50 protein-coding genes (1 of these 50 cut by a window edge) are annotated in these 56,926 nt (G+C 72.1%); 23 read left to right on the top strand and 27 right to left on the bottom strand.

Annotation, left to right across the window (positions count from 1 at the left end; translation table 11 throughout):
* From ACFQSB_RS31975 to ACFQSB_RS31950, 6 genes are all read right to left on the bottom strand, one after another.
* Nucleotides 1–1,032, bottom strand: the 5' portion of a protein-coding gene (locus tag ACFQSB_RS31975) for a glycoside hydrolase family 3 protein (RefSeq protein WP_380830576.1). The gene continues 720 nt to the left of window position 1, outside the view; 1,032 of the gene's 1,752 nt are visible here — the first part of the coding sequence; its start codon is at nt 1,030–1,032; its stop codon lies off the left edge, out of view.
* Nucleotides 1,033–1,580: 548 nt separating this feature from the next.
* Nucleotides 1,581–3,251: a phosphoenolpyruvate--protein phosphotransferase gene (ptsP, locus tag ACFQSB_RS31970; RefSeq protein ID WP_380830575.1), complete on the bottom strand. Its 1,671-nt coding sequence runs from the start codon at nt 3,249–3,251 to the stop codon at nt 1,581–1,583.
* Between the two features lie 22 nt (nt 3,252–3,273).
* Entirely contained in the window at nt 3,274–3,531 is a 258-nt protein-coding gene (locus tag ACFQSB_RS31965; RefSeq protein ID WP_354836903.1) for an HPr family phosphocarrier protein, read from the bottom strand.
* Between the two features lie 234 nt (nt 3,532–3,765).
* On the bottom strand, nt 3,766–4,215 hold the full coding sequence (locus ACFQSB_RS31960) for a PTS sugar transporter subunit IIA (protein WP_354836905.1): 450 nt from the start codon (nt 4,213–4,215) through the stop codon (nt 3,766–3,768).
* Nucleotides 4,216–4,238: 23 nt separating this feature from the next.
* A complete protein-coding gene (locus tag ACFQSB_RS31955; protein WP_354836907.1) occupies nt 4,239–4,475 on the bottom strand; it encodes a PTS glucose/sucrose transporter subunit IIB in 237 nt (78 codons plus the stop codon).
* 40 nt (nt 4,476–4,515) lie between these two features.
* Nucleotides 4,516–5,550 carry an SIS domain-containing protein gene (locus ACFQSB_RS31950; protein ID WP_354836909.1) on the bottom strand — a complete coding sequence of 345 codons (1,035 nt, stop codon included), beginning with the start codon at nt 5,548–5,550 and terminating at the stop codon, nt 4,516–4,518.
* A gap of 159 nt (nt 5,551–5,709) precedes the next feature.
* Between ACFQSB_RS31950 and ACFQSB_RS31945 the strand changes: the two genes are divergently transcribed.
* The 3 genes from ACFQSB_RS31945 (at nt 5,710) to ACFQSB_RS31935 (ending at nt 8,940) form a co-directional block, all read left to right on the top strand.
* Nucleotides 5,710–6,450 (top strand): GntR family transcriptional regulator, encoded by a 741-nt coding sequence (locus tag ACFQSB_RS31945; protein WP_354836911.1) that lies wholly within the window; start codon nt 5,710–5,712, stop codon nt 6,448–6,450.
* Between the two features lie 31 nt (nt 6,451–6,481).
* Nucleotides 6,482–8,050: a PTS transporter subunit EIIC gene (locus ACFQSB_RS31940; protein ID WP_380830574.1), complete on the top strand. Its 1,569-nt coding sequence runs from the start codon at nt 6,482–6,484 to the stop codon at nt 8,048–8,050.
* A gap of 167 nt (nt 8,051–8,217) precedes the next feature.
* Complete coding sequence (locus ACFQSB_RS31935; RefSeq protein WP_380830573.1) at nt 8,218–8,940, top strand: Rv3235 family protein; 723 nt, start codon at nt 8,218–8,220, stop codon at nt 8,938–8,940.
* Nucleotides 8,941–9,090: 150 nt separating this feature from the next.
* Here ACFQSB_RS31935 and secA read toward each other — a convergent pair whose 3' ends face one another.
* Nucleotides 9,091–11,892, bottom strand: coding sequence for a preprotein translocase subunit SecA (gene secA, locus ACFQSB_RS31930; RefSeq protein WP_380830572.1), 2,802 nt, complete (start codon nt 11,890–11,892; stop codon nt 9,091–9,093).
* Nucleotides 11,893–12,185: 293 nt separating this feature from the next.
* Between secA and ACFQSB_RS31925 the strand changes: the two genes are divergently transcribed.
* Both ACFQSB_RS31925 and ACFQSB_RS31920 read left to right on the top strand, forming a co-directional pair.
* A complete protein-coding gene (locus ACFQSB_RS31925) occupies nt 12,186–12,476 on the top strand; it encodes an HGxxPAAW family protein (RefSeq protein WP_354836919.1) in 291 nt (96 codons plus the stop codon).
* A 66-nt stretch (nt 12,477–12,542) separates the two neighbouring features.
* The gene (locus ACFQSB_RS31920) at nt 12,543–13,823 is read left to right on the top strand and encodes a winged helix-turn-helix domain-containing protein (protein ID WP_380830571.1); all 1,281 of its coding nucleotides are present in this window, start codon (nt 12,543–12,545) and stop codon (nt 13,821–13,823) included.
* 75 nt (nt 13,824–13,898) lie between these two features.
* Here the strand turns inward: ACFQSB_RS31920 and ACFQSB_RS31915 are convergent, their stop codons facing one another.
* The 6 genes from ACFQSB_RS31915 to mtrA all read right to left on the bottom strand — a co-directional run bounded on the left by ACFQSB_RS31915 (nt 13,899) and on the right by mtrA (nt 21,153).
* A complete protein-coding gene (locus ACFQSB_RS31915; protein ID WP_354915884.1) occupies nt 13,899–14,603 on the bottom strand; it encodes a response regulator transcription factor in 705 nt (234 codons plus the stop codon).
* A 136-nt stretch (nt 14,604–14,739) separates the two neighbouring features.
* Complete coding sequence (hpf, locus tag ACFQSB_RS31910; RefSeq protein ID WP_354836926.1) at nt 14,740–15,411, bottom strand: ribosome hibernation-promoting factor, HPF/YfiA family; 672 nt, start codon at nt 15,409–15,411, stop codon at nt 14,740–14,742.
* Nucleotides 15,412–15,927: 516 nt separating this feature from the next.
* Nucleotides 15,928–16,671 carry a ComF family protein gene (locus ACFQSB_RS31905; RefSeq protein ID WP_380830570.1) on the bottom strand — a complete coding sequence of 248 codons (744 nt, stop codon included), beginning with the start codon at nt 16,669–16,671 and terminating at the stop codon, nt 15,928–15,930.
* 248 nt (nt 16,672–16,919) lie between these two features.
* Nucleotides 16,920–18,674, bottom strand: coding sequence for an LpqB family beta-propeller domain-containing protein (locus ACFQSB_RS31900; protein ID WP_380830569.1), 1,755 nt, complete (start codon nt 18,672–18,674; stop codon nt 16,920–16,922).
* Nucleotides 18,664–20,430, bottom strand: coding sequence for an MtrAB system histidine kinase MtrB (gene mtrB, locus ACFQSB_RS31895; RefSeq protein WP_354836934.1), 1,767 nt, complete (start codon nt 20,428–20,430; stop codon nt 18,664–18,666). The genes ACFQSB_RS31900 and mtrB overlap by 11 nt, the downstream gene beginning before the upstream one ends.
* Before the next feature lie 45 nt (nt 20,431–20,475).
* Nucleotides 20,476–21,153, bottom strand: coding sequence for an MtrAB system response regulator MtrA (mtrA, locus tag ACFQSB_RS31890; RefSeq protein WP_214408661.1), 678 nt, complete (start codon nt 21,151–21,153; stop codon nt 20,476–20,478).
* Between the two features lie 303 nt (nt 21,154–21,456).
* Here mtrA and ACFQSB_RS31885 point away from each other — a divergent pair, with 303 nt between their 5' ends.
* The 5 genes from ACFQSB_RS31885 to ACFQSB_RS31865 are packed head-to-tail and all read left to right on the top strand — an operon-like array spanning nt 21,457 to nt 27,455.
* Entirely contained in the window at nt 21,457–22,980 is a 1,524-nt protein-coding gene (locus ACFQSB_RS31885) for a DUF7544 domain-containing protein (RefSeq protein WP_380830566.1), read from the top strand.
* Entirely contained in the window at nt 22,977–23,645 is a 669-nt protein-coding gene (locus ACFQSB_RS31880; protein ID WP_380830565.1) for a DUF4129 domain-containing protein, read from the top strand. The genes ACFQSB_RS31885 and ACFQSB_RS31880 overlap by 4 nt, the downstream gene beginning before the upstream one ends.
* Nucleotides 23,642–24,838 (top strand): DUF4350 domain-containing protein, encoded by a 1,197-nt coding sequence (locus ACFQSB_RS31875; protein ID WP_380830564.1) that lies wholly within the window; start codon nt 23,642–23,644, stop codon nt 24,836–24,838. The genes ACFQSB_RS31880 and ACFQSB_RS31875 overlap by 4 nt, the downstream gene beginning before the upstream one ends.
* A 23-nt stretch (nt 24,839–24,861) precedes the next feature.
* The gene (locus tag ACFQSB_RS31870) at nt 24,862–26,010 is read left to right on the top strand and encodes an AAA family ATPase (protein ID WP_380830562.1); all 1,149 of its coding nucleotides are present in this window, start codon (nt 24,862–24,864) and stop codon (nt 26,008–26,010) included.
* Nucleotides 26,010–27,455 carry a DUF58 domain-containing protein gene (locus tag ACFQSB_RS31865; protein WP_380830561.1) on the top strand — a complete coding sequence of 482 codons (1,446 nt, stop codon included), beginning with the start codon at nt 26,010–26,012 and terminating at the stop codon, nt 27,453–27,455. Before ACFQSB_RS31870 ends, ACFQSB_RS31865 begins: the two co-directional genes overlap by 1 nt.
* Nucleotides 27,456–27,579: 124 nt before the next feature.
* On the opposite strand, the gene ACFQSB_RS31860 is transcribed toward ACFQSB_RS31865, so the two are convergent.
* The gene (locus ACFQSB_RS31860) at nt 27,580–31,302 is read right to left on the bottom strand and encodes a WD40 repeat domain-containing serine/threonine protein kinase (protein WP_380830560.1); all 3,723 of its coding nucleotides are present in this window, start codon (nt 31,300–31,302) and stop codon (nt 27,580–27,582) included.
* Between the two features lie 68 nt (nt 31,303–31,370).
* Between ACFQSB_RS31860 and ACFQSB_RS31855 the strand changes: the two genes are divergently transcribed.
* Together ACFQSB_RS31855 and ACFQSB_RS31850 are read left to right on the top strand one after the other, a co-directional pair.
* Nucleotides 31,371–34,148 (top strand): AfsR/SARP family transcriptional regulator, encoded by a 2,778-nt coding sequence (locus ACFQSB_RS31855; RefSeq protein WP_380830559.1) that lies wholly within the window; start codon nt 31,371–31,373, stop codon nt 34,146–34,148.
* Between the two features lie 188 nt (nt 34,149–34,336).
* Nucleotides 34,337–34,942: a hypothetical protein gene (locus ACFQSB_RS31850; RefSeq protein ID WP_380830558.1), complete on the top strand. Its 606-nt coding sequence runs from the start codon at nt 34,337–34,339 to the stop codon at nt 34,940–34,942.
* A 212-nt stretch (nt 34,943–35,154) separates the two neighbouring features.
* On the opposite strand, the gene ACFQSB_RS31845 is transcribed toward ACFQSB_RS31850, so the two are convergent.
* On the bottom strand, nt 35,155–35,670 hold the full coding sequence (locus ACFQSB_RS31845; RefSeq protein ID WP_380830557.1) for an XdhC family protein: 516 nt from the start codon (nt 35,668–35,670) through the stop codon (nt 35,155–35,157).
* 21 nt (nt 35,671–35,691) lie between these two features.
* On the opposite strand from ACFQSB_RS31845, the gene ACFQSB_RS31840 reads away from it, so the two are divergent.
* Nucleotides 35,692–35,844 carry a hypothetical protein gene (locus ACFQSB_RS31840; RefSeq protein ID WP_380830556.1) on the top strand — a complete coding sequence of 51 codons (153 nt, stop codon included), beginning with the start codon at nt 35,692–35,694 and terminating at the stop codon, nt 35,842–35,844.
* A 209-nt stretch (nt 35,845–36,053) separates the two neighbouring features.
* Here the strand turns inward: ACFQSB_RS31840 and ACFQSB_RS31835 are convergent, their stop codons facing one another.
* A complete protein-coding gene (locus ACFQSB_RS31835) occupies nt 36,054–36,464 on the bottom strand; it encodes a nitrilase-related carbon-nitrogen hydrolase (RefSeq protein WP_380830611.1) in 411 nt (136 codons plus the stop codon).
* Between the two features lie 219 nt (nt 36,465–36,683).
* Here ACFQSB_RS31835 and ACFQSB_RS31830 point away from each other — a divergent pair, with 219 nt between their 5' ends.
* Both ACFQSB_RS31830 and ACFQSB_RS31825 read left to right on the top strand, forming a co-directional pair.
* Entirely contained in the window at nt 36,684–37,178 is a 495-nt protein-coding gene (locus tag ACFQSB_RS31830) for a winged helix-turn-helix transcriptional regulator (RefSeq protein WP_380830555.1), read from the top strand.
* A 44-nt stretch (nt 37,179–37,222) separates the two neighbouring features.
* On the top strand, nt 37,223–37,681 hold the full coding sequence (locus tag ACFQSB_RS31825) for an NUDIX domain-containing protein (RefSeq protein ID WP_380830554.1): 459 nt from the start codon (nt 37,223–37,225) through the stop codon (nt 37,679–37,681).
* 251 nt (nt 37,682–37,932) lie between these two features.
* On the opposite strand, the gene ACFQSB_RS31820 is transcribed toward ACFQSB_RS31825, so the two are convergent.
* Both ACFQSB_RS31820 and ACFQSB_RS31815 read right to left on the bottom strand, forming a co-directional pair.
* Nucleotides 37,933–39,621: a penicillin-binding transpeptidase domain-containing protein gene (locus ACFQSB_RS31820; protein WP_380830553.1), complete on the bottom strand. Its 1,689-nt coding sequence runs from the start codon at nt 39,619–39,621 to the stop codon at nt 37,933–37,935.
* Nucleotides 39,622–40,002: 381 nt separating this feature from the next.
* Nucleotides 40,003–40,710 carry an SDR family oxidoreductase gene (locus ACFQSB_RS31815; RefSeq protein ID WP_380830552.1) on the bottom strand — a complete coding sequence of 236 codons (708 nt, stop codon included), beginning with the start codon at nt 40,708–40,710 and terminating at the stop codon, nt 40,003–40,005.
* 59 nt (nt 40,711–40,769) lie between these two features.
* Between ACFQSB_RS31815 and ACFQSB_RS31810 the strand changes: the two genes are divergently transcribed.
* Together ACFQSB_RS31810 and ACFQSB_RS31805 are read left to right on the top strand one after the other, a co-directional pair.
* Nucleotides 40,770–41,177: a MerR family transcriptional regulator gene (locus ACFQSB_RS31810; protein ID WP_380830551.1), complete on the top strand. Its 408-nt coding sequence runs from the start codon at nt 40,770–40,772 to the stop codon at nt 41,175–41,177.
* 92 nt (nt 41,178–41,269) lie between these two features.
* Nucleotides 41,270–41,770: a GNAT family N-acetyltransferase gene (locus ACFQSB_RS31805; protein WP_380830550.1), complete on the top strand. Its 501-nt coding sequence runs from the start codon at nt 41,270–41,272 to the stop codon at nt 41,768–41,770.
* Nucleotides 41,771–41,905: 135 nt separating this feature from the next.
* On the opposite strand, the gene ACFQSB_RS31800 is transcribed toward ACFQSB_RS31805, so the two are convergent.
* Both ACFQSB_RS31800 and ACFQSB_RS31795 read right to left on the bottom strand, forming a co-directional pair.
* Nucleotides 41,906–42,358 carry a Clp protease N-terminal domain-containing protein gene (locus tag ACFQSB_RS31800; protein WP_380830549.1) on the bottom strand — a complete coding sequence of 151 codons (453 nt, stop codon included), beginning with the start codon at nt 42,356–42,358 and terminating at the stop codon, nt 41,906–41,908.
* Nucleotides 42,359–42,597: 239 nt separating this feature from the next.
* The gene (locus ACFQSB_RS31795) at nt 42,598–42,822 is read right to left on the bottom strand and encodes a DUF397 domain-containing protein (RefSeq protein ID WP_380830548.1); all 225 of its coding nucleotides are present in this window, start codon (nt 42,820–42,822) and stop codon (nt 42,598–42,600) included.
* Nucleotides 42,823–42,940: 118 nt separating this feature from the next.
* Between ACFQSB_RS31795 and ACFQSB_RS31790 the strand changes: the two genes are divergently transcribed.
* The 3 genes from ACFQSB_RS31790 (at nt 42,941) to ACFQSB_RS31780 (ending at nt 44,983) form a co-directional block, all read left to right on the top strand.
* The gene (locus ACFQSB_RS31790; protein ID WP_380830547.1) at nt 42,941–43,120 is read left to right on the top strand and encodes an ATP-binding protein; all 180 of its coding nucleotides are present in this window, start codon (nt 42,941–42,943) and stop codon (nt 43,118–43,120) included.
* A gap of 253 nt (nt 43,121–43,373) precedes the next feature.
* The gene (locus tag ACFQSB_RS31785) at nt 43,374–43,955 is read left to right on the top strand and encodes a TIGR03086 family metal-binding protein (protein WP_380830546.1); all 582 of its coding nucleotides are present in this window, start codon (nt 43,374–43,376) and stop codon (nt 43,953–43,955) included.
* 20 nt (nt 43,956–43,975) lie between these two features.
* Nucleotides 43,976–44,983: a sigma-70 family RNA polymerase sigma factor gene (locus tag ACFQSB_RS31780; protein WP_380830544.1), complete on the top strand. Its 1,008-nt coding sequence runs from the start codon at nt 43,976–43,978 to the stop codon at nt 44,981–44,983.
* A gap of 535 nt (nt 44,984–45,518) precedes the next feature.
* Here ACFQSB_RS31780 and ACFQSB_RS31775 read toward each other — a convergent pair.
* Nucleotides 45,519–46,106: an alpha/beta fold hydrolase gene (locus tag ACFQSB_RS31775; protein WP_380830543.1), complete on the bottom strand. Its 588-nt coding sequence runs from the start codon at nt 46,104–46,106 to the stop codon at nt 45,519–45,521.
* A gap of 120 nt (nt 46,107–46,226) precedes the next feature.
* On the opposite strand from ACFQSB_RS31775, the gene ACFQSB_RS31770 reads away from it, so the two are divergent.
* Nucleotides 46,227–46,796: a TetR/AcrR family transcriptional regulator gene (locus ACFQSB_RS31770; protein ID WP_380830542.1), complete on the top strand. Its 570-nt coding sequence runs from the start codon at nt 46,227–46,229 to the stop codon at nt 46,794–46,796.
* A 492-nt stretch (nt 46,797–47,288) separates the two neighbouring features.
* Here ACFQSB_RS31770 and ACFQSB_RS31765 read toward each other — a convergent pair whose 3' ends face one another.
* The gene (locus ACFQSB_RS31765; RefSeq protein WP_380830541.1) at nt 47,289–48,278 is read right to left on the bottom strand and encodes a stage II sporulation protein M; all 990 of its coding nucleotides are present in this window, start codon (nt 48,276–48,278) and stop codon (nt 47,289–47,291) included.
* Nucleotides 48,279–48,316: 38 nt separating this feature from the next.
* Here ACFQSB_RS31765 and ACFQSB_RS31760 point away from each other — a divergent pair, with 38 nt between their 5' ends.
* Complete coding sequence (locus ACFQSB_RS31760; RefSeq protein ID WP_380830540.1) at nt 48,317–49,207, top strand: RDD family protein; 891 nt, start codon at nt 48,317–48,319, stop codon at nt 49,205–49,207.
* Nucleotides 49,208–49,497: 290 nt separating this feature from the next.
* Here the strand turns inward: ACFQSB_RS31760 and ACFQSB_RS31755 are convergent, their stop codons facing one another.
* Genes ACFQSB_RS31755 through ACFQSB_RS31735 form a run of 5 tightly spaced genes read right to left on the bottom strand, consistent with a single transcriptional unit; the run spans nt 49,498 to nt 55,412 of the window.
* Nucleotides 49,498–50,460, bottom strand: a complete 963-nt coding sequence (locus ACFQSB_RS31755; protein WP_380830539.1) for an ABC transporter permease — start codon at nt 50,458–50,460, stop codon at nt 49,498–49,500.
* Between the two features lie 3 nt (nt 50,461–50,463).
* Nucleotides 50,464–51,444: an ABC transporter permease gene (locus ACFQSB_RS31750; RefSeq protein WP_380830538.1), complete on the bottom strand. Its 981-nt coding sequence runs from the start codon at nt 51,442–51,444 to the stop codon at nt 50,464–50,466.
* A gap of 52 nt (nt 51,445–51,496) precedes the next feature.
* Nucleotides 51,497–52,498, bottom strand: a complete 1,002-nt coding sequence (locus tag ACFQSB_RS31745) for an ABC transporter ATP-binding protein (RefSeq protein WP_380830537.1) — start codon at nt 52,496–52,498, stop codon at nt 51,497–51,499.
* Nucleotides 52,495–53,535 carry an ABC transporter ATP-binding protein gene (locus ACFQSB_RS31740; RefSeq protein ID WP_354836994.1) on the bottom strand — a complete coding sequence of 347 codons (1,041 nt, stop codon included), beginning with the start codon at nt 53,533–53,535 and terminating at the stop codon, nt 52,495–52,497. The genes ACFQSB_RS31745 and ACFQSB_RS31740 overlap by 4 nt, the downstream gene beginning before the upstream one ends.
* Before the next feature lie 47 nt (nt 53,536–53,582).
* Nucleotides 53,583–55,412 (bottom strand): ABC transporter substrate-binding protein, encoded by a 1,830-nt coding sequence (locus ACFQSB_RS31735; RefSeq protein WP_354836996.1) that lies wholly within the window; start codon nt 55,410–55,412, stop codon nt 53,583–53,585.
* Between the two features lie 431 nt (nt 55,413–55,843).
* Between ACFQSB_RS31735 and ACFQSB_RS31730 the strand changes: the two genes are divergently transcribed.
* The coding region (locus ACFQSB_RS31730; protein ID WP_380830536.1) for a carboxylate-amine ligase at nt 55,844–56,926 on the top strand (1,083 nt) is incomplete at its 3' end.

Here is a 56,926-nt window from a genome sequence, read left to right as displayed (position 1 = left end):
GTCGAGGGCGTCGGTGCTCACCACGCCGTCGAACCCGAGCTCGTCGCGGAGCAGGCCGGTCAGGATCGGTTTGGACAGGGTGGCGGGGTCGCCGGAGGGGTCGAGCTTGGGCATCACGACATGGGCGGACATCACGATGTCGACGCCGCGGCGGACGGCCTCCTTGAACGGGGGCGCGTCCAGCCGCTGCCACTGGGAACGGGTGTGCTGGATGACCGGCAGGCCGCTGTGGCTGTCGACCCGCGTGTCGCCGTGCCCGGGGAAGTGCTTGGCGGCGCTGCCCACGCCGGCGTCGTGGAACCCCTCGACGGCGGCGCCGACCATGGCGGAGACCCGCTTGGGGTCGGAGCCGAACGAGCGGGCGCCGATGACCGGGTTGGCCGGGTTGACGTTGACGTCGGCGACCGGCGCGAAGTCGAGGTTGATGCCGAGGGCGCGCAGCTCCTCACCGGTCACCCGGGCGGCCGACCGGGCGGCGTCCGGGTCGCGCGTGGCGCCGATGGCCATGCTGCCCGGCACGTCGGTCACGATCGAGCCCAGCCGCGAGACGACGCCGTTCTCCTGGTCGACGCCGATGAGCAGCGGTACCTTGGCGGCCTTCTGCAGGCCGCGGGTGAGCGCGGCGAGCTGGCGGGCGTCGCCGACGTTGCCCGCCCAGGGGAACAGGATGACGCCGCCCGGGTGGTATTTCCTGACGGCCGCGGCGGGGCTGCCGACGCCGAACCTCGCCTGGTTCTCGCCGTGCGCGCCCTCGGCCCGCGGGCCGTAGAGGACGGGCATGAACAGCTGGCCGACCTTCTCCTCAAGGCTCATCTTCGCCAGCCGCGCCGCCACCTCGGCGCCGGGGGACGCGCCGCTCGGGGACGCCGCCGGCGAGGCGCCGGCGGAGGCCGGGGCGCTGGTGGTGGCGGCGCCGGACGGGGCGGCGTTGGTGCGTGAAGGCGCCTCGCCGCTCGTGGCGGAGGTGGCGGCGCAACCGGCCGTCATCGTCGCGACCAGCACGAGCACCGCTGCGGGGGAAGGTACAGCCATGTCCCCCACCGTATCCGCGCCGCCGCCCGCCCGGACTCAGCCTGTGGACAACCCGCCGCCCACCCGCGACACCACATTGTGGGCTGCCTGCGAACGTTGACCGGGCCGGGCGCCATAGCGGGCGCCGGCATCGCCGTACCACGACCCGCCGACGCGGCGCCGATCACTCCAGCCCATGGCCGAAGTGGAGGAGCCGCGCCCGGTGAACGGATGTGGTCACCGCACCGGAGCGACCCACCGTCGCCGCCCCGGACTCGGTGTGGACGACTCGCCGCAGGCCCGGTCCTGGCGACGAGGCGCCGCCAAGGGGCGGTGCGCACGGCGGCACGGCTGGCGGGGTGCTCAGAGGCCGAGGTTGGGGAGGGCGGGCAGACGGGCGCGGGCGGCCACCCTGGCGGCGTCCGGGGTACTCCAGGCGCGCACGGCGGCAGGGCTGGCGGGTGCTCAGAGGCCGAGGTCGGGGAGAGCGGACAAGGTGGGCGCGGGAGACCACCCCTGGCGGCGTCCGGGGTACTCCAGGCGCGCAAGGCGGCAGGGCTGGCGGGTGCTCAGAGGCCGAGGTCGGGGAGGGCGGGCAGGTGGGCGCGGGCGGCGGCTCTGGCGGCGTCCGGGGTGGTCTCGGCGCGCGCGGCGACGGCGGCGGCGCGGCACTGGTCGAAGGTGTGACGCGACAGCGCGGCGCGCACCCAGGGAAGGGCGGGCGCGGCCATGGACAGCGAGCCGACGCCGAGGCCGACCAGCACGCACGCGAGCGCGGGATCGGCGCCCGCCTCGCCGCAGACCCCGCAGGGCACGCCCGCCGAGGCGGTCATCGCCACCAGGTCGAGCAGGACCGGCTGCCAGGGGTCCTGGAAGCCGGCCAGGGCGCTCACCTCGCGGTCGGCCCCGAAGGCGTACTGCGCGAGGTCGTTGGTGCCGATGGAGAAGAAGTCGACGCCGGGAGCGAGGTCGGCCGCGCGGAGCGCGGCGGCCGGGACCTCGACCATGACCCCGGACGAGCGCAGCCCCGCCGCGCGGCACGCCGCCACGAACCAGGCGGCCTCCTCGGGCGTCGCCACCATCGGGGCCATGACCTGGACGTGGGCGGACTCCCCCTCGGCGGCGCGGGCGAGGGCCCGCAGCTGCCCGGCCAGGATGTCAGGGAATATGCGCATGATGCGGATGCCGCGCGCGCCCAGAGCGGGATTGGGCTCCTTCTCGGTGGGCGGCAGGAACCCCAGTGGCTTGTCCGCCCCCGCGTCCAGCACGCGCACCACCACCGGCTTGCCGGGGAAGGCGGAGATGACCTCGCGGTAGGCCGCCTCCTGCTCCTCCTCCGAGGGCGCGGTGTCGCGGTCCAGGAACAGGAACTCGGTGCGGTACAGCCCGACGCCCTCGGCGCCGTGCTCCAGGGCCGTCTCGATGTCGCGCGGCCCGCCGATGTTTGCCAGCAGGGCCACCGGGTGGCCGTCCGCGGTCGCGCCCGGACCGGTGACCGCCGCCACCGCCGAGTCGCGGGTGCGCGCGGCCTCGACCGCCGCGGCCACCTCCTCCTCGGAGGGCACCAGGCCGACCGTGCCGGTCGCGCCGTCGACCAGGACGAGCGTCTGGTTGACGATGGCGGTCGCCCCGGCGCAGGCCACGACGGCGGGCACGCCCATGGCGCGCGCGAGGATCGCCGTGTGGCTGGTGGGGCCGCCCTGCTCGGTGACGAAGGCGGCGACGACGTCCTTGGTCAGCAGCGCGGTGTCGGCGGGCGCGAGGTCGCGGGCGACCAGCACGTACGGTGTGTCGCCCTTCTCTGGCAGGCCGCCCGTCCGCAGGCCGGCCAGTTCGGCGATCACCCGGTCGCGGATGTCGGCCAGATCGGCCGCCCGCTCGCCGAGGTAGCCGCCGATCTCGGCGAGCATGTCGTGGTAGCGCATGAACGCCTCGTACACGGCCCGCTCGGCGGCCGTGCCGGCGTTGATGAGGTCGGCGACCTCGCTGGACAGCACGGGGTCTCGCGCGATCATGGCCTGCGCGGCGAGCACGTCCCGCGCCTCGCCGCCCGCGGCCTCGCCGCGCGCCGACAGGTCGGCGGCCACGCGCTCCACGGCGGCCTCCGCCCGCGCCACCTCGGCCACCACGTCGCCGCCGTGCCGTGACCCGGCCGGCGGCTCGGGGACGGCGGCGCCCATGAGATAGGCCGGGCCGTGGCCCACCCCGGGGCTGACCCCGGTTCCCGTCAACCTCTCCATCGTCAGGCTCCGCGGCCGGCCGTCAAGGCACCGACACGATCGCGACGAGCTCGTCGAGCACCTTCTCGGCGCCGTCCCCGTCGGCCTGGATGACGATGACCTCGCCGTTCCTGACGTCCAGCGCCAGGATCGAAAGGATGCTCTTGGCGCTGACGGGCGTACGGCCCGGCTTCCCCACGGTGATGTCGATGGGGGCCTTGGCCGCGGTCTGCACGAACGTCGCCGCCGGGCGGGCGTGCAGACCCACCGCTGACTCCACGATGACCTTGCGCTCGGCCACGGTTCCTCCTCTTTCCGTCCGGGGCGGTCCAGACCACCCGGTGACAAGCAGTACGGCTAGCACGTTATTCCGAGATAGGGGCTATCTCCGGGAACGGCCAGCTAACACCGGGCGGATCTGGTGTGAGCGGTTCGGCAACGGACGTCGACGGCGTCGCCGTCTCACCAGTCTCCTACCCGCCCCCCGGCCGGTGGCAGGCGGCATGAGCGTACCTGGTCACCTGAGGTGAGGGGACTAGCGCCATCGGAACAGCTCCTCACCCGCGAGCACCGCGCCGTCGGTCCGGAGCGGGACGACCACGCCGGGAGGGGCGTCCAGCGCCACGACCGGGCAGACCGGGGACATTCCCCCGGCCGCGACCGCCGCCGGGTCCCAGGCGACGACCGGCCGGCCGGCGCGCACCCGCTCGCCCTCCCCGGCGAGCAGCCGGAACCCCTCACCCTTGAGCAGCACCGTGTCGATGCCCAGGTGGACGAGCACCGCCCGGCCGTCCTCGCCGGCTATCACGTAGGCGTGCGGATGGAGCTTGAGGATGAGCCCTCCGATGGGGGCGAGCGCCTCCCCCGCCCGCCTGGCCGGGTCGATCGCCGTCCCCGGCCCCACGAGCCCTTCGGAGAACACCGGGTCGGGCACGGCGGCCAGTCCCACGACATGCCCCGCCACCGGGGCGAGAACGGTCGTCATGGCACTCCCGCCGGCCGCACGGCTCACTCGATGAGATCGTCGATGTCGGAGGCGATCGTGTCGGCGTCGGGGCCCACCACGACCTGGACGACGTTGCCCGCCGCCATGACCCCGTGGACGCCGGCCGCCCGCAGGGCCGCGTGGTCGACCTTGGAGGCGTCGCGCACCTCGGTGCGAAGACGGGTGATGCACGGCTCTATCTCGATGATGTTGCCGACGCCGCCGAGCCCGGCGATGATCGCGTTGGCGTCTGCCGCCATGTCCGTCCTCCTCGTTCAACCTCAGGCAACGCTAGCGGCGCTATTCCGTCTGCGTCACCTTGTTGAGGCCGCGAGGAGAGTCGGGGTCGATGCCCCGGCGGCGGGCGAGGGCCTCGGTCAGGATCTGCCCGGGGACGATGAGCCCCATCGGGGCCACCCACTCGGGCAGCGCGGGGCCGTTGAGGGCCGCCGTGGACGCCTTGGCCAGCTCGGCTCCGCCGCCCACGCCGTACGCGGACGCGCCTGCGCCGGTGACCCGGCGGGCCAGGGCGACGGTGCCGGGCAGCGTGGGGCCCTCGTCGGCGGCGACCAGCAGCGCTGGGGTCTTCTCGTCCACCACCGCGATCGGGCCGTGCAGCAGGTCGGCGTAGGACAGGCCCATGGCGTGCAGGTAGCAGGCCTCTTTGAGCTTCAGCGCGGTCTCAAGGGCGGTCGAGAACGCCATGCCGCGGCCCGACACCACGACGCCGGACACCTCGGCCAGCCCCTCGACCACGGTGTCGACGTCGCCGGGGTCGGCGATCAGCCGCTCGACGGCGTCGGGGACGCGCTGGAGGTCGTCGGCGTCCACCTCGGCCCCGAGGCCGAGGGCGAGCACGGCCAGCGCCGCGAGCTGGGTGGTGTAGGTCTTGGTGGCCGGGACGGCCTTCTCCTCGCCGGCCTGGGTGCACAGCGCCAGGTGGGCGGTCTGGGCGAGCGGCGAGTGCTCGCCGCCGTTGGTGATCGCGACGGTGCCGGCGCCGCAGTCCTTGGCCCAGGCGAGGGTCTCGACGATCTCCTCGGTCTTGCCCGACTGGGACAGCGCGACGGCGAGCACGCCGGTGAGGTCGAGTTTGCGCTTGTAGGTCGTGGCGATGGACGGGGCGGCGAGGGAGGACATCCGACCGGCGCGCGCCTCGATGAGGTAGCGGCCGTAGACGGCGGCGTTGTCGGATGTGCCCCTGGCGATGAAGACGAGCTGGCGGGTCTGTCCGGCCAGGGCCTTCACCTCGCCGATCCTCGGCAGCAGGGCGTCGAGCGTGGCCCGCAGCGCGGCCGGCTGCTCGGCTATCTCGCGGCGCATCATCGTGGTCATCGGTGCCCGTCCTTCGGCTCTGGAGGGCGAGATCGGGCCGTTATCGATCCGTCGCCGGTCCGTACGTTGACACTCTTTTCTGGCATGTGGTCTAGTCCGGACTAGACCAGCACAAACCTTAACTCAAACCCATGCGGAGATCGAGAGGAGGGAAAAGCGGTGGCCCAGATCGACCCCGACAGCCCTGTGCCGAAGTACTTCCAGCTTCGCGAGATCCTCCTCGACCTCATCGAGGGCAACGAGCTCACCATCGGCGCGGCGATCCCCTCCGAAAGGGAGCTCTGCCAGCGTTTCGGCCTGTCACGCATGACTGTACGCCAGGCGGTCGACCACCTGGTGTCCGAGGGGCGGCTGCACCGCGTCGCGGGAAAGGGCACCTTCGTGGCCCGTCCCAAGATCGAGATGGCGCTGCGGCTCACGTCGTTCAGCGACGACATGCGGGCGCGCGGCATGGAACCCGGCTCGCGCGACCTGGACCGGCGGGTGGTCCGGGCCAGCGCCCACCTGGCACGCGAACTCGGCATCCAGCCGGGTGAGGCCGTGCACTTCATCGAGCGGCTGCGCACGGCGGACGGGGAACCGCTGTGCATCGAACGGGCGCACATCCCGGTGTCCTTCGCGCCCGACCTGGAGTCGTTCGACCTGTCGGGCCGCTCGCTCTACGCGCTGCTGGAGACGCGCCACGGGGTGGTGCTGGACGCGGGCGAGCTGACCATCGACGGCGGCATCGCCGACCCCGGCGACGCCGACCTGCTCAAGCTGCCACGAGGCGGGGCCGTGCTGCTGCTCCAGCGACGCTCCTTCTCCGGTGGCGTCTGTGTCGAGTTCGGGGTCTCGACCTACCGTGCCGACCGGTACCAGCTCCGCACGGTGCTGGAGATACCGACGCGGCGAGGCTGAGCCTCCCTTCTCGAGTCCTGGAGGAGAGCCGATGGGCCCCACTTCGGCCGACGCCACCCCGCCCGTCCCGGACACCTCCCGCGCGCCCGTCCCGGACACCTCCCGCGCGCCGGCCCCCGACGCCTCCCGCGCGCCCTCACGGCGGTCGGCCGTCATGGCGGTCCTGTCGCGCATCGGCCGCTCCCTCATGCTGCCCATCGCCGCGCTGCCCGCCGCGGGCCTGCTGCTGCGGCTCGGCCAGGACGACCTGCTCGGACGCACCGACAACGCCGTCCTGGACAAGATCGCCGAGGTGGTGGGCGGCGCGGGCGACGTGCTGTTCGACAACCTCCCCCTGCTGTTCGCCATCGGTGTGGCCGTCGGGTTCGCCCGCCGCTCCGACGGTTCCACGGCGCTGGCCGCGCTCGTCGGCTACCTGGTCTTCGACCGGGTCTCCCGTCTGCTGTTCTTCGACGCCTCCGGCTTCGCCGTGCACGACCGGGTCACCCAGACCGTCGTCCAGGCCGACGGGCGGGCCGTGGAGACGATCGACCTGGCGGCGGGCAACCCGACCGGCGTGCTCGGCGGCATCGTCATCGGGATCACCGCGGCGCTGCTCTACCAGCGCTACCACCGCATCAAACTGCCCACCTGGCTGGCGTTCTTCGGCGGCCGGCGGTTCGTGCCGATCGTCACCGCCTTCGCCGCGCTGCTGCTCGGCGTGGTGTTCGGGCTGGTCTGGCAGCCGGTCGGCCAGGGCATGACCGCCTTCGGCCAGTGGCTCGTGGACCACTCGACGGCGGGCGCGGGCATCTACGGGGTGGCCAACCGGCTGCTCATCCCGCTCGGGCTGCACCACTTCCTGAACTCGATCGTGTGGTTCCAGGTGCCCGACTGCACGGTGGCGGGCAAGCAGTTCGCCGGCGACCTCACCTGCTACCTGCAGGGCAACCCGGGCTCGGGCGAGTTCATGGCCGGGTTCTTCCCGGTCATCATGTTCGGCCTTCCCGCCGCCGCGATCGCCATCTGGCGGGCCGCCCCGCCGCACCGCCGCCGCTCCGTCGGAGGCATCATGATCTCGGCGGCGCTGGTCGCGTTCGTCACCGGGATCACCGAGCCGATCGAGTTCGCCTTCATCTTCGTCGCCCCGCTGCTGTTCGTGATCCACGCCCTGCTCACGGGGCTGTCGATGGCGCTGGTCGCCGCGATGGACGGGCATCTCGGCTTCACCTTCTCGGCCGGCGCCATCGACGCCGCGCTCAACGCCACCAAGTCCAACACCGACGGGTTCTGGAAGATCATGCTGCTCGGCGTGGTCTACGCGGTGGTGTACTACACCGTCTTCGCCTTCCTGATCAGACGGCTGAACATCATGACCCCGGGGCGGGAACCCGAGCCGGACCTCGACGCCGGGGAGGTCACGGGACCGCCGGGCGGGCGCGCCCCCGATTCCGTCGCTCCGGACCCCGTCGTTCCCCCCTCCTCCGGCCGCGTCTCCTCCGCTGCTCCGGCCTCGTCCGGCCCCGTCTCCAGCCGTGTTCTGGACGGCCCCGTCTCAGGCCGTGTTCTGGACGGCGGCGTTTCGGACGATGGACGGGCGAGCGGCGGGACGGCCGAATAGCGCGTCGGCGCGCCCGGGAACCGTGCCGCCATACCGTCATCGCGGGGCAAGCGGCGCGAACCCCAGCGCCGAAGCGGCAAGTTGGCAGCCCAACCGGCGGCCCCGGTATCAGCGCGACCGGCCGAAAACTCCTTAGAGCGTCACTTCCCGACCTCACCGGAGTCCCGATGCCCCGCTCCCCCGAGCCCTCCCGCCCCGTCGCGCCCTCGCGCGGCGGCACGCGGCCCGCCGGCCCCTCCCGCGCGGTCCCGCTGCCCCGGTTGCGACCCGTGCCGCCGGCCGACCCGCCCTACGACGACGAACGCGAGACCGGCCACGTGCCGCCGCCTCCCACACAGGGAGCCCTCGCCCTCGCCTACGACCAGCCCTGGGAGGCTCCGGCCCGCGCCGAGCCGTCCCCCCGTCCCGCCGACACTCCCGCCCAGCCCGCCCAGCCGGTCCAGCCGGCCGACACGCTCACCCGCTCCGCCGACACGCCCGTCCAGCCCGCCGACACGCTCGCCCGCTCCGCCGACTCGCCCGCCGGGCCCGCCGGCACGCCCGCCCGCCCCGGCGGCCGGCTGCCGCGCCTGCCGGTCGCTCCGCCCCCCGACCTCCGGGAGCTGCGCGGCATCGGGCAGGCGATGGCCGAGATCCTGGCCGGACGGCGCCCGCCCGCGACCGTCGCCGACCGCCTGACCGGCAGGGCCTACGCCGACCTGGTGCGCGCGGGGACGATGATCCGCACCAGACGGCCGCCGCTGGTCGCGTTGCCGCACGTCAAGCGGCCGCAGGACGGGGCCGTCGAGGCGTGCCTGCTGGTGCACTGCGGGGAACGCAGCCACGTGCTCGCGCTGCGTCTGGAGCGGTGCGGCGGAAAGTGGCTGGTCACCGACTTCGAGACCGCCTGAGACGCCACCGAGTCTGAGACGCCGCCGGATCACCTGAAACGCCGTTCCCAACCGCCTGAGACGCCGTTCGAGAACGCCTGAGGACGCCGACGGCCCCGCGACCGGGCAGGTCGCGGGGCCGTCGAGCGCTGTCGCGTGCGCGGGCGAGCCTCAGGCGGTGGCGTTCTTCGGGTCGCCGTGGCAGCGCTTGTACTTCTTGCCCGAGCCGCAGGGGCAGGGCGCGTTGCGCTCGACGTTGCCGTAGGCGGCGCGCTCCTCGGCGGTGGTGCGCACGCGGGTCTGCTCCACGTCGCCGCTCTCGCCCGGCGCGCTGTAGATCATCTCGGTGGGACGCTGCGGGCGGCGCAGCGCCTTGGAGATGATCGCCTGCGCCTCGGAGACGTTGGCGTCCTGCGGGGCGGCCTCCTCGACGATCGGGTTGTCCTGCACCTCGATCTCGAGGTTGAACAGGAAGCCGACCGACTCCTCCTTGATGCCGTCCAGCATGGCCGCGAACATGTCGAAGCCCTCGCGCTGGTATTCGATCACCGGGTCGCGCTGGGCGTAGGCGCGCAGCGCGATGCCGTCGCGCAGGTAGTCCATCTCGTAGAGGTGCTCGCGCCACTTGCGGTCGAGGACCGACAGGATGACCCGCCGCTCGACCTCGCGCATGGTCTCGGCGCCGAGCTCCTCCTCGCGCCGGTCGTACGCCGCGAGGGCGTCGGCCTTGATCCGCTCGCGGATGAGGTCGGCCGTCAGGCCCTCGCGCTCGCCGCCGGCCTCCTCGATGAGCTCCTCGACCGTGACCGAGATCGGGTAGAGCTGCTGGAACGCCTTCCAGAGCTTGTCCAGGTCCCACTCTTCGGCGAAGCCCTCGGCGGTGGCCGCCTGGACGTACCCGTCGACGACCTCGGTGATGAACTCGCGGACCTGCTCGTGCAGGTCGGCGCCCTCCAGCACCCGGTGGCGCTCGGCGTAGATCACCTTGCGCTGGCGGTTCATGACCTCGTCGTACTTCAGAACGTCCTTGCGGATCTCGAAGTTCTGCTGCTCGACCTGGTGCTGGGCGGAGGCGATGGCCTTGGAGACGATGCCCGACTCGATCGGGACGTCCTCGGGGATGTTCAGCCGCGTCATGATCATCTCGACGCGGGCGGAGTTGAACAGCCGCATGAGGTCGTCCTCGAGGGACAGGTAGAACCGCGACTCGCCGGGGTCGCCCTGACGGCCGGAGCGGCCGCGCAGCTGGTTGTCGATGCGGCGCGACTCGTGGCGCTCGGTGCCGAGGACGTACAGGCCACCGAGCTCGGTGACCTCCTCGTGCTCGGTCTTGACGGCCTCCTTGGCCTTCTCGAGCGCCTCGGGCCAGACCTTCTCGTACTCCTCCGGGGTCTCGGAGGGGGACAGGCCGCGCTGCTGCAGCTCGATGTCGGCGCGGAACTCGGGGTTGCCGCCCAGCATGATGTCGGTGCCGCGGCCGGCCATGTTGGTGGCGACGGTCACGGCGTGCTTGCGGCCCGCCTCGGCGATGATCGTGGCCTCACGGGCGTGGTTCTTGGCGTTGAGCACCTCGTGGGCGACGCCGGCCCGCTTGAGCGCCTTGGAGAGCTTCTCGGACTTCTCGACCGAGGTGGTGCCGACCAGGACCGGCTGGCCCTTCTCGTAGCGCTCCTTGATGTCCTGCACACAGGCGTTGAACTTGGCGTCCTCGGTCTTGTAGACCACGTCGGCCTGGTCTCTGCGGACCATGGGCCGGTTGGTCGGGATCGGGATGACGCCCAGCTTGTAGGTCTGGTGGAACTCGTTGGCCTCGGTCGCCGCCGTGCCGGTCATGCCGGCGAGCTTGCCGTACAGGCGGAAGTAGTTCTGCAGGGTGACGGTGGCGAGGGTCTGGTTCTCGTCCTTGACCTTCACGGCCTCCTTGGCCTCGATGGCCTGGTGCATGCCCTCGTTGTAGCGGCGGCCGTGCAGGACGCGACCGGTGAACTCGTCCACGATCAGGACCTCGCCGTCGACGACGATGTAGTCCTTGTCCTTCTTGTAGAGCTCTTTGGCCTTGATGGCGTTGTTGAGGAAGCCGACGAGGTGGGTGTGCTCGGGCTTGTAGAGGTTGTCGATGCCGAGCCAGTCTTCGACCCTTTCGACACCGGCCTCGAGGACGCCGACCGTGCGCTTCTTCTCGTCGACGATGTAGTCGCCGGTGCTCTCTTCGCCCTCTTTGCCCTCGACGCCGCGGCGGAGGCGGGGGACGATCTTGGCGAACTCGGCGTACCACTTGCCGGACTGCTCGCCGGGACCGGAGATGATCAGCGGCGTGCGGGCCTCGTCGATGAGGATGGAGTCGACCTCGTCGACGATGGCGTAGTTGTGGCCGCGCTGGACGCACTCTTCGAGCGACCAGGCCATGTTGTCGCGCAGGTAGTCGAAGCCGAACTCGTTGTTGGTGCCGTAGGTGATGTCGGCGTTGTACTGCCGGCGGCGCTCGTCGGGCGCCATGTTGGCGAGGATGACGCCGACCTCCAGGCCGAGGAAGCGGTGGACGCGCCCCATGTTGTCGGCGTCGCGCTTGGCCAGGTAGTCGTTGACGGTGACGACGTGCACGCCCTTGCCGCTGATGGCGTTGAGGTAGGACGGCAGCGTACAGGTGAGGGTCTTGCCCTCACCGGTGCGCATCTCGGCGATGTTGCCGAGGTGCAGCGCGGCGCCGCCCATGATCTGCACGTCGAAGTGGCGCTGGCCGAGGACCCTGCGGGCCGCCTCGCGCACGGCGGCGAACGCCTCGGGAAGCAGATCGTCGAGGGACTCGCCGTCGGCGTGGCGCTGCTTGAACTCGTCGGTCAGCGCGCGCAGCTCGGCGTCGCTCAGGCCGGTGAAGTCGGACTCGATGGAGTTGACCTGCTCGGAGATCCGCTTCAGCTTACGCAGGACCTTGCCCTCGCCGGCGCGAAGGATCTTGTCGAGAAAGGCTGGCACTTTGAGTAAAGCTCCTCGCAGGTCTGTACCGCGGCCCGACGGCTGCGGACATGAGGACGAGACATGGTTCCCCACAGCCATGGTAGGCGGTTTCACCACCGGACACAGCCATCGTCAATGACGCTGTCGGGGAACAGGGAGTTCAAGACCGTCTCATACCGGCGGCTGACGGGGTACGGCCTGCGGCACGGCCGATGAGGTTGGATATCGTTCGATGGTACGGGCAGGGAATCTTTGCCACGGGGCGGCCCCCCGGCGGCAACGCACATCGACGAGAACAACAAGGAGTCGGGATGGCCGAGAGCGCACCGGCGAAACCACACAGCGGCCAGTCGCACGCCGGGCGTGCGTCGTCATGGCTCGCGGTGACCGTGATCCTGCTGGGCTTCACCATCGGCGGCATCGCCCTCGTGATGGGCCCCAACTGGCTGCTGTTCTGGGTCGGCGGCGGAGCGGTCATCGTGATCGGCGGCATCCTCGCCCTCATCTTCGACATCTTCTCCGACGTCATCGAGGACGCCCCGCGCGAGATCGCGGTGCAGGAGCACCACTCCCCGTTCGAGCACCACGGCGAGCGCGCCTGACCCCTCGTCGTCCCGCGACGACACCGGCATAGCCGTTTCGTCGGTGGCTCGCCCTACCATCGACACATGCCGAACGGTATCCCCGCCCCCGTGCTCGACCTGTCCGCCGACGAGGCCCGCCGCGCCATCCTGCGCGCCCAGGGGTTCCTCGGGGCCGACTCCCGCCGGGGCGGGGTCACGGCCATGTTGCGCCGCCTCGCCGCCGTGCAGCTCGACACCATCTCGGTCCTGGCCCGCTCCCACGAGCTGGTGGCGTACGCGCGGCTGGGCGCCGTCGGCCGGGCCGCGGTCGAGCGGGCCTACTGGCACGAGCCCGCCACCGCCTTTGAATACTGGTGCCACGCCGCGTGCGTCGTGCCCATCGACGACTGGCCGCTGTACGCCTTCCGCCGCCGCGCCTACCGCGAGCGGCGCTATCGCTGGCACGAGGTGCCGCCGACCATCGACAAGGTGCTCGAGCAGGTCAGGAACGAGGGGCCGGTGACCACCACCGACCTCGGCGGCGCCAAGAACGGCGGCCCCTGGTGGGACTGGTCCGACGTCAAGATCGCCGTGGAGTTCCTGCTCGACATCGGCGAGGTCGTGTGCACCCGCCGGGTCGGCTGGCGCCGCGTCTACGACGTCGCCGAGCGCGTCGTCCCTCCGGCGCTCCTCGGCCGCGAGCTCAGCGACGCCGAGTGCGTCCAGGGGCTGGCCGGTCACGCCGGGCGCGCCCTCGGGGTGGCCACCCGCGCCGACCTCGCCGACTTCATCCGCGTCCGCGGGGCACAGGGGGCCCTGCTGGACGAGGCGCTCCTCGGCGGCGGCGCCGGCCTGGTCCCGGTGTACGTCGACGGCTGGGGAACTCCCCGCGGCGCCGTCCGCGGGGCGGCCGGGGCCGCGCGTCCGGCGGCCAACGCCTGGGCCGACCCGGCCGCGCTCGCCACCGCGCCGCGCGGCCGCCACCGCACCACGCCGCTCTCGCCGTTCGACTCCCTGGTCTGGGACCGCGCCCGCACCGAGCGGGTCTTCGGCTTCACCCACCGGCTGGAGGCCTACGTCCCCAAGGACAAGCGGGTGCACGGCTACTTCACGATGCCGGTGCTGGCCGGCGGCCGGCTCATCGGCCGGGTGGACCCCGCGCGCGACGGCTCGACCTTCGTGGCACGTCAGGTCGGGTTCGAGGCCGGGCCGGCCCGCGGCGGCGCGGCCCGCGCCGCCGCCGCCGAGGCGATGAGCCAGGCCCTGTGGGAGGCCGCCGCCTGGGTCGGCTGCGACGACGTCCGCGTCGAGCGCGTCGGCGGCCCCGACCTCGCCGCTCCCCTGGAGGCCGCCCTGCGCCGCCCGCCTGTGGGCGACGGCTCCTGACGTCCGCCCATGGGCGGCCGTGCGTGACGCCCGCTTGTGGGCGACGGTGCGTGACGCCCGCGCCGCCCGCGTGGGTCAGGTGATCTCGAGGAGGCGTTCCCTGACGGCGTAGACGACGGCTTCCATGCGGGAGTGGAGCTGGAGTTTCTCCAGGATGTTGCGGACGTGGTTCTTGACGGTGTTCTCGGAGATGAACAGCTGCTTGGCGATCTCGCGGTTGTTCATGCCCTTGGCGACCAGCCGCAGCACTTCCATCTCACGGTCGGTCAGCCGGGGCACCGGCAGCTGCGGAGGGCGCTCGGCCTCCTTGCGGCTCATGTTGGCGAACTCGCTGATCAGCTTGGCCGCCATCGCCGGGTTGATGAGCGACTGGCCCTCGTGGACGCCGCGCACGGCGTCGGGCACCTCGTCGATCTGCACGTCCTTGAGCAGGTAGCCGGTGGCCCCCGCCTTGATCGCCTCGAAGAGGTCCTCCTCTTCGTCGCTGACGGTGAGCATCACGATGCGGGCGCTCGGCACCGACGCCTTGATCGCCCGTGTCGCCTCGATGCCGCTCTGCCGGGGCATCCGGACGTCCATGAGAACGACGTCCGGCAGGAGGCGGTCGGCGATCTCGACCGCCTCCTGACCGTCGCCGGCCTCGCCGACCACCTCGATGTCCGGCTCCGCGGCCAATGCCAGCTCAAGGCTCCGCCGGATCAGCGCGTGATCGTCAACGATCAGCACGCGGATCGGCTCCTGACGCCCGGAACGGTCGGCCGTTTCGTCGGTCTGCGTCACGCCTCCTCCTCGTGGGGAGCCGGTCGCGCCGGTAGGTCGACCCCTACCGCGCGACGCTCCCGCGCCCTCGGGACCGCCATCATTACACGGCTTCCCGGCGCGCGGGGGTGGTCGAGAGGATCATCGAACGCGTTGGTTACTGTTCGACGAGCCGCAACACGCCGTAGTCGTATCCGACACGCCGGTACACGACGCTCGGAAGTCCGCACTCCTTGTCTCTGAACAGGTAGAAGTCGTGGCCGACCAGCTCCATCTCCAGCAGTGCCTGGTCGATGGTCATGGCGTCGGCCTGGTGGAACTTCTCGCGGACGACGAGGGGCCCGTCGCCTTCCATCTCGATCGGAACGATGGGCTCGCGATACCCGTCCTCGTCACGGGCCGGCTCGGCGGCGTACGGCTCGGCGTGCTCGACGGGCTCGGGTGGAAGCGGTTGCGGCAGGGACTCGTAGGCGTCGGCCAGGACGGAGGTCAGTTCGGCCACCGATGGGGGGCAGTGGTTGCCGTGGTGGACCTTGCGGCGGTCGGCGATGCGCCGGAGCCGTCCCTCGAGCTTGCCGAGGGCGATGTCGAGGGCCGCGAACCGGTCGTCGGCGGAGGCTTCCGCCCTGATCGCCGGTCCCTTGGAATGGATGGTCAGCTCCACCCGCTCGCGGTGCTCGGTCGCCCGCACGTTCGCTTCCTTGGACACCTCCACATCGACGCGTATGAGCTTGTTGTCCAGTCGTTCGATCCTGGCCAGTTTCGTCGTCACATGATCGCGGAACCGGTCACTCACACTGGTGTGCCGTCCCTTGACGATGATGTCCACTCAAAGGCCCCCCTTCGTCTCGACTGCAAGGAGTGGCACCCGCCCGGCCGACCTGGTCTTCGTCCCCACATCCGCCTGCTGAGGGGTTCGCGGCCTGTGCCACTACTGCCCTTCTCTTCTGGCGGAGGACATCTGGACCTCCGGGAAGGCAGGACTTACCTCTAAGCCGCACCGTGATCGGTCGACGAAGAGTCGCCTTACGTGGGCCGTTTCGCCTGCGGCTGGCATCGGCTAGCCAGTCCGGTCCCCCGAAGGGGGTCGGTCCGGCGCAACCACGGACCCGAACGGGTGCCATGCTCGAACGCTAGTCCCTGCCGGGCCGAATGTCAGCCGCGGGCTCGGCCAAAGGATCACTATGAGTGATCCGCTGGGCGGCCGCGGACCTTGGGCCGACCCGGCGTTGACCATGCTCGGACCCGTTCCGTGAGGGCTTCTCGCGTCGATTGAGCAGGGAGGGACGGGGGCCGGGACAGCAACATGTGACCGCCGCGCCATGCCGATGATTTACCTCTGCCATTACCGCGCGTATTCTTCTGAGTTCTCTCGAATCCGGGCGTGTCGCGTTCGACGCGGCGTGGCGGCCACCGTGACGGCGAGCGCCACCTCCACCCCGGCCGCCCGCAGCGCCCGCGCCGCCTCGGCCAGCGTGGCCCCGGTGGTGACGACGTCGTCCAGCAGGACCACCACCCCGCCCGGTGGGCCCTGAGAGCGGCGCTGAGCGACGTTCCGTCCGGGCAGGACACGAAGAGCCCCGCCGAGGTTGGCGGCCCTTTCGGGCGCGCTCAGGCCCGCCTGGTCGCGCACCCGCCGCGCCTGCGCGAGGGCGAGCACCGCCGCGGCCGACCGCCCCCGCGCCCGCAGCGTCCGCGCCGCCAGCGCGGCCAGCCGCCTCACCGGGTCGTGCCCGCGCCGCCGCACGGACCGGCGCGCGCTCGGGACCGGGACCAGGACGAGCGGCGCGCGCGGCGGGAGGCCGCGGGCCGCGAGCGCGGCGAGCAGGGTGGAGACCAGGCAGCTCGCCAGGAGCGGCGCCGTCGCCGTGCGCCCGCGTTCTTTGTAGGCGAGCAGGACACGGCGGACCGGGCCCTCGTAGCAGGCGGCCGACCAGCAGTCGGGCAGGCCGGGCGGCGGCGGGCCGGGCGGCCGCGGCACGGGGTCGCCGCGCAGATCGGCCGCGCACGGGCCGCAGACGGCGGCGCCGGGCCGGTCGCACCCGGCGCAGCGGTGGAGCGAGATCAGATCGAGGAGGGCGGTCAGCATGCCCCCACCGTGCGCCCCGTCACCGACGGTCCGGGCCCGTGCCTCCCGTCCGTCCACAGGCGAGCGGGACGAACCGGGGCGACCCGCCCGTCGTCCACAGGGCTCCCCCTGAGGCCGGTGCGTGCGGGTCACAGGCGACCGGGGTGTGACACGGCCATCGTCCACCGGCGCGCTCGCCGTGGACGACGCCACGCGGGTCACAGACGACCGGGGTGACACCGCCGTCCTCCAGGTGGACGGTGCACGGGTCAGCCCAGGGGGTAGGCGGGGGGATCGGCTCCGTCCTTGACCACCGTGGTCCACTGGGTCTTCTGCGGGTTCCACACCTGGATCTCGCCGCCGGCCGTCCCGGCGATGATGAGGGCCGGGTCGGGGGCCGCCGCGATGCTCTCGATGCCGGCGGCCGACTTCGGCGACTCCAGCCGCACCCCCTGAGTCACCGACCATGTGCTGAGCACGCGGTCGGCCTTGGCGGCCGTCAGGACCAGAAGCGTGTCGGCGTCGCGCCAGGCGATGTCGATGATCTGCTGGCCCTCGCTCGCGGGCACCAGGGGGCGCAGGTTCTGGATCTTCCACTCGCTCCGGTTGACGGAGCCCACCAGGACCTGCTCGCCGTGCCCGTCGTCGGCGATGACCGCCACTCTGGCGCCGTCGCGCGCCACGCGGAAGGCGGTCACGTCGCTGGTCTCGAGGCCCGGCGCGCTCACCGGGACCTGCCGCGTGGCGTCGTGCGCCCTGAGCACCTGCGCCTTGCGCGGGGCCTGCTGGACGACCGACCACAGATCGCCGTACCGGTCCCACGACGGCGGGGTCAGGTGAGCGCCCTCGATCCATCGCTCCCACTGGCTGCCGGGGTTGATGCCGCTGACGTAGGCCCCGCCGGCGCGTTCGAGCGCGGCCACCTTGACCGCCTGGTCGTTGGACACCGCCAGATGGGTGAACTGCCGCGTGCCGACCTGCCCCACGCCGACCACAGTGGGGTTGTCGTCGTCCTTGTCCAGCCGGTGGAGCCTGCCCTGCTGCAGGTAGTACGGCTGCGGCTGGGCGATCACGTCGGGGTCGAAGCGGTCGTAGTCGCGCGGGTCGATGATGAACGGCCCGTTGGGGAACTGCTCGCCGTTGACCCGCACCTCGATGCGCCGCGACTCGGTGAGCGGTTTGAGCGTCCACGCCAGCTGCGCCGACAGCGCCTCACGGTTGATCTCCGAGAGCGTGGAGTCGACGATGCCGTAGGTGAAGTCGACCACGACGGTGTCGTTCTCGACGAAGACGTCGTTGACGTCGACGTTCTTCCTGAACGCGGAGTCCACGGCGCCGCTGAGCGGCGCCGTGGGGCCGATGAGCAGCTTGCGCACCAGGGACTTGGCCAGCCCCTCGCTGGGGTTGATCGGCACGCGCACCTGGTCGGCCACCAGGCCCGCCGACTGGTAGGCCGGGAAGTACAGGTCGAAGGAGCGGAAGGCCCGTTTGAAGTCGTCCTGGGTGAGCCACAGCCCCGGAGGCGCCGAGGAGATGCGCCATTCACCCTGCACCTTGACCAGGGTGAACTCGCGGGCGGTCTCACCGCTCGCCGCGGCGTCGCTCGGGACGTAGTGCCCGTCGCCGTCGAGGCTGCCGAGGACGGTGCCCTTCAGCGTCACCCGGGCCTGCTGGATGTCCACTCTGGGGTCGTCCATGGCCAGGGACCCCTCGTAGACGGTGATCGGGTGGAAGGGGACCCAGCCGCGCAGGGCCTCCCCGGTGAGGTACTGCCGGGCCACCGAGCGCAGTGGGTCGTCGAAGCTCGCCGCCGCGGCCAGGAAGCCGCCGACGATCTCCAGAGGGGACCCCTTGAGCTTCGGGGGCGCGGCGAGGACGCGGACGTAGGGCTGGCTGAGCGCGTCGCCCCCGCGCCCGCCGCGGACCGCGAAGGGATTGCCCCCGGTCGGCACCGTGGAGCAGGCGGCCGACAGCACGGCGACGACGGCCAGGGCGAGGCCCCGCAGCAAGGCTCTAGTCGGCATCGAAGGCCCCCTCGATGGCCGGGGAGAGCACCGGCGTGGCCTGGCCCCGCCAGGTGCGTCGCATCTCGACCTCGGGCGGCACCAGGGGCAGGGGCGACCCTCGCAGCTCGGACCCGGCCTGCCGGGGCAGCGACAGCCGGAACTGCGACCCCTCGCCCGGGATGCCCCACGCCTGCAGCCAGCCGCCGTGCAGGATGGCGTCCTCGCGGGAGATCGCCAGGCCGAGGCCGGTGCCGCCGATGGTGCGCGCCCGGGAGGGGTCGGCGCGCCAGAACCGGTCGAAGACCATGTTCTCCTCACCGGGCTTCAGCCCCACGCCGTGGTCGCGCACGGCCACGGCCACGGCGTCGCGGTCGGCGCCGAGGGTGACCACGATGTCGCGGCCCTCGCCGTGCTCGATGGCGTTGAACAGCAGGTTGCGCAGGATGCGCTCGACCCTGCGGCTGTCGCACTCGGCCATGCACGGCTCGTTCGGCAGCCGCAGGTCCAGCCGGGTCGCCTTGCGCTCGGCGAGCGGCTGGGAGTCGCCGACCGCCCTCAGCACGACGTCGCGCATGTCCACCGAGTCGACGTCGAGCGTGGCCGCGCCCGCGTCGTACCGGCTGATCTCCAGCAGGTCGGCCAGCATCGACTCGAACCGTTCGAGCTGGTTCTGCATGAGCTCGGCCGAGCGCGCGGCGGCCGGGTCGAAGTCCTCGCGGCTCTCGTACAGCAGGTCGGCCGCCATGCGGACGGTGGTCAGCGGCGTGCGCAGCTCGTGCGAGACGTCGGAGACGAACTGCCGCTGCACCTGCGACAGCTCCTCGAGCTGGTGGATCTTCAACGCGAGCGTGGAGGCCATCTCGTTGAAGGAGGCGGCCAGGCGGGCCAGGTCGTCCTCGCCGCGCACCTTCAGCCGCTCCTCCAGCCGGCCCGCGGCCAGGCGCTCGGCGGCCTGGCGGGTGAGCCGGACGGGGGTGACGACCTGCCGGGTGACCAGCGAGGCGACCGCGGCCAGCAGCAGCACCAGCGCCACGCTCGCCAGGATCACCCACCGCTGGACCTGGGACAGCGTGCTGACGTCGTCGCTCAGCGGGAAGAAGTGGTAGACCTCGTACTCCCCGTAGACGTTCGGCACCATCGCCCCGATCGCCAGCGCCGGGGTGGGCGTCGGGTCGCCCTGGTAGTACATCGAGGTGTACTGCCCCTGGGGCTCGCCGCGGGCCTTGCGCACGGCGTCGCGCAGCGTGCGGGGGACGCTTCTCAGGGCGATGTTGTTGGTGCCGCGGTCCTCCCCCACGTGGTAGCCGCTGAGGATGACGACGCTGTAGCGGGCGCCGGCCCGGCGGGCGAGCGCCTCGGCCGCCTGGTCGACCGGGGTCTTGAACGGTCCGTCGATGTCGTCGCTCTGGGCCGCGGCCGACTGCTTGGCCGTGGTGTCGGAGGGCTGGCCCAGGTAGCCGGCCACGGTGGTCACGTTGGCCTGGGCCTCGGCGATCGCCGTCTGCTTGCGGCCGTCGAGCACGGCCGTCTGGATCATCTGCAGCAGGAAGAAGGCGACCACCACGACGACGGTCATGGAGATGAGCAGCGTGCTGGTGACGACCCTGAGCTGCAGCGAGCGGCGCCACATCCGGCGCGTCCGTCCCGCGGCGCGCCGGGCCCTCCGGCGGACGCCGCGCACTATCTGGCGCGGCGTTCGCCGGATCTTCTTCTTCGGCCTGGGCCGGCCCTGCGCGGGGCGGGCGGCGCCGGAGGATGCGGTGGGGAGGGCCATGCGGATGTCCCAGGGGTCACGGCGCGGGGCGGCGGCGGGCGCCGCCTACGCCGGGCCGGCCTTGTAGCCGACGCCGCGGACGGTGACGACGATCTCGGGGTGCTCCGGGTCCTTCTCGATCTTGGCTCGGAGCCGCTGCACGTGCACGTTGACCAGGCGGGTGTCGGCCGCGTGGCGGTAGCCCCAGACCTGCTCGAGCAGCACCTCGCGGGTGAAGACCTGGCGCGGCTTGCGCGCCAGGGCGACCAGCAGGTCGAACTCGAGCGGGGTGAGGTTGACGGTCTCGTCTTCGCGCTTGACCGAGTGCCCGGCGACGTCGATCGTTATGTCGCCGATCTGCAGCACCTCGGGCGTCGGCTCGTCGGTGCGGCGCAGCCGGGCCCGCACCCGGGCCACGAGCTCCTTGGGCTTGAACGGCTTGACGATGTAGTCGTCGGCGCCGGACTCCAGCCCGAGGACGACGTCGATGGTGTCGCTCTTGGCGGTGAGCATGACGATCGGCACGCCGGACTCGGCGCGGATGCGGCGGCACACGTCGATGCCGTCGGCGCCGGGCAGCATCAGGTCGAGCAGCACCAGGTCAGGCCTGGTGTCGCGGAACGCGTCCAGCGCTTTGTCGCCGTCGGAGACGAACGACGGCTCGAAGCCCTCCCCCCGAAGGACAATGCCGAGCATCTCGGCGAGAGCGGCGTCGTCATCGACGACCAGCACGCGTCCTTTCATGGCCCCTCATTCGTTCTGCGCAGTATGGAGGTGGAGGCGAAAGCCGTACGACCGACCGAAGGCTACCTGTGACGCACCGCCGGGTGATAAACGACCGAACAATAGCTCCACCGAAAGCCGAATTTTAGGCTCACGTTACTGAACCCGCCAATGATCTGGCTCGATGGGCTCGTGGCGTGGCGTGGCGCGCACCGGACATGCCTTGGCACAAGTTTGCGCCAAGCCGGTCGTATTCCACCATCCGGGCGCATGATCGATCGCCCGGGCACCCCGAGCGGGCGTGCGACATGCCAGGATTGGGATATGTCAGACGGTCACGGCTCCGCGCCAGGCACGCCCCCGGGTTGGGCGCAGAACCAGCCTCCGCCGTACGTCCCTCCCGGGCAGGCGCCGTGGACCTCTCCTGGCGCGGCGAACCCGCCGTCCGACGAGCCCGCGGCAGCCACCGCGCAGCCGGGCGCGCCCGCTGGAGGCACCCCGCAGTCGCCGCCGGAGCAGACGGCTCCTGGGCGGGCCGGCGGGGGAACGCCGCAGGACGCGCCGCCGCAGGGCCCCGGATATGGGCAGCAGTCCCCTCCGCAGCCTCCGCCCCAGGGCCAGTCATACCCGCCACCCCAGGGCCAGTCATACCCGCCGCCTCCGGGGCAGCCATACGCGCCGCCCTCCCCAGGGCAGCCCTACCCGCCCGGCCCGTACGGCGGATATGGCGGATACGGCGGATACGGCCCCCACGGGCAGGGCCCCGGCTACGGCGGCCAGTACGGCTTCCGCCCGCCGCCGCAGGCGCCGCGCCCGGGCATCATCCCGCTGCGCCCGCTCGCGCTCGGCGACATCCTGGACGGCACGATCAAGCTGATCCGGTCCAACCCGAAGGCCACGCTCGGCCTGTCGGCGATCGCCGCGGCCATCGGCGTACTGCCGCTGTCGATCGGCCAGGCCGTCTACTACGGCTCCGTCGGCGAGATCATCGCCGATCCCGACACGCTCGCGGCCGGGCGAGAGCTGCCCATGGGGGGCGTCATCGCCCAGTTCGGCGGCGCGCTGATGACCCTGGTCATCCAGTTCTTCCTGGTCACCGTGCTGACGGGCATGCTCACCCGGGTGCTCGGGCGCGCGGTGTTCGGCGGGCGCATCACCATCGGGGAGGCGTGGCGGCTCACCCGCGGACGCCTGCCCGCCCTGTTCGGGCTGGCCCTGCTCACCGGCCTCATCGCGCTGGCGCCGCTGGTCGTCGTCGGCGGGCTGATCTTCCTGCTCATCGCCGCTGACGCCTCCGGGGCCCTCATCACGCTCCTGGCGATCCTTTCCGTCATGGGCTACGTCGCCTACCTCGTGACGGTCAGCACGCGCTTCTCGCTCGCGGCGGCGGCCGTCGTGCTCGAACGACGCGGGGTCGTCGAGGCGATGCGGCGGTCGTGGCGGCTGGTCGGCACCGGTTTCTGGCGCGTACTCGGCATCCTGATACTGACGCAACTCCTGGTCGCCATGCTCGGCTACATCCTGTCGCTGCCGGTCACCATCGTCAGCCTGGTGGTGTCCTTCGGCGGGCAGGGCACCGTCGCCGCGACGGTGGTCACCACGGTCCTGCTCACGGTCGGCGGCATCCTCAGCTCGATGATCACCTACCCCGTGCAGGCGGGCGTGAACGGGCTGCTCTACACCGACCTGCGCATGCGCGCCGAGGCGTTCGACCTGGTCCTGCAGACGGCCGCGCTCGACCAGCAGCGCCTGGGCTGGGTGCCCGCGACCGCCGACGAGCTGTGGCACCCCTCCCACGCCGCGGGCGGCGCCGGCCCGCACGTCCCCGGCTCCCCCGCGGCGCCGTGACCGCGACCGCCCTCGCCCTCGCTCTCGTCCGCGGCCTGGCCCTGGACGACATCGGGCGCGACGAGGCCCGTCGCCGGGCCGTCGAAGAGCTCGTCAAGCCCGAATACCAGCAGGAGTCGCTGATCGAGCGGGCGTTCCGGCTGTTCCAGGAGTTCATCGACGGCCTGTTCGACAGCGCGCCCGGAGGGGTGCCCGGCGGCGTGCTCGCGCTGCTCGCCGTGCTGCTCGTCGTCGTCGCGCTCGCCGCGCTGCTCCTCTGGCAGGCGCGCAAGGCGACCGGGGCCCGCCGCGCCGCCGCCGAGAGCCTGTTCGGGCCGAAGGCGCGCACCGCCGAGGAGCACCGCGCCGAGGCCGAACGCCTCGCCGGCGAGTCCCGCTGGGCCGAGGCCGTCCAAGAACGGCTGCGGGCGATCGCGCGCGACCTGGAAGACCGGGCCATCGTGGCGCCGCAGGCCGGGCGCACGGCCGACGAGCTGGCCGCGGAGGCCGGGCGGGAGCTCCCCGCGCTCGCGCCCGCGCTGACGGCCGCGGCGCGGCTGTTCGACGACGTCACCTACGGCCAGGCGCCGGGCACGCCCGAGGGCTACCGGTCGGTCGCCGAGCTCGACGCCGGCGTCGCGGCCGCCCGCCCCGCCGCCCTGGCCGCGACGGCGAGGCCCTCATGACCCTCACCGCGCCCGGCCGCGCATCCGACCACACGGCCGGCCCCGGCACGGCCACCTCGGCCTCCACCTCGCCCACCGCGCGCGGCCTGTGGCGCGGCGCCCGTGGCATGGTCGCCGTCGGCGTCCTGGTGGTGCTGGTCGCCGTCATCGCCGCGCTGTTCACCGGCACCTCCACCGAGGGGCGCCCGCTCGACCCCGCCGACGCCTCGCTGACCGGCGGCAAGGCGCTCGCGCAGCTTCTGCGGGCGCGCGGCGTCCGCGTCGAGCGGGTCTCCACCGTGGACGACGTCGTGCGCCTGGACGGGCCCGCGAGCCGGGTCCTGGTGACCGACACCTCCTTCCTGAGCGCCGACGAGGTGTCCCGGCTGTCGCGCACGCGGGCGCAACGGCTGATCGCCGGGCCGGTGTCCGACCTCGACCGGCTGGCCCCCGGCATCGGCCCCACGGGCGAGACCGGCTCGCGTTCCCGCGAACCGCAGTGCGCGCTGCCCGCCGCCGTCCGCGCGGGCAGCGCCTTCATGGGCGGCGCGCTGTTCACCGTGCCCCGCGGCTCGACCGGCTGCTATCCCGGCTCCGACGGCGCGAGCCTGGTGCACACGCCCGGCGACCCGTCGGTGACCGTGGTCGGCGACGGCGCCTTCATGACCGACCGGCGGCTCGCCGAGGACGGCAACGCCGCGCTGGCGATGAACCTCGCGGGCGACCGGCCGGTGCTGATCTGGCTGGTCGCGCCGGACGAGCCCCAGGCCGTCCCCGGCTCGGGGGAGGCGAGCGCCGCCGACCTCATCCCGCCCGGAGTCCCGTGGGCGGTGGTGCAGCTCGGCGTCGCCCTCGTGGTGGTGGCGTTCTGGCGGGGCCGCCGCCTCGGGCCCGTCGTGGTCGAGCGGCTGCCGGTGGTCGTCCGCGCCGCCGAGACCGTCGAAGGCCGCGGCCGCCTCTACCGCGCCCGCCGGGCCCGCGACCGCGCCTCGGCCACGCTGCGCGCCGCGTGCGTCTCGCGCCTGGTGCCGCGGCTGGGGCTGTCCGGGGAGGCGGCGCCGGACGAGATCGTCGCCGCGACTGCGCTGCGCACCGGGCATGATGCGATCTGGGTGCGTTCGGTGATGTACGGTCCGACACCGGCCGACGATGCCGGGCTCATCGCCCTGGCGGGCCACCTGGACACCCTGGAAAGGCAGGTACGAGAGCCGTGAGCACACCTCCGCCCGGAGCGCCCATGAGCGGACCCCCCGGTCATCCCTGGCCCGCGACGCCGCCCGCCACCGCGCCCGCCGCCCCGGCCTCCGCTCCGGCCGGGCCGGCTCCGGCCGGATCGCCCGCGCTCGGGCCGCCCGCGCCCGTCCCGGCGGGCGGCGGTGACGGCGAGCCCACCCGGCCCGGCGAGCTCACCCGGCCCGGCGGCGCGCACGCGCGCGCCGCCGGCGACCAGGCCAGGGACGCGCTCGGCGCGCTGCGCTCCGAGGTCGCCAAGGCGGTCGTGGGGCAGGACGCCGTGGTCACCGGGCTGGTCATCGCCCTGCTCTGCAAGGGCCACGTGCTGCTGGAAGGCGTCCCCGGCGTCGCCAAGACGCTCCTGGTGCGCACGCTGTCGGCCACCCTGGCGCTGGACTTCAAGCGGGTGCAGTTCACCCCCGACCTGATGCCGGGCGACGTCACCGGCTCGCTGGTCTACGACGCCAAGACGGCGGAGTTCGCCTTCCGCGAGGGGCCGATCTTCACCAACCTGCTGCTCGCCGACGAGATCAACCGCACGCCGCCCAAGACCCAGGCCGCGCTGCTGGAGGCGATGGAGGAGCGGCAGGTCAGCGTCGACGGCTCGCCCATGCGGCTGCCCGACCCGTTCGTGGTGGTCGCCACGCAGAACCCCGTCGAGTACGAGGGCACCTACCAACTGCCCGAGGCGCAGCTCGACCGGTTCCTGCTCAAGCTCACCGTGCCGCTGCCGCCCCGCGACCAGGAGATCGCGGTGCTCGAACGGCACGCGCTCGGCTTCGACCCCAAGGACCTCACGCACGTCAAGCAGGTCGCCTCGGCGGCCGACCTGGCCGCCGGACGGGCAGAGGTCGCCAAGGTGCACGTCGCGCCCGAGGTGCTCGGCTACGTCGTGGACCTGGCCCGGGCGACACGGATGTCCCCGTCGCTCCAGCTCGGCGTGTCGCCGCGCGGCGCCACGGCCCTGCTGGCCGCCTCCCGCGCGTGGGCCTGGCTGTCCGGGCGTTCGTACGTCACCCCGGACGACGTCAAGGCGCTGGCCAAACCGGCGCTGCGCCACCGCGTGCAACTCCGCCCGGAGGCCGAGCTGGAGGGGGCGACGCCCGACGGCCTGCTCGACGGCGTCCTGGCCTCGGTCCCGGTCCCCCGCTGATGGCGCTCACCGGCCGCGCGGGGCTGATCGCCGCGCTCGGCGCGGTCGTGGTGCTGTTCGCGCCCCGCCCGGGGTACGCCGTGCTCGGCCTGCTGCTGGTGCTCGGCGCCGTGGTCGCCGTGGACCTGCTGCTGGCCGGGAGCGTCCGCCCGCTGAGCTTCCACCGCGGCGGCGAGCGGCTGGTGCGGCTCGGCGAGTCGGTGACCGTCGAACTGGTCGTGGCCAACCCCGGCCGCCGCCGCGTGCGGGGCGCCCTGCGGGACGCCTGGCCGCCGTCGGCGGGGGCCGCGCCCCGTCACCTGCGCCTGGACGTCCCGGCCGGTGAGCGGCGCCGCCTGGTCACGACGCTGACGCCCGCGCGGCGCGGCGACCGCGAGGCCGTGACGGTCACCGTGCGCTCGCTCGGCCCGCTCGGCGTCGCCGCGCGGCAGGGGTCGCACCAGGTGCCGTGGTCGGTGCGCGTGCTGCCCCCCTTCCTCAGCCGCAAGCACCTGCCGGCGAAGCTGTCGAAGCTGCGCGCGCTGGAAGGGCAGCATCCCGCGCTGGTGCGCGGCCAGGGCACCGAGTTCGACTCGCTGCGCGAGTACGTCGTGGGCGACGACGTGCGCTCGATCGACTGGCGGGCCACGGCGCGCCGCTCGGACGTCGTCGTGCGCACCTGGCGTCCCGAACGGGACCGGCGGGTGCTGATCGTCCTGGACACCGGCCGCACCTCCGCCGGCCGCGTCGGCACCTCTCCCTTCCCCCAGCCGCCTCCCGGCGGCGCCCCGGCGTCACCGCCGAACAGGAACGGCGCCTCTCCGTTCCTGCGGCCGGACCGTGAGGGCTCCTCCGCGTACCCGCAGAACGGGAGCGGCGCCCTGGTGTCGCGGGGCGAGGCGGGATGGCCGCGCCTGGACTGGTCGATGGACGCGGCGCTGCTGCTGGCCGCGCTCGCCACCCGCGCCGGGGACCGCGTCGACTTCCTCGCCCACGACCGCGCCGTGCGGGCGTGGATGTCCGGCGCGTCGCGCACCGACTCGCTGGCGGCCCTGGTCAACGTGATGGCCCCCATCGAGCCTGAGCTGGTGGAGGCCGACTCGGCGAGCATGGTGGCGGCCGTGCTGTCGCGCGCCAAGCGGCGCTGCCTGGTGGTCCTGCTCACCGACCTCAACCCTGCGGCCATGGACGAGGGCCTGCTGCCGGTGCTTCCGCAGCTCGCCTCGCGCCACCTGGTGCTGGTCGCGGCGGTCTCCGACCCGCGCGTCGCCGAGATGGCGTCCGGGCGCGGCACGGCCGAGCTGGTCTACGACGCGGCGGCGGCCGAGCATTTGCGCGGGCAGCGGGCCCGGCTCACCGCGCTGCTGCGCCGCCAGGGCTGCGAGGTGGTCGACGCCGTCCCCGACGACCTCGCCCCTGCCCTTGCCGACGCCTACCTCTCCCTCAAGGCCGCCGGCCGCCTCTGACAGCGGTCGCTGCGGGGGCGAGCCGCGCGGCGGTGCCGGCCGGGGGACCAGAGGCTCCGGGACCACCGGGTGGCGAACCGCGCCCGGGGATCGCGCCGGGGTATCTCATCGCCCGGGCGTGGGCTCAGCCGCACACGTCGGTATAGGCGACCTCGCCGACCTGTCGCCGCCATTCCTGCGGCGCGGGCCTGCCCCCGGCCCGGGCGCAGACCTGCGACGCGATCCGGTCGCCGTCCAGGGGGTACCTCCTGACCACCCCGTCGGGCGTGGCGCTGACGAGCGTGCGGCCGTCCTCGCCGAAGGCCATCGACGCCTGCCCCTGGAAGCCTTCTCTGGTCAGACCGTCGAAGACCAGTCCCAGCGGCAGGCGGCTGGACACCTCCCACAACCTCACCCTGTCACCGGACCCGTACGTGGCGATCGTGCGGCCGTCGGGTGACCACACGGCGGTCGCGATCCCGCCTTCGCCCGCCTCCGGGAATGCCTGACCGGTGGGTGCGCGGAAGTCCGCGTCCCAGATCGACAGCCGGGTCGTCTCCGCGCCGATGGCGACGCGACGGCCGTCCGGGCTGAACGCGTACGGCCCGGCCGCCAGGCTTCCCGTCCCGCCGGGCCGCGGGAGCCGGGTCCGCCTGGCCGGATCGACCAGCGAGAGCTCGGTGTCGACCCCGGCCACCAGCAGCCTTCCGTCCGGGCGGTAGGCCATGCGCGCGGATCCCGCCACCTGCGGCACGACGACGGCCCGCCTACGGCCGAGGTCCCACAGTTCGAGCGGCCCGGCGGGGCCGAGGTGGTCCGGCGCGACCGCGAGCGTGGCGCCGTCCGGGCTGAACGCCAGACCGGTGACGCCCTGGGCCTCGCGGTCCGCCACCGGGTAGGAGGTGGTCACCGACCCGTCGGAGGTGTCCACGATCACCACCCCGGCCCGCGCCGCCACGGGGAGCGCGCCGCCCGGCCGGCGCTCTTCTCGGCCCCCCGTGCCGACGGGACCACGGGGAGCGACAGAACCTGTGGGAGGTGTGGGCGCGCTGGAGACCTCGGCCGTCTCGGGTGCGCCGGGCACGCCGAGGCGGACGAGTCCTCCGATGGCCAGCCTGCCGCCGTCCCGGCTGAAGGCGAGGGCGGGAAGCGTGTACGACGGGTTCTCCAGCGCAACGGGCCGGCCGATCGTCCGGCCGGCCCGGACGTCCCACAGCCGTACGGCCTCGCCGTCGTACAGGGCCAGCACCCGGCCTCCCGGCCCGAGCAGAGCCTTGCCACCCTCTGAGGACCCCGGCAGGACCGGCCGGTCGAGCAGCGGCGCCAGGTCCAGCGTGGTCACCGCGCCATAGGACGACAGCACCCGCAGAGCGTGGTCGGTCTCGTCGAACCACAGGTCCGCGATCTCCACGCCCGGCTCCCGCTGCGCGACGATCTGGCCGTCCGCGAGCCGCAGGACGACCAGCTCGCGAGGCCCCCACAACGCCACGAAGCGGTCGCCGTACCCGAAGGCGATGGCGTCGCCCACCGGCCCGGCGCCGTCGGCCTTCAGCGGGGCGCCCGTGCGCGCCCGGCGCAGCAGGAGCTTCACGCCCCGCACCTCGGGGAGCGACTCGGTGACGGCCAGCGTCCGGCCGTCCTGGCCGAACTCGACGTCACGGACGTTCTTCTTCTCGGGCAGCCAGCCCGCCGGAACGCGGCGCCCTGTCGTCAGGTCCCACAGCTCGGCCCGCCCCCGCCCGGTCGAATGGACGACCCCGAGGGTGCCGTCGGCGTTCACGGCGTCCACTCCCGCGCCGGAACCGGCGCGGATCTTCTCGTGCCGGGCGAGGTCCCACCACACCGCCGCCCCCGAACCGCCGCGGCCCTCCGGTACGGCGAGCAGTCGCCCGGTGGGATCGAAGCGCAGTTCGCCGAGGTCCCCCCGGGCGGCCCCACCGGCGAAACGGTTCCCGATCGCCGTGCCTGCGGCCAAGTCCCACAGGCGCACGCCGCCGTCGTCCTGGAGCGCCAGCACCTTCCCGTCGGGGCGCAGCGCCGCCTTCACCACCGACGTTCCGACGCCGGAGAACCGGCGGGCCGCCCGGCGGGCACGCACGTCCCAGACCGTCACCTGACCGGCGCGGACGGCCACCAGCGTGCGCCCGCCGGGACCGCACGCGTACACCGTCCCGGCGGTGACGTCGGGGTCGGTGAAGGCGTCGGTCACGGGTTGGGACCGCGAGTCGTGCAGCGCGCCGAGCGACTGGGGAAGCGCCGGAGCGAGCCTGTAGGCCGCCACGCTCATGAGCATCGCCAGCCGCGGATCGCGTTGCCGCAGGTCGGCGGCGCGCACCGCGAGCGATCGGGCACTCGCCTCGTCCCGCTCGCGGTTGGCGACGCGGCGCAGGTACTCCGCGAGGCCGCCGCCCGCGAGCGCGAGGACGAGCAGGACGGCGAGCGCCGCCGCGAGCATGCCGCGGCGCCGGGAGGTCCGCCTGGCCAGGGTGGCGGCGGCCTCCAGGTACTCGCGTTCCAGCGGGATCAGCGTGACGTGCCGGCGTCCGGCCGCCGCCCAGCGGAGCGCCCGGTCCAGCCCCGACCCGTGCAGCAGGTCGCCGGGTTTGCGGCCGAGGCGGTCCCACGCCCGGGCGGCCTCGGTGAGCCGCCGGTGGACGGGCAGGCCGTCGCGGTCCTCGGCCACCCACTCACGCAGCCTCGGCCACGCCTGGATCAGCGCCGGGTGGGCCAGCGTGAACGCGGCGCCGGTCTCGACGACGAGCCCGGCGGCGCCGTACACGCCGAGCAGCGTCGCGGCGGGGCCGTCGCCGGAGACGCCGGGCAGTTCCTCGCGCGGTACGTGCCTGATCGTCTCCTCGCCGTCCTCCGAGGCGCCCACCATCCGCAGGAACACCTCCGGCGCGACGGCGCGCTCTCTCTCGGAGAGCTCCTGGTAGAGCTCTTCGGCGAGCGTTCCGAGGTCCGGCTCGCCGGCGCGTGCGGCGTCCGGCGGCCGCACCTCGGCCGCGACCACCCCACCGTCCGCGAGCAGCGGGTCCCCGTCCGAGCCGTCCACCGCCCCGCCCATGCCGGCCATGCCGCCCAGCAGGGTCAGCAGGAGAGCACGCGCCGAGGGCCGCGCCTCCGCCTCGCGCGCCAGCGCGCCGGCCACCACGCTCCTGAGCGGGTCCGCCAGGACGCCGACGTCGGGCCGCAGGTCCAGCACCTTGGTGACGACGGCGAACGGATCGCGCTCGGGGACGACGTCGTGGCCGGTCGCGGCGAACAGGACGGTCAGCCCGAAGGCCCAGATGTCGGCGGCGGCCGAGGCCTCGCGTCCGGCGAAGAGCTCGGGGGCCATGTAGTTCGGCGTGCCCATGATCGGACCGGTGGTCGTCCCCGGGGCTCCGAGCTGCCGGGCCACCCCGAAGTCGATCACTCGGGGGCCGTCGGGGCCGAGGATGATGTTGTCCGGTTTGAGGTCGCGGTGGACGATCCCGACCTGGTGGATGGCCGTGAGGGCGGTGGCGACGCCGATGGCCAGCCGCAGCAGCAGATCCCCCTCGTACGGCCCGGTGCGGCCGATCACCTGGCGCAGGTTCGGCCCGGCGACGTACTCGCTGACGATGAAGGGCTCCGGGACGTCGGTCCTGGCCTCGAGCACCCTGGCCGTGCAGAACGACGCCACCCGCTGTGCCGCCACCGCCTCCTTGGCCAGGCGGGCGCGCGAGGCGGGGTCGTCCAGCCGGGGCACCTTGACCGCGACGCGCTCCCCCTGCTCGCCGTAGGCCTCGTAGACGACCCCCTGGCCGCCCGCGCCGAGCCGTCCCGCCAGCCAGTAGCCGCCCAGCCGCTGCGGATCGGAGGGGGTGAGCGGCGACAGGGCCATCGGGTCCTCCCGTGGTATATGAAGGCTTGCGGTTACCGGACGTCTGACGCGCCTCACCGGAGATTGTCATGGAATTTCGGATCATGGGGTCGTTACAGGTACAGGACGGCGCGCGGGACCGTACCCCGACGGCCCCCAAGCACCGAGACCTCCTGGCGGTCTTCGTCCTGAACGCGCGGCGCCCCATGACGCTCGCCCGGCTGCGGGGCCTGCTGTGGCCGCGGGAGGACGGCGACCGGTCCGACTCCCTGCTCCGGGGCTACATCGGCCGCCTCCGGCAGTTGCTCGGCAAGGACGTCATCACGACCACGTCCGGCACGTACACGCTGGCGATCGAGGAGGACCGGCTCGACGTCCACCGTTTCCGGCGGCTCGTGGAGCGAGGGCTGCGCGCCGCGCGGGAGGGCCAGGACGTCCAGGCCCGATCACACCTGCGCGAGGCGCTCGACCTGTGGCGCGGTCCCGTCCTGGAGGACGTCGACCCCGACGGGCACCGATGGGTGGAGACCACCGCCCTCCGCGAGGAGCTGGAAGAGCTGCGCCTGCTCGCCGTCGAGCGGAGCGTCGACCTCGACCTCAAGGCCGGGCACCACCGCGAGCTCGTCCCCGACCTGCGGCAGCTCACCAGGTGGCATCCGATGTGGCAGCGCTTCCACGGGCAGTACATGCTCGCGCTCTACCGCAGCGGCCGCCGCGTGGAGGCGCTGGAGGCCTACACCCGGCTGCGTGAGGCGCTCGACGAGGGCCACGCCCTCGAACCCGACCCCGCGCTGCAGCTCCTGTACCACCGGATGCTCCACGACGACGTCTCGCTGCACGTCTCCGCCGGGCCGCCCGTGCTGCTGCCCTACGACGTCGCCCACTTCACCGGCAGGCAGGACCTGCTGGAACGGCTCGACCGGCTGACCGCCGACCCGGCCGCGCCGGCCACGGTCGTCGTCCACGGCCAGGCGGGCGCGGGCAAGTCGGCGCTCGCCGTGCACGCCGCCTGGCGCGGGCGCGACCGCTTCCCCGACGGCGTCTTCTACGCCGACCTTCGCGGCGACCACGGCCGGCCGGTCGACCCCGGCGCGGTCCTTTCGGACTTCCTGCGCTGGCTCGGCTGCCCGGCGCAGGCCGTGCCCGCCACGCTGGAGCACCGCGCGCGGCTGTTCCGCGCCTACACCGCCGACCGGCGGCTCCTGCTGCTGCTCGACAACGCCGCCGACGAGGGCCAGGTACGGCCGCTGCTGACCTCCTGCCCGGCGTTCGTCACCAGCCGGTCCGCGCTCGGTGGCCTCACCGACGCCGTGCGGCTCCCGGTGGACGTCCTCGGCGACGACGACGCGCTGGAGGTGCTGGAGGTGCTGATCGGCCCCGAGCGCGCGTCCGCCGAACGCCCCGCCATGGTGAGGCTCGGCCGCATCTGCGGCGGCCTGCCGATCGCCCTGCGCATCGCCGGAGCGCGGCTCGCCGCGCGCCCGGCGTGGACGGTGGAGCACCTCGTCGGGCTCCTCGACGACGAGCACCTACGGCTCGACCTGCTGCACTCGGGCGACCAGACCGTGCGGAGCGTGTACTCGATCGGCTACGAAGGGCTGCCCGACAAGGCCCGGCGCATGCTGCGGATGCTCGGGGCGATCTCCGCGCCCGACTTCGCCGGCTGGGTCGCCGCGCACTTCGGTGACGAGGCCGAGACCCTGGTCGACGCGGGCCTGCTGGAGACCCACACCATCGACGTGGCCGGCCAGGTCCGCTACCGGATGCACGACCTGACCCGGCTGTACGCGCGCGAGCAGCTGGTCGCCCAGAGCGGCGAGAACGCCGTCCGCGACACGCTCATCGGACTGCTGAGCGTCGTCATGACCAGAGTCCAGGCGTCCCGGTTCCCCCTCCTGTCCACCGGCCCGGCCGACCACCCCCTCTCGGTCACTGCCCTCCATCCCCTCCCGGCCCGCCCGGGTTCGCGCTCGCAGACCTTCGTCACCACCGACATCCGCACGTCGGTGACCTGGCTGATCGCCGAGCGCGACTTCCTCACCGGCCTCGTGGAGGACCTGCACAAGGCCGGGCTGTGGGACGGCGCCCGGCGGCTCGCCCACCTGCTCGTGCCGTTCCTCGAACGCCACCGGTTCCTCGACGCCTGGCGCCACATCGGCGAGCTCGCCCTGGACGCGGCACGCCAGGCCGGCGACCCCCGCGCCGAGGCGCTGGCGCTGCGCGACCTCGGCGACCTGCACCGGGCCGAGCACCGATGGGACCTCGCCCACGAGCGGCTCCGGCTCGCGCTCAGCATGTTCCTGCGCGCGGACGCCGCCAAGGACATCGCGCACACCAGGCGCCGGCTGGGTCAGGCCCTGCTGGAGCTGGGCAGGCCCGCGGACGCGGAGCGCAACCTCACCGCCTGCCTCGCCACCTTCGACGGCCACCCCTCCGACGGCGAGAACGGCAGAGGGGCCGCGGAGGCGCACCGCGCGCTGGGCATCGTGCTGCACCGCACCGGCCGGCTGGACGAGGCGGCGGCACACCTGTCCACGGCGGTGTCCCTGCTGTCCGGCCTGCGCGACCGGCACGGCCAGGCCGACGCACTGCTCGACCTGGCCTCGGTGCGGATGTCGCAGGAGCTGGTCCCCGAGGCCAGGTCTCTGGGCGAACAGGCACGGGGCATCGCCGTCCGGCTCGGCGACCGGCTCCTCGACGCCGCCGCGCTGACCACCCTCGCCGAGGTCAACCTGGCCGAGGGAGCCGTGGAGCGGGCCGGAGAACTGGCCGGCGAAGCGCTGGAGATCTTCCAAAGCGTCGCGGACGACCGCGGCCGATCCAGAGCCCTGGACATCCTGCGCCGAACGGGGGACCCTCACCCCTGACCCATCCACGCCCTCATCCAACGACGGCGCCCACCGGACCTTCACCGAGTGCCGGGCACGTAGGCGGGCGGCGGCCATGGTGGCGTCAGCGGGCCCGGCGGCCATGGTGGGGTGAGCGGAAGCTCAACATTTCCTCAACACGGGCCGACCTACCTTCCTCTCACACCGGCACGAGAGAGGAACCCGACATGATCACCATCCCCACCCGTCTGCGCACCGGCATCGCCGCCCTCGCCATTCTGGGCGCCGGCTCGGCGATGACGCTGGCCGTCACCCCGGCCGCCGACGCGGCCACCAGCCCCGGGACCACCACGATCACGCTCGCCGCCGCGCCCGCGCTCACCGGCATGGCCGACAGCACCAGCACGGCCGTGGCGTCGGAGGCCGTCCCGGCCTCGGCGACGAGCAGGGCCACCGCGGCCGCGCCCGCGAGCCTTCTGAAGAGCGTCCGGCGCAACTGCGGCTGGGTCACCTGCTCCTGGTACATGTCCAAGAAGGTCACCAGGAACCTCAAGGACATGATGGGAGCCGGCACCACGTTCACGACCGGAGCCGCCTACATGATCTGCAGCAAGATCTCCCATCCCATGGGCATCGCGGTCTGCGCGGCGGCCATCCTCACCAAGGGCGCCTCGGCCGCCTACCACATCACGGCCGCCGCCAACCGGGGCGGATGCGTCGTCACCCGTGTCAACGCGGCGTACCTGGTCTCCGGCATCCCCCCGCTCACCTTCGCCAAGGGCGTCACCTTCGACGACGTCCCGCTGAGCAACAAGTACTGCGACGCCCGCTGACGACGGCCGCCGGCGGGGGCCGGCAGCGGGTGCTCAAAAGGTAGGGCGGGTGGCCACGGCCACCCGCCCTACCGCCGTTCTGACACCGACCGTCAACAGCCGTGCACGTTCAGAAGCCGCAGCCGACGCCGTCCCTGACGACCTCACCCCCGCCTACCCCTCCCGCAAAGCCGCCGGCCGCCGCTGACGCCTACCTCAGAGGAAGGACCCGGTCAGAAGGCGAAGCCGCCGGGGCGGTCGTTGCGGTCGGCGAGCAGGCCGGCCAGCGTGGAGATCGCGATCTCCGGCGGCGTCTTCGAGCCGATGTTGAGGCCGATGGGCCGGTGCACGCGGGCGATCTCCCCGGGCGGCACGCCGAGCGCGGCCAGCGCCGACACGTGCGGCGCGGTGTGGCGCGGGCTGCCCATCACGCCGATCCATCGGCAGGGGAAGGCGATCAGTTCGTACAGCACCGCGCCCAGCTCGGGACGGTCGTGGTCGGTGAGCACCACGTCGGCGGTCCCGTCGAGCCAGGCGGGCACCTTGGTCACCACCTCGGCGCCGGGAATGCCGTCGGCCGCGACGCGCTCGGCGCGCTCGGGGTCGGGCTCCAGCAGGACGCCCCTGAACCCGATGTCGGCCCCGTACCGGAGCAGGTGCTCGGCGACCGGCGAGGCGAACACGGCGACCAGGACTCGCTCGCCCGCCCGCGACGCCTCCCATGGCGCGGGAGCGGACCCATGCGCCATGGCGCACGCCGCGTCCTCACCGTGACCGTGGCCATGGACGTGTTCATGGACGTGTTCATGGACGTGGTCACCATGGTCGGGATGCCGACCGTGAGCCGTATGGTCGTGACCGTTGCCGGTTTGGTCGTCGTCGTGATCGTGGGAGTCGGCCATGACCGCAGTCTCGCACGGTGACTTCGGAACCGGTCGTCCAGGAGAGGACGGCCGGGCCCTCATCGATGAAGCGCCGTCCGGACATGACCCCGGCAGGCCGGCCACCCATGGCCGTTGGAATGACCCGCCCCTTTCCGAACCTGTCCAGTCGCGACCGGCACGGCGAGGTCAGAACCGGCATGCGGCGTCACACCTGCGGGGTGCGCAGGTGCGACACGGCTGGGAACGCCTCAGTGCGCCTCAGTGGAGCGGTCTTCCTGGACCGTCCGAGCGTTCTGGTCCGGCACCTGAGCATCACGCTCGTGAAGGTGGGCCGCCGGAGTGCGGTCGATCCGCAGGCTGAGCAGTTCCGGGCGGCTGTAGTGACCGCGCGCGTCCATCAGACGCTTACGCTGATCGATCAGTGCGAAGTCCAGGTCGGCGATGACCTCCCCCTCGCCTGATGTGAGGGGCTCTCCGATGATGCGTCCCTCGGGATCGACGATCGCGGTGAAGAAGCCCCCGGAAAGCGCGGGACCGCCGGTGTCCTCGGCGATTCGTCCCACCTGGTCCTTGTCGAGCCAGGCGGTTGCACATACCACGAAACAGCCCGCTTCCAGGGCATGCTGGCGGATGTTCACCTCGATCTGCTCCGCGAACAGCGGGCCACCGAAGGAACCGGGATACCCGCGGCGACGAACAGATTCGTTCCCTGCTCATCCGGTCTTTACGTGGCCCCCTTGACGGCGAGGACAGGCTGAGATGGGTCCCATGTCCGGGCCTGACGGCGACCATGACCCGAACGGTTTGATTTCGAGACCGCGGTGCGACCCGACTCACGGACGGTTTGGAGAGCAAACCGTGGCTTGATACTCTTAAGCATGGTTGAGTCCCCGGTGATCCCTGGAAGACCGTGTTCGATAGCGGCCACGCTTCACGTGGCCGGCGACCGTTGGTCGTTGCTGGCCATGCGTGAGATCCTTTTCGGCAATCGGCGGTTCAGTCAGATCGCCCGCAACACCGGGGCACCACGCGATCGACTGGCCGTCCGGCTCAAGTCCTTGGTCGCCGAGGGCATCCTTGAGAAGCGCGAATATCAGGCCACCCGGTTCGAGTATCACTTCACCGATGCGGGCAAAGACCTTCTCACTGTACTCATCAGCCTCATGACCTGGGGCGACCGCTGGATGGCCGATGATCCGCCCATGATCCTGGAGCACCACGGACACCGGATTCAGCCGGCCATGGTGTGCCGCACCTGCGGGCAGGGGGTCGGCGGAAACGACCTGCACCTGGTGTCCCACGCACCCGGCTGGACGATGAGCGGGCCCGACACTCACCCCGACACTCACAAGGACACCCTCCAGCCCTCCTGACACGCCCCTTCGGCGGGTGTGCGAGTCGGCAGAGAAGGAGCGGTGTGAAGAGGCTGGTCGTGCGGGCCTGGCGGGCGCTTCGGCCTGTCCAGTGGCGGGTGATGTGGTTCACCCACGCGAAGTTCATGGTCGGCGTCACCGGGGTCGTGCGCGACGCCGAGGGCAGGGTGCTCCTGGTGCGGCACCGGTTCTGGCCGGAGGGCCGCCAGTGGGGCCTGCCGGGCGGCTATGCCAGGAAGTCCGAGACCTTCGAGGACACCCTGGTCCGCGAGGTCCGCGAGGAGACCGGACTGGACATCCGGGTGCGGCGCCTCATGCTGCTCAAGAGCGGCTACCGGCTGCGGGCGGAGGTCGCCTTCGAGGCCGACCTCACGGGCGGCTCGATCAGCCTCGACTCCTTCGAGATCATCGAAGCCGGCTGGTTCACCCCGGACATGCTGCCCCCCGGCCTCCAGGAACCGCACCGCCTCCTCATCAACGGCCCTCCACCCCCGAACGTCTGACCTCTCCGACCGTCGTCAGCGCCTCATCCAAGACGTGTCCCTGGACACCGACATCGCCGCACCACCACCAGCACGCCCCCCGATCCGCAACACCGGCAAGGCGGAGCACGCGCCGCCCTCTCCCCCGTTGCCCACGCCACCGCCGCCGAACGACAACGGTGTGCTCCTTCGGCGCCGGGTCGGCGGGATGGTGGTCGGCGAACACGGCGCCGTCGTACGGCGCGCAGGCGGCGAGCGTTCCGTATACAGCGCTAGAGGGCCTTGAGGAACTTGGCGGCGATGGGGGCGGCCGTGGCGCCGCCGCTGCCGCCGTTCTGGACGAACACCGCGAAGGCCAGCGAATCGCGATAGCCGATGAACCACGCATGTGAGGACGCGCCCTGGACCTCGGCGGTGCCGGTCTTGCCGAAGGTCCCGGCGGGCAGCCCGGCCCGCGCGGCGGTGCCCTGGGTGACGACGGCGCTCATCATGGTGCGGAGCCCAGCGGCGATGCCCGGGTCCAGCGGCACCGGGGCCGGTGACCCGGCGGGCGGGGAGTCGGTCATGACGGCGGGCTTCCACGTTCCGCTCGCGACGGCGGCGGCGACCTCGGCCATGCAGAGCGGGCTGCCCTGCACCGAGTTCTGCCCGATGGCGTCGGCGCCCAGGTCGTCCAACGCCGTGTACGGCCGGATGCGGCAGGTGCTCAGCCCCGGCTTCTCGCGGAAGCCGAACCGGTCGGCGGCCTCGGCCCGCAGGCGGTCGTCGCGCAGCCGCTCGTACGCCTGCCGGACGAACGTCGTGTTGCACGAGAACGCGAAGGCCATGGTCAGCGTCACGGTGCCGCGGTCGGCGCCGCCGTCGTTGTGGAAACTGCGGGCGTTCGGGATGGTGTAAGTGCCCGGGCACGCCACCTGCGCGTCCGGCGCGAGCCCCGAACGGAGCAGGGCAGCGGCGGTCACCACCTTGAACGACGACCCGGGCGGGTACAGGCCGTTGAACGCCCGTTTCCCACCGAGTGTGTCGGCCACGGCCCGCACCTGTCCGCTCCGCGCGTCCAGCGCGACGATCGCCGCCGGCCGTCCGACGCCGTCCAGGGCCCGTGCCGCGGCCTTCTGCACCGGCTCGGAGATGGTCGTCCGCGTCGCCTGCGACGCCGCGTCCGGGGTGGCCAGCAGCACCTTCCCGGACGGGACCTCCTCGATGGCCAGGCGGACCGTGGTGGCACCCAGTCCGGGGAAGTAGTCCCCTGCCCTGCTGTCCGCGGGGAACGGCCTGCCCTCACGGGTGAGCGCGGCCGGCCGGGCCACCTTGGTCTCCTTCAGCCGCAGCGCGCCGCCGTCCTTGAGTGCGGGGTGCAGGGTCTCGGGACCCCAGGCCACCCTCCACGCCCCGTCGCGCCGCGCCAGGCGAAGCACCGAGGCGAAGTCCCACCGGCCGAGGCCGGTCACCTGGCGGGTCCCCTGGAACGGCACCTCCGCGGCGTCGGTGCCCTGGAGGCGCGGCGTTCCCGGGGTCAGGGCGAGCGAGGCGATGTGGAGGTCGGCGCTGAACCGCCGGTGCCGGTCGGCGAAGTCCGCCGGAGGATCGGCCACCAGCCCGGCCATGGCGGCGAAGTCACCGGCCTGCCAGGCGGCGAAGTACCGGGCTGCCACCGCGTCCGGGCCCTCCTGCGAGACGGGTGGCGCCGGGGCGGACGAAGCAGGGACGACCGGCGGGTCGGACGGCGCGGCCGTCACCAGAGGGTCGGGTACCTCAGGGACAGACGTGGCGGAATTCTCAGGCGCGGGCTCGGATGTGGAGGGCGTCAGCCCGGCGCTGTGCGTGGGCAGCGGGGACCGCCGCCCGCTGTTCCGCGACGCCTCCAGCGAGTCGGGGGCGGTGAGCATCATCGCCACCACGCCGAAGACGACGATCAGCACCACCGCCCCGACCATGACCAGCGGCCACCGAGTACGCATGCGCCCCCACCACCGGCATCCAAGGGCCTGAGAACGGGAAAACGATCACAAAACCATATCCCGCCCAACCGACAATTCCGCCCCCATCACCCCAGGCCAGGCCCCTAACCCCCATTACCTCCCGACCATCCCACTCGAGCCCCGCGCAGTGGGAGGCCGGCGACTCGGTCGCGACCACCTGCGGCGGGGTGGTCCCGATGCGCGAGTGCCGCGACGCGTCCCAACTCGCCGCCTTCATCGAGGACTCGCCCAGACCAGCGCGCCCGCCACGAACTCCGGCGGGCGAGTACGGCTCCATGTACGGCTGCGGCCTGACGTACGGGCCGCGGCCTAGAAGTCATGGTCGCGGGCGCCGCGACCATGACTGTCAGAACCGCCGGGTCAGACAGAGAGGGCCGCCGCCGCTTCCCGGTAGATGACATCCGGGTCCTGCGACAGCCACGCCTTCACCTGGCGGCTCCAGTCGTCGGCGAGCACCTCGGGCCGGTCCCCTTCGATGCCGTCCAGGGCCGCCGCGACGATCACCTCGGGGGCGCTCTTGTCGCCCTCGTACCAGGCCATCATGTCGGTGTCCGCGGCGCCCAGGTGCAGGGCCGTCACCAGGGTGCGCCGGCCGGCCAGTTCCAGGCGGACGTTGTTGGTGAGCGCCCACTCGGCCGCCTTGGCCGCGTGGTAGGCGCCCGCACCGTCGACGGCGAGCCACGAGATCGCGGACAGCACGTTGAGGATCGCGCCGTCGGCCAACTGGGGCGCGAAGGCGCGGATCACGTTGAGGGCGCCGTAGAAGTGCGTGTCCATCTCGCGGCGGATCAGGTCCAGGTCCCCGGTGACCAGGTTCGCCCCGGTCGAGATTCCCGCGTTGTTGATGACGATCTTGACATCAGATGCCGCCGCCGCCGCGGCGGCGATCGACGCCGGATCGGTGACGTCGAGGCGCAGCGGGACGACCCCTGGCACGTCGATGAGCTCCGGGCGGCGGGCGGTCGCGTACACCTTGCCGGCGCCGCGGTCGAGAAGGGAAAGGGCGAACTGCCGGCCCAAGCCGCGGTTGGCGCCGGTGACCAGCACGTGTGCTCCGTTGATCTGCATGTCGGATAATGTAAAACCTGACGTTGACGTCAGAGGCAAGTTTTGTGACGGAGGTCACGGTGCGTATCGGAGATTTGGCGGCGCAGTCAGGCGTCAGCGTGCGGGCCCTGCGCTACTACGAGGAGCAGGGGCTGCTGGAGGCGAACCGGAGCGGCTCCGGGCAGCGCCACTACCCCGAGTCCGCGGCCGACCGGGTCCAGCTGATCCAGACGCTCTACGCGGCCGGCCTGTCCAGCCGGACCATCGCCGAGCTGCTGCCTTGCGTCGAGGCCAGGGTCAACACTCCGGAGTCGCGGGCACGGCTGACCGCCGAGCGTGATCGCATCGACGCCCAGATCGCCGCGTTGACCCGTACCCGTGACCACCTCGACGCGGTCATCCTGCTCTGCGCAAGCCCGGCCAGCGGCTGTGCGTGGATCCCCGACCAGGACATCGCCGCGCAGGCGAACCACTCCGCGACGCCGTGATCGCGACGGCACGCACCACCGCATCGCCACCCGCTACAGCGGGAACCGGAGTCTGCCGACAAACCCAGTTGCGACCCCTACCTGGGTGACCCATGCTGGCGGCCATGCTGATCCGAGAGGCGATGCCGGACGACTGGCCCACGATGTGGGCCTTCATGGAGGGCATCGTGCGTGCGGGTGAGACCTTCTCCTGGGATCGGGGCACCACCGAATCCGTGGCCCGTCAGATGTGGTTCCCGCAGCCGCCGGGCCGCACTTTCGTCGCCGTGGACGCGGATGGAACCGTCCTGGGCACAGCCAACAGCGTCCGCAACCATCGTGGCGGCGCCGCACACATCGCCAGCGCGAGCTTCATGGTCGACCCGGACCACTCTGGCCGGGGCGTCGGCCGGGCACTCGGCGCGCACGTCCTGGAGCAGGCACGCAAGGACGGCTTTCGAGCGATGCAGTTCAACGCCGTTGTGGAGACCAACACCCGGGCGGTGGCGCTGTGGAGGTCACTCGGCTTCGCAGTGATGACCACCCTCCCCGACGGCTTCCACCATCCGACTCACGGCTACGTAGGACTGCACATCATGTACCGGCAGCTTTGAGTCAACTGGGGCATGGACCTGGGCCGCCCGCCGGCCGTCCACCCCTGCCGCGGGGCCACTCCCCATCGGACAAGTCATGATGATCCGAATCACCGATCTATACCAAGCCACCGCCCAAGATCCACGGTACACACCTTAACCGTGTAGCCGAGTTTCCCTTTCCAGTATGCGAATGACCTGGTGGCGGGTATTGCTCAGCGTAACTCCCCGCTTGGACAACATCTGAGCCGCAGGGCCTTCGCTTTCGCTGATGAGGGCGAGCAGCAAGTGCTCGGTTCCGATATGGATGTTTCCCATGTCGGCGGCCGCACGACGCGCAAGTTCCAGTATCCGTCCCATTCTGGGATGGAACGGCCGGTCCTTAGCTGGTCGGCCGACGCGGGACTCGCCGCACTTCTCCAACTCCGCCCGCATGCTCAGCGGATCGGATCCAAGCTCGAACAGCGCGTCCGCGGCGAGGGACTGGCGAAGGCCGATCAATGCCAGCAGGAGATGTTCGGGGAGGACGTACTCCCTGCCAAGCCGCTCGGCCTCGTCCCTCGCCAGATCGAGAACCTGCAGCGCGTGGTCTGTGAGGAGTCGATCCAATGGCCACCTGAGAACGCGTCTACGCCTGAGCATTCTCCGCATGATCATTGCGTGCGCCCTCCAGTCCACGCCTTTCACCAGCCTGTCGCATCGGCGTCCCTCCCGCTCCCCAACGGCGTCCTCATCCCGGCGCCGACGCGGAGGGCGGGTGGTCGGCGAATGCGGCGCCGTCCTACGGCGGCCCGCGCGCCTTTTTCGCGCGCACGCGGGTTCACCGTCACATCAAGAGTCGCCGGAGTTCAGCGGGTGAAACGGCCGGTCTTGACGCTGTTCAGAAATGCCGACCATTCGCCCGGACTGAAGAGCAACGCCGGACCGTTGGCGTTCTTGCTGTCCCGCACGCCGATGATCCCAGGCAGACCAGTGGCGACCTCGACGCAGTTGCCGCCATTCTCGCCACTGCGGGAGCTTTTTCTCCATGTGGCCTTGGTCAGGTCGGCATCGATCAGGTCTGCTGCTTCCATTGCTCCCGCGCCTCCTTGATCATTTCGAGGGATTGACCAGGGCGGTACGCCGTCGCTCGTATCTTGTCATATCTCGCCAGCCGTACGGCGTTCGGAATCGGGGCGCCGGCCGGGCGGCGTGGTGGCGGTCCGGGTGTACGACGACGGCGAGACGGTACGGGTCGAGGTGACCGACGAGGGATCCCCCGGCGGCATGCCGCTGGTCCCCGTCCAAGCCGAACCGTTAAGCGAGAGCGGCCGTGGATTGTGGCTGGTCCGGGAGTTGTCCACGTCGTGGGGATGGAGCCAGGACGCCTAGGGCCGCACGGTCTGGTTCGAGCTCCGGCCATGACACGCCGAGGCGGCCATCGGGATTACCGGGGCGCCGGGTCGGCCGATCTCGCACAGGTACGTCGGGCTCGGTGGTGCCGTAGCCGCGCTTCGCGGATGAATGTCGCCGCCGCGATTCCTTTTCCGGTGGCGGGAGGTCTACCTGTTGTGGGCCGAGGACCATCCGCGACCGCGGGGGGCGAGGCCTGGTTCGCCGAGGACTGTGAGAGAGGATCGAAACGATGGGAAGCAAGCAGGAGCCCGTGGCCACCCGGCAGCTGAGCCGGGCCTTCGCCAGCACCCGGGCCGTGCTGGCCAAGGTCGGACCCGGCCGGTTGGACGGCGCGACGCCGTGCGTGTCGTGGGACGTGCGCGCGCTGATCAACCATTTCGTCGGCTCGGCCCGGTGGGGCGCTTCCGCCGTCCTGGGCGCCGGTTATGAGGCCACCGACGAGGACTACGCGGCCGGCGACTTCCTCGCCGCCTACGACGAGAGCATCGAGGTCGCGCTGGCGGCTTTCGGGGCCGACCGCGTTCTGGAGAAGAGGATCGAGCTGGCGTTCGGCGAGTTCTCCGGGGCGGACCTGATGAGTATGGTGGTCAGGGACCAGTTCGCCCATGGGTGGGACCTCGCCCGCGCCATCGGCCACCACACCGACCTTGATCCCGAGCTCGCAGGCGAGCTCCTCGTCCAGGCCCGGGTCGAGATCCTCGACGCCTACCGTGGGCCTGAGGGAGAGGCCATCTTCGGGCCCATCGTCGAGGCTCCTGCCGACGCGTGCGCGGCCGACCGGCTGGCCGCCTTCCTCGGCCGCTCCCTATGACCGGAGAGTGATCGTGACCTGTGGCGGAATCTGACCAGGAGACCGTCGTGCCCGACGTGCCCGACGGTGAGGCGTTCGTCAGGGACGCCGAGCCGTTCCGGCGGGAACTGCTGGCGCACTGCTACCGCATGCTCGGCTCGGTGGACGATGCCACCGATGTGGTCCAGGAGACCTATCTGCGTGCCTGGCGTTCCTACGGCGCGTTCGAGGGCCGGTCATCGGTGCGCACCTGGCTCTACCAGATCGCCACCAACGCCTGCCTGACCGCGCTCGGGCATCACAGCAGGCGAGTGCTTCCTTCCGGCCTCGGCGGTCCGGAACCGGACCCCGAGGCCGCCCCGGAACCGGCCGGACCCGATGTCGGCTGGCTCCAACCGGTCCCCGACGCACTCGTCGGCCCTGAGACGGCCGACCCCGCGTCCATCGTCCTCGCGCGGGAGGACCTGCGACTGGCGCTGGTCGCCGGCCTGCAGTACCTGTCCGGGACGCAACGGGCCGTGCTCATTCTGCGGGATGTGCTGTCCTTTCCCGCCGCCGAGGTCGCCGTCATGCTGGGCACCACCACAGCGGCGGTCAAGAGCGCGCTGCAACGCGCCCGCGCCCGGCTCCGGGACCTGGCCCCCGCGGCCGGCGAGATCATCCCGCCCACCGAACCGGGTGCCCGTGCGCTGCTCGACCAGTACGTCGCGGCCTTCGAGAACGCCGACGCGCCGGCCCTGGAACGGCTGCTGCGCCGGGACGCCACCCTGGAGGCGACGCCCTTCAAGACCTGGTTCGCCGGCCGCGCGACCTGCGTGCCCTATCTCCGTGCCCGGATTCTCGGATCCCCCGGTGACTGGCTCATGCTGCCGACCGGCGCCAACGGGCAGCCCGCCGCGGTGGCCTACACCCGTGACGGACACGGCGCCTACCAGGCGTACGGCATCGTGGTGCTCACCGTCACCGGCGCGGGCATCAGCCAGATCGTCTCGTTCCACCAACCAGGCCTGGTCGCCACTTTCGGCTTCCCGCCGACCGTCGTCCGCTGAGTCAGGTGGAGGGGGCCACGTCGGGGGTGCGTTCGAGGTCTCCGGTCTCGCCGGCGTGGAGGGCTCGGCGGCCGAAGTGCACCACGTACGCCAGGAAGGCGGCCTCGGCGAGCGCCTCCGCACGTTTCCGCGGCCCGGGTCCGAGGTGGCCGGCCCGTCCCGGAAGATGGCAGGCGCATACTCCTCTGGCCTCGAACCGCGCCGCAAGGCTCTGTCTTGTCAGTCAGTGTTCAGCCGGATAGAGAGGTTTGGGATGATTGGTCTGGCGTATCCGATAGCCAGCGCTGCAGTTTTCGGTGCAGGTAGGGCAGCAAGACCCACTGCGTGATGGCCACGGTCGCGGGGATGAGTAGGGCTAGTCGGGCCGGCAAGGGGAGCCTATGGAGGATGGGGTCGGCGCCGGTGGCCAGGATGGTGATGACGGGGTAGATGGCGGCGCTGGTGACAAGCCAGAGCTTCCAGGGGTTCGGCGTGGCAGTGGTGACTGTGTGTCCGGGGGCGGGTCGTCGGTTGGCGTCACTGGACCTGCGGCGGTTCACGGGTTCGCCGATAGGCAGTCCAGGATGAGCTGGACGGCTTCGGGCAGGTCGATGTGGTCGTCTGGGCGCGCGCCGTAGTGAGCGCCCGTGGCAGTGACGACGGCGGTTGCTTCCAGGCCGGTGACGAGGTCCTTGACGTGGTGGATCGGATCCGGGAGAAGGACCGGGTCGTCAGCGGCGGTGAGCAGCCGGTACCGCTCGGCGGCCCGGCGCAGCCGGGGCCAGTCGAACGGCTCGGCGAAGAAGTCCGCGAGGGCTTCATATCCGGCCGGCACGTGCGCGGGAGTCGCCACAAGGACCGCGCCGGCGAAGGCACCTGCGGTGTCGACGTCGTGCTGTTGCAACAAGCGAAGGACGTTGACGCCGCCGATGCTGTGTCCGACGAGGACGGTGTCTCGGGGGTCGGTGTTCGCTAAACAGTCGCGAAGAGCCGTCCGCCAAGGGGCGAGCCGGGGCGCCGTGTTGTCGGGCAGGTTCGGGATCTGTACCCGATGTCCTTCGGCTTCCAGCACTTTGCGTAGGTAGGGGAACCAGACGCTGTCGCTGTCGGCCTCGTAGCCGTGAGAGACGACGATCGTGCTCATGTCATACTCCTATCGAAACGATGCGTAGCGTTTGAATTTAAGCACACTGCTACGGTGATGTCCATGTCTCCAGGTTCGTCCGCCGCTGACGCCGACCGCCCCCGCCGCGTCGGAGGCCGGGTGCGTAGCGCGGACGCGCATGACGACGCGCTGCGCGCGGCGGTGCAAATCTTGGAGGACGGTGGATACGCCGCCATCACCATCGAGAGGGTGGCGGCCCGTTCCGGCGTGGCCAAGAGCACCATCTATCGGTGGTGGTCGTCGAAAGCCGAACTGGTGATGGAGGCCTACGGGCATTTGGTCGCCGAGCGCATGCCGATGCCTGACAGCGGCCGCCTGGCGGAGGACCTGACGACTTTCGTCACCGCGTTGTACCGGGTCGTCGAGCATCCAACTCGGGTCAGGGCGCTTCGCGGCCTCATGGCTGAAGCTCAACTGGACCCGGCCTTCGCTGAGGCGTTTCGCGGCTGGGTGCGGAGCCGCCGCGATGTGCTGGCCGTTGTGTTCACACGCGCCATCGATCGCGGTGAACTACCCGCCGGGCTGGATGTCGACCACGCCGTCGACCTCGTATTCGGTCCGTTCTGGTACCGATTGCTGGTCGAACACCTACCGGTCGACGCAGCTGAAGCCCCGGCCCATGTCCGCCGACTTCTGTATGGACTCAATGACGCACCCCCAGAGTCCTGACCCGGCCTGCGGTTCAAGAACCGGTGCCACGGGATGAGCATCCAGGTCCTGGCCTGTCCGGACGGGATGATCGTGTGGGCCTCAGGGTCACTGCCGGACTCGGTGCACGACCTGACCGCCGCGGATTCCCACACCGACAACCGGCGCATCGGCTCACCGCCTTACACGGCGCCGGATTCGCCGTACAACGTCCCACCGCTTCGGCGCCGCTCAGCAGTAGCTCCGAGTCGCGGGAAGCCGCCGCCATGTCGCGTCTGCAACGAGGCGCCCCACAAGCAGCGCCCGCGCGGCGGCGAGAACCGGGCTCGGCGAGGGTCGCGCTGAGAGAAACACAGCGCCGAAGGCGCCATTTCGAAGAGGCGACCACGAACACCACCCCCGCTCGGCGGCGAGAGTCGCCGGAGAAAACAGCGCCGAAGGCACCATTTCCAGGAGGCGGCATCCGTCTCGGAGGAAGACAGTGCCCGGAGGAGCCGCTTCATGTGGTGGAGGTCAGGTGGAGGGGGCCACGTCGGGGGTGCGTTCGAGGTCGCCGGATTCGCCGGCGTGGAGGGCGCGGCGGCCGAAGTACACCACGTACGCCAGGAAGGCGGCCTCGGCGAGCACCCCGATGCCGATGCGCGCCCAGGTGGGCAGCGGCGACGGCGTCACCAGTGCCTCGATCAGCCCGGACACCAGCAGCACCACGACCAGGCCGAGGGCGACGCTCACGACGGCGCGTCCTTGCTCGGCGAGCGCCTCCGCGCGTTTCCGCGGACCGGGGTCGATGGCCGTCCATCCGAGCCGCATGCCGACGGCGGCGGCGAGGAAGACGGCGGTGAGCTCCAGCAGCCCGTGCGGGGTGATCAGGCCGAAGAAGATGTCCAGCCGGTCGCGTGAGGCCATGAGGCCGGCGGAGATGCCGACGTTGGCGGCGTTCTGCCACAGGATGTACGGGATGGGGATGCCGAGGAGGACCGACATCGCGATGACCTGCATCGACACCCATGCGTTGTTGATCCACACCTGCCCGGCGAACGCCCCGGCCGGGTGCTCGGAGTAGTAGTCGGCGAAGTCGTGCTCGACGAGCTGCTTGATCTGTTCGGGTCCGGCGATGGCGGCCTGGACGTCGGCATTGCGCGCGACCCAGACGCCGAGCACGACCGAGACCGCCAGGAAGACGGCGGCCGAGCCGGCCCACCACCAGCGGGCACGGTAGGCGACCACGGGGAAGGAGACGGTGAAGAACCGGATGAACTCCCGCCAGGCGGGGGTGTGGGCGCCGGTGACGGCCGAGCGCGCCCGTGCGACCAGCGCCGACAGCCGGCCCACGAGGAGCTGGTCGGAGCCGGACCTGACGATGGACAGGTGGGTCGCCACGCGCTGGTAGAGGTCGACCAGTTCGTCGACCTCGGGGCCGGTCAGCGAGCCCCGGTGCCGCACCAGGGTCTCGAGCCGGTCCCACGTCGGCTTGTGCACGGAGACGAACGCGTCGATGTCCACGCACGAAAGCCTATTGGCCCGGTGGATAGGGTGGGGGCGTGGCAGATGTGGTGACCGGTGAGGCCGTCGTCGTCGAGGTGCGGGTGGCCCAGCTGCCGAGCCGCGCGGTGGCCCTGTTGATCGACATGCTGCTGCAGTTCGCGGCCATCGTCGGGCTGTCCCTGCTGCTCGGCATGCTGTCGGTGGTCACCGAGGAAGCCTTCGCGATCGCGCTGACGATCCTGCTGACCGCCCTGGTCATGGTCGGCTACCCGGTCATCTTCGAGACGCTGAGCCGCGGGCGCAGCCTGGGCAAGCTGGCGCTCGGGCTCCGGGTGGTGAGCGACGACGGCGGCCCCGAGCGGTTCCGGCAGGCGATGTTCCGCGGTCTGGCCGGGCTGCTGGAGTTCTGGCTGCTGTTCGGGGCGCCCGCGCTGATCGGCTCGCTGGTCAGCGAGCGCGGCAAGCGGCTCGGCGACGTCTTCGCGGGCACCATCGTGATCTCCGAGAGGGCCCCGCGCCAGGCGCCGCCGCCCGAGATGCCGCCCCAGCTCGCCGCCTGGGCCACGACGCTGGAGCTGTCGCGGCTGCCGGAGGCGCTCGCCGCCACGGCCCGGCAGTACCTGTCGCGCTGGCACCAGCTGTCCCCCGCCGTCCGCCACGAGATGGGGGTGCGCATCGCCGGGCAGTTCTCCTCGTTCGTCTCGCCGCCGCCCCCGCCCGCCGCGCCGCCCTACGCCTACCTCGCCGCCGTTCTGGCCGAGCGCCGCCGCCGCACGCAGGCGCGGCTCGCCCTCCAGGCGCGGCAGGCGCGCGCGTCGTCGTCCGCTTCTCCCTTCGCCGGCGTGCCGGGAGCGGCGCCCGTTTCCGGGGCGTATCCGGCGCCGATTTTCCCGCCCTCACCTGCGGCGACACCGCCGACGGCCAGTGGTTTCATCCCTCCCGCCTAGATTTCGCGCCTTCTGCCGCATACATGCCCGAACAGGGGGCACAGGGACGTCCAGCGGGCCACTGGGGCATTGGTCCGCTACGTGGGAAACGGGTGTGGCCGGCGCGCAAGGGAGAGGACGCGCCGGCCACGCCCATGTAATCCCCCGGTTCACCTGGGAGCCCCGACAGGGTGTACGCCCGTTCGTTGAAGTCCCGGCCGCGCAGCCCTTACTCGCCGGGGAGTTCTCGCCCGTACGTCCCTTTCTCGCCGGGAGTTCCCGCCCGCAGTGCCACTGACCGCCCCCGAGGGTCAGGCGAGCCGGACGCGGGCGTCCAGGAGGGCGTAGGCGACGTCGACCAGGAGGTTGGCGACGACCACGGCCGCCGCCGTGATGAGCACCACTCCCATGATCACCGGCAGGTCGCTGCTCACGAACGCCTGCACGACCGCCTGGCCGACGCCGCCGAGCCCGAAGACCGACTCGGTGACGACCACTCCGCCGATGAGCGTGCCGACGTCCACGCCGAGCTGTGACACCACCGGCGTCAGCGCCGAGCGCAGGCCGTGCCGGACGACGACCCGCCGCTCGGGGACGCCCTTGGCGCGCGCCGTCCTGATGTAGTCCTCTCCGAGCACGTCGAGCATCGAGCCCCGCGTGAGCCGCAGGTAGCTCGCGGCCTGCACGGTGGCGAGCGTGACCCAGGGCAGGATCAGGTGCCGCGCCCACTCGGCCGGGTTCTGGGAGAAGTCCACGTAGGAGTCCGGCGGGAAGATCGGCAGGCCGGCCTTGGTGAGCTGGAAGAACAGCAGGTAGAGCAGCAGCAGCCCGATGACGAACGTCGGCATCGAGACGCCGGCGAGCGCCAGGAACGTCATGGCCCGGTCGAGCGGCGAGCGGGCCCGGGTGGCGCTGAGCACGCCCGCGCTGACGCCCACCAGGAACCACAGCACCGCGCCGCCGAGCACCAGGGAGAGGGTCGGCGGGAGGTCGGCGGCGACGAGCGTGCCGACCGACTCGCCGTTGAAGTAGGACTTGCCGAGGTCGCCGTGCAGCAGGCGGCCCATGTACTGGCCGTACTGCACCAGGACGGGCTGGTCGAGGCCGAGGTCGCGCCGGATGAGCTCGACCTGTTCCGGGGTGGCCTGCCGGCCGGCCAGCGTGCGTGCCGGGTCGCCGGGGGCCACGAAGAACATGAAGAACGTCCCGAGCGTGACCAGCCACAGGACGATCGCGCCGAGGATCACCCGGCGGATGAGGAAGCGGCGGAACATCGGTCAGCCCCCCGTGGTCTTCTTGCGGGCGCGTCTGCGGGCGAGGCCCCTGCGCCGGCTGAACAGGCGCTCGGTGCGCGGGTCGATGGCGTCGCGGACGCCGTCGCCGAGCAGGTTGAACGCCAGCGTGGCGACCAGCAGCGTGCCCGCGGGGAAGGTGAGGTACCACCAGGCCACCCGGTAGAACCCCTGCGCCTCGCTGAGCAGGTTGCCCCAGGACGGCGTGGGCGGGACGATGCCGAGCCCGAGGTAGGACAGCGTCGACTCGAACACGATGGCGGCGGGCACCAGCAGCGTGACCAGCACGATCACCGGGGCGAGCAGGTTCGGCAGGATGTCGACGACCATGACGCGCGCGTCGCTCGCGCCGAGCGACCTGGCCGCCTCGACGTACTCCCGTTCCTTGATCGACAGTGTCTGCCCGCGCACGATCCGGGCGATCGCGGCCCAGGAGTAGAACGCGATCACCCCGACCGTGGCGGTCAGGGACGGACCGGCGATGGACACCACCGCGATGGCGAAGATCAGGTACGGGAAGGAGAGCACGACGTCCATCAGGCGCGACAACAGCGTGTCCACGACGCCGCCGTAGAAGCCGGCGAGCAGCCCGACGGCGACGCCGAGCACGGCCGCGAGCCCGGTGGACAGCACGCCGACGACCAGCGACACCCGCGCCCCGTACAGCACGCGGATGAACAGGTCGCGGCCGAGCCGGTCGGTGCCGAACCAGAACGTGCCGTTCGGCGCCACCGGAAGTCCCTGGTCGGTGATGCCGATGTCGCGGAACTGGTCGTCGGGCCCGTGGCCGCTCCACTGGGCGATCAGCGGCGCCGCCGCGGCGAGCAGGAGCAGGAGCAGCACCACGACCGCCGAGGCCAGGGCGACCTTGTCGGTGCGGATGCGGGCCCAGGCCAGGGCCCACGGGCTGCGCCCGGCGATGGTCCTGCCGGGCACCACCCCGGGCCGTATCTCGGTGAGCGTCACCTCGTCCCCCTCTCACAGGCGGGGGCCCTTCGCGGACGCGTGTCGGCGCAGGTCACCTCGTCCCCCTTTCTCCCGCCGGCGGGTGTCCGCCGATCGGGTAGTGGCAGGCCGTCAGGTGGGCGCCGCCCTCCAGCGGGGGCTGTCGTTCCGCGCAGAGGTCCCCGGCGCGCGGGCAGCGGGGATGGAAGCGGCAGCCGGACGGCGGGTCGATCGGCGAGGGCACGTCGCCGGTGAGGATGACCCGGCCGCGCCGGTCGGCGGCGTCGGGGTCGGCGACGGCCGTGGCGGACAACAGCGCGTCGGCGTAGGGGTGGCGAGGATGCTCGTACAGCTCGTCGGCCTCGGCCAGTTCCACGACCCGGCCGAGGTACATCACGGCGATGCGGTCGCTGACGTGCCGCACCACCGACAGGTCGTGGGCGATGAACAGGTACGTCAGGCCGAACTCGTCCTGCAGGTCCTTGAGGAGGTTGAGGATCTGCGCCTGGATCGACACGTCGAGCGCCGACACCGGCTCGTCGCAGATGATCAGCCGGGGGCGCAGGGCCAGGGCGCGGGCGACGCCGATGCGCTGGCGCTGCCCGCCGGAGAACTCGGCCGGGAAGCGGTTGTAGTGCTCGGGGTTGAGCCCGACCCGTTCCATCAGCTCGCCGACCGCGCGCCGCCGTTCCCTGGCGGTGCCGATGCCGTGGATGACCAGCGGGTCGGCGATGATCGAGCCGACGCGCCTGCGCGGGTTGAGCGAGCCGTAGGGGTCCTGGAACATGACCTGGATGTCGCGGCGGAACGGCCGCATCGCGCCGCGCGGCAGGTTGGTGATGTCCTGGCCGTCGAAGACGACCTTGCCGGAGGTGACCGGGTACAGCCCGGCGATGCAGCGGGCCAGCGTGGACTTGCCGCAGCCGGTCTCGCCGACCAGGCCCAGCGTCTCGCCGGGCGCGAGGGTGAGGCTCACCCCGTCGACCGCGTGCACCTGGCCGACCCTGCGGCGCAGCACGGCGCCCTCGTGGATGGGGAAGTGCTTGACCAGGTCGTCGACTTCGAGGAGGTTCACGCCGCTCCCCCGTTCTCCGCGCGGGCGGCGCGCAGCCGCACGGCCTCCGCCTGCTCACCGAGCCCGACGGCCTCGTGCGGCAGCCAGCAGGCCGAGGCGTGGTCGCCGTCGCCGGTCACGCGGGCCAGCGGCGGCGGCTCGGCGGAGCAGACCGGCATGGCGTAGCGGCAGCGCGGGTGGAACGCGCACCCGGGCGGCACGGCGATCATGCTCGGCGGCTGCCCGGGGATCGGCCGCAGCCGGCCCTTGCGCACTCCCGTGCTGCCGGGGATGGACTCCAGCAGGCCCTTGGTGTACGGGTGGTGCGGCCGGTAGTAGATCGTCCGCCGGTCGGCCCGCTCCACGGGAAGCCCGGCGTACATGACCATGACCTCGTCGGCGACGCCCGCCACCACGCCGAGGTCGTGGGTGATCAGCACCAGCGCGATGTCGAACTCCCGCTGCAGGCGCGTGATCAGGTCGAGGATCTGCGCCTGGACGGTGGCGTCGAGCGCGGTAGTGGGCTCGTCCGCGACCACCAGGCGCGGGTTGAGCGCGAGCGCCATCGCGATCATCGCGCGTTGCCGCATGCCGCCGGAGAACTGGTGCGGGTAGTCGTCCACCCTGCGGTCGGGGCGCGGGATGCCGACCAGCCCCAGCAGTTCGACCGCGCGCCGCCGGGCCTCGGCGCGGCCCACGCCGGCGTCGTGGACGCGGATCAGTTCGGCGATCTGCCAGCCGACCTTGTACAGCGGGTGCAGGCTGGTCAGCGGGTCCTGGAACACGACGCTGATCGCCGACCCGCGGATCCGGCGCAGCCGCTCCTCCCCCAGCGTGAGCAGGTCGACGCCCTCGAACAGGGCGCTGCCGGTGATGTCGGCCTCGGGCAGCAGGCCGAGGATGGCCTGCGTGCTCACCGTCTTGCCGCTCCCGGACTCCCCGACGATCGCCAGCGTCCGCCCCGGCTCGACGCTGAACGACAGCCCGCGGACGGCCCGCACGAGGCCGTCCGCGGTCGGGAAGCCGACCGTGAGGTCCTTGACTTCCAGAAGGCTCATCTACCGGTCCTTCGTCCGATTCCTGCGATCACGACGTCGCGCCCGCATCACGGGCTCGGCGGGTCGAGCCAGAGGTTGGTGACGTCGTAGAGCTGGAAGGAGGGCAGGTAGAGGGCGTTCTTGACCCGCTTGGCGTGGTAGATCGGCGTGTTCTGGTTCTGGAAGGGCACGATCACCGCGTCCGCCATGACCTGCTGGTCCACCTGGTGCCACAGACCCGCCGACTTCGCCGCGTCGGGCTCGGCGAGCGCCTGCTTGATCAGGTCGTCCACCCGGGGGTTGCTGTAGCAGCCGTAGTTGGAGGTGCCGGGGGTGCAGTTGGTCTGGAACAGCGGCTGGGCGACCGCCCGCCCGTTGTTGCCGTACCAGTCGGGCACCCAGCCGGGGGCTGAGATGTCCCACTTGCTGCCCTTGGCGAGGGACACGTTCTGCAGGAAGGCGCCGTAGTAGTCGCCCTGCCGCACCGGCAGGCCCTTGACCGTGATGCCGCATTTCTGCAGGTCGGCGGAGTAGGACTGGAAGACGGCCGGGTGGTTGCCCGCGTTGCGGTAGGCCCCGGTCAGGGTGAGCCCGTTCGGGTAGCCGGCCTCGGCGAGCATCTGCTTGCACTTGGCCGGGTCGCCCGCGTCGCCCGGCGTCGGGTACGGGTTGTACTCCTGGTAGCCGATGTTGCCCGGCGGGATGGCGGTGTGCAGCGGCGTGTTGAGCTCCTTGCCGCCGTAGATCTTGCCGATGGCGACCTTGCTGATCGCGTACTCGATGGCCTGGCGCACCTTGAGCTTGCCCATGGCGCCGCCGGCGTTCTTGCTCTGCTGGTTGAACACCAGGTAGGGGTTGGTGATGGCCCCGGGGAAGACCTTGTAGTTGGCGTCGCCGGAGGAGGCCAGGCGGGGCAGTTGCGCCGTCGGCACCGGCAGGTCCCACGACAGGTCGGCGGTGCCGGCCTCCAGTTGCTGCTGCACGCTGTCGGGCTCGGTGACGCCCTCCTTGACCTCGATCGCGTCGACGTACTGGTGGCGGATCGGGTCGGCCTCCTGCTTCCAGGCCGGGTTGCGCTCCAGCCTGATCTCCTTCGTCGCCACGTACTTGACGATCTTGTAGGGTCCGTCGGAGACGACGTGCTGGCGGAAGTCCGCGTCGTCGGGCAGGTACTGGTCGTACTCCTGCGGCGCCGCCGAGGCGAAGTTGAGCGACAGGATGTTCAGGAAGTCGCTGGCCGGCTGGACGAGCGTGAACACCAGCGTCTTGTCGTCCTTGGCCTGGACGCCGGGGATGTCGTGGGAGTTCTGGAAGTCGGCCAGCGCCTTCGGCGTGGGCTTGTCCTTCTCGAACGCCTTGGCGTAGGCGGAGCAGTACTCCGCCATGCCCTTGATCGTGCTGGTGTAGTACCCGGGCGCTCCCGAGCCGGCCACCGGGTTGCACAGCCGCTTGAAGCCGCGCAGGTAGTCCTGGGCGGTGACGGCGCGCGGCGGCGTGGTGTCCCACTGGACGCCGTCGCGCAGCTTGACGGTGTAGGTGAGCAGGTCCTTGCTCAGCCCGCCGTTCGCCGTGGTGGGGATCTCGGCGGCGACGTCGGGCACGACCTCCAGGGCCTTCTTCAGGTCGGCCTGCGCGGCCAGCGAGAACAGTTGGCGGGCGTAGGCGCGCAGGAGCCCGTTGGTCACGGTGTAGTAGGTGCTGGTCGGGTCGAGGTGGTCGACGTCGCCGCCGCCGACCAGCCGCAGCGTCCCGCCCTGGACGGGCTTGCCGGCCGGCTGCTGGGCGCCGGCGGACTTTCCGGCGCCGGTGCCGCCGGTGCCGCTGTCGGTCGCGCAGGCGGAGGCGAGCAGCGTCGCCGCCGCCGCGACCGCGATGGTGAGATGGCGCGATCTGGCCATCTGCCCTCCTGGGTGCCGAGATGGGGATCCTGGTGGCCGGTCGCAGGGCGGGAGCGCGGTAGGCTGGCGCCCTGCCTCGCGGCTGGGATGGGTGCTCGGGGATGAGGCGCTTGGTGGAGATCGAGGGCCGCTCTGATTGAAGGAACCCACTTTCCGGGCCGGCTGTCGAGGCCGGTTACGCAACCGATGGCGATGCGCGATCCATAAGTGATGCCGGTTCGGTCGTGAAATATCAGCGAATTGCGACACAATCGCCGAACAACCCGCTCATAGCCCTCTGAGCTGCGCGAACGTCGCGGTAGCGGTCGCATTCAAAGGTGCTCCCAGGGATGGGAAGCACGAGGTAAACCCGGTTTCCGCACTATTGGTACGGGCATCGGTACATTTGAACGTCTGCTTCCTCCGGGGATGCACCCGAATGAGGTGGAGCAGTGAAACCGACGCCGTCCACGACCTCGCGCCGGAACATCCCGCCCCCCTTGCTGACCATGGGCATGGAGGAGGAGTTCCTGCTGATCGACCCGCGCAGCGGGCGCCTGCGGCCCGCCGCGGGACAGGTGCTGCGCCGCCTCGGCGGGCTGGCCGCCTGCCGGGTCGTGCCGGAGCTGACCAGGTGCCAGGTCGAGACCAACAGCGCCGTCCACACCGACCTGCGGGCGCTCGCCGCCGACCTGCTGCGGCTGCGCGCCCTCGTCTCCGCCGCGGCGTCGGACGCGGGAGCCGCGCTGTCGGCGTGCGGGACGTGCCTGGTCGGCTGCGGCGGCATGCCCCCGCTCAGCGCCGCACCGCGCTACTGGCGCATGTACGAGCAGTTCCGCGCCCTGCTGTACGGGCAGGGGGTGTGCGGGTGCCACGTCCACATCGGCGTCGCCGACCGCGAGGAGGCCGTGGGGGTCAGCAACCACGTGCGGCCCTGGCTGCCGCTCCTGCAGGCGCTGACCGCCAACTCCCCCATCACCGACGGCGAGGACACCGGCTACGCGAGCTGGCGGGCGATGTTGTGGGCGCGCTGGCCGAGCGCCGGTCCCCCGCCGTACTTCCTGTCGGTCGGCCACTATGACGGCCTGCTGCGGGGTCTGCGGGCCAGTGGGGCGATCCTCGACCGGGGCATGGTGTACTGGCTGATCAGGCTCTCCCACCACCTGCCGACCCTGGAATTCCGGTCGGCCGACACCTGCGCCACGGTGGAGGAGGCCGTCCTGCTGGCCGCGCTGGTCCGCGCACTGGCCGCGACCGCCCTCGTCGAGGTGCGCCGGGGCGTCCCGGGCCCGCCGGTCGACCACACGCTGCTGTGCGCCGCGTACTGGCGCTCGGCCCGCGACGGCATGGAGGGCGCGGTCTACGACCCGATCACCGGCCGGGTCGTCCCGGCGTGGACGCTCGCCGAACGGCTGGTGGAGACCGTGCGCCCGGCCCTGGCGGCGGCCGGCGACCTGGCGCCGGTCACCGCCGCGCTGCGCGCCCTGCGGCGCGGCGGCTCGGGCGCGGAACGCCAGCGCGCCCCCCACCGCCGC

Source organism: Sphaerisporangium rhizosphaerae, from assembly GCF_042665155.1.
GTDB lineage: Bacteria > Actinomycetota > Actinomycetes > Streptosporangiales > Streptosporangiaceae > Sphaerisporangium > Sphaerisporangium rhizosphaerae.
Note: the sequence above shows the minus strand (reverse complement) of the source record. Positions and strands in the feature narration are given on the sequence as shown.

Coding starts and splice junctions, on each gene's coding strand:
- ACFQSB_RS31830 (WP_380830555.1), top strand. CDS start 36,684: ATGGTTGAGTCCCCGGTGATCCCTGGAAGACCGTGTTCGATAGCGGCC.
- ACFQSB_RS31850 (WP_380830558.1), top strand. CDS start 34,337: ATGATCACCATCCCCACCCGTCTGCGCACCGGCATCGCCGCCCTCGCC.
- ACFQSB_RS31955 (WP_354836907.1), bottom strand. CDS start 4,475: ATGGCGGCAGACGCCAACGCGATCATCGCCGGGCTCGGCGGCGTCGGC.
- ACFQSB_RS31860 (WP_380830560.1), bottom strand. CDS start 31,302: ATGGCCCTGTCGCCGCTCACCCCCTCCGATCCGCAGCGGCTGGGCGGC.
- ACFQSB_RS31920 (WP_380830571.1), top strand. CDS start 12,543: ATGCCGAACGGTATCCCCGCCCCCGTGCTCGACCTGTCCGCCGACGAG.
- ACFQSB_RS31795 (WP_380830548.1), bottom strand. CDS start 42,822: ATGGAAGCAGCAGACCTGATCGATGCCGACCTGACCAAGGCCACATGG.
- ACFQSB_RS31900 (WP_380830569.1), bottom strand. CDS start 18,674: ATGCCGACTAGAGCCTTGCTGCGGGGCCTCGCCCTGGCCGTCGTCGCC.
- ACFQSB_RS31785 (WP_380830546.1), top strand. CDS start 43,374: ATGGGAAGCAAGCAGGAGCCCGTGGCCACCCGGCAGCTGAGCCGGGCC.
- ACFQSB_RS31940 (WP_380830574.1), top strand. CDS start 6,482: ATGGGCCCCACTTCGGCCGACGCCACCCCGCCCGTCCCGGACACCTCC.
- ACFQSB_RS31815 (WP_380830552.1), bottom strand. CDS start 40,710: ATGCAGATCAACGGAGCACACGTGCTGGTCACCGGCGCCAACCGCGGC.
- ACFQSB_RS31755 (WP_380830539.1), bottom strand. CDS start 50,460: ATGTTCCGCCGCTTCCTCATCCGCCGGGTGATCCTCGGCGCGATCGTC.
- ACFQSB_RS31845 (WP_380830557.1), bottom strand. CDS start 35,670: ATGGCGCATGGGTCCGCTCCCGCGCCATGGGAGGCGTCGCGGGCGGGC.
- ACFQSB_RS31740 (WP_354836994.1), bottom strand. CDS start 53,535: ATGAGCCTTCTGGAAGTCAAGGACCTCACGGTCGGCTTCCCGACCGCG.
- ptsP (WP_380830575.1), bottom strand. CDS start 3,251: ATGGAGAGGTTGACGGGAACCGGGGTCAGCCCCGGGGTGGGCCACGGC.
- ACFQSB_RS31960 (WP_354836905.1), bottom strand. CDS start 4,215: ATGACGACCGTTCTCGCCCCGGTGGCGGGGCATGTCGTGGGACTGGCC.
- ACFQSB_RS31855 (WP_380830559.1), top strand. CDS start 31,371: ATGGAATTTCGGATCATGGGGTCGTTACAGGTACAGGACGGCGCGCGG.
- mtrB (WP_354836934.1), bottom strand. CDS start 20,430: ATGGCCCTCCCCACCGCATCCTCCGGCGCCGCCCGCCCCGCGCAGGGC.
- ACFQSB_RS31865 (WP_380830561.1), top strand. CDS start 26,010: ATGGCGCTCACCGGCCGCGCGGGGCTGATCGCCGCGCTCGGCGCGGTC.
- ACFQSB_RS31925 (WP_354836919.1), top strand. CDS start 12,186: ATGGCCGAGAGCGCACCGGCGAAACCACACAGCGGCCAGTCGCACGCC.
- ACFQSB_RS31735 (WP_354836996.1), bottom strand. CDS start 55,412: ATGGCCAGATCGCGCCATCTCACCATCGCGGTCGCGGCGGCGGCGACG.
- ACFQSB_RS31805 (WP_380830550.1), top strand. CDS start 41,270: ATGCTGGCGGCCATGCTGATCCGAGAGGCGATGCCGGACGACTGGCCC.
- ACFQSB_RS31875 (WP_380830564.1), top strand. CDS start 23,642: ATGACCCTCACCGCGCCCGGCCGCGCATCCGACCACACGGCCGGCCCC.
- ACFQSB_RS31870 (WP_380830562.1), top strand. CDS start 24,862: ATGAGCGGACCCCCCGGTCATCCCTGGCCCGCGACGCCGCCCGCCACC.
- ACFQSB_RS31820 (WP_380830553.1), bottom strand. CDS start 39,621: ATGCGTACTCGGTGGCCGCTGGTCATGGTCGGGGCGGTGGTGCTGATC.
- mtrA (WP_214408661.1), bottom strand. CDS start 21,153: ATGAAAGGACGCGTGCTGGTCGTCGATGACGACGCCGCTCTCGCCGAG.
- ACFQSB_RS31885 (WP_380830566.1), top strand. CDS start 21,457: ATGTCAGACGGTCACGGCTCCGCGCCAGGCACGCCCCCGGGTTGGGCG.
- ACFQSB_RS31775 (WP_380830543.1), bottom strand. CDS start 46,106: ATGAGCACGATCGTCGTCTCTCACGGCTACGAGGCCGACAGCGACAGC.
- ACFQSB_RS31935 (WP_380830573.1), top strand. CDS start 8,218: ATGCCCCGCTCCCCCGAGCCCTCCCGCCCCGTCGCGCCCTCGCGCGGC.
- ACFQSB_RS31950 (WP_354836909.1), bottom strand. CDS start 5,550: ATGACCACGATGATGCGCCGCGAGATAGCCGAGCAGCCGGCCGCGCTG.
- ACFQSB_RS31905 (WP_380830570.1), bottom strand. CDS start 16,671: ATGCTGACCGCCCTCCTCGATCTGATCTCGCTCCACCGCTGCGCCGGG.